We start from the raw sequence: 53,586 nt of genomic DNA, 5'->3' as shown, positions 1-53,586 counted from the left end.
CCAAGGCCCAGGACGCCTCGATCCGCGCCTTCCGTGACGACGCGGTCGCCGCGATCGGCACGAAGAACCTGGTCGACGTCCGCTCGCCCGACGAGTTCTCGGGCAAGCTGCTGGCGCCGGCGCACCTCCCGCAGGAGCAGTCGCAGCGTCCGGGTCACATCCCGAGCGCCCGCAACATCCCGTGGTCGAAGAACGCCAACGACGACGGCACCTTCAAGTCCGACGAGGAGCTCACCGCCCTCTACGCGGCCGAGCAGGTCGACCTGGCGAAGGACACCATCGCCTACTGCCGCATCGGTGAGCGCTCCGCGCTCACGTGGTTCGTGCTGCACGAGCTCCTGGGCCAGGAGAACGTCAAGAACTACGACGGTTCGTGGACCGAGTACGGCTCCCTGGTCGGCGTGCCGATCGAGCTCGGCGCCAACAAGTAATCCCGGGCACGCGACGCCCCGTAGCGATACCTCTCTAGGACAGGACAGAGAACATGTGTGGAGCACAGATCGGCGGGCCCGACCTCGCCACGCTCAAGCCCGGTGAGACCGCCATCCAGGGTCAGGTGACCAAGGACGGCGAGCCCATCAGCGGTTACGTCCGACTGCTGGACTCGACCGGCGAGTTCACCGCCGAGGTCCCGACCTCGGCGACCGGCCAGTTCCGCTTCTACGCGGCCGAGGGCTCCTGGACGCTGCGGGCGCTCGTGCCCGGCGCCCAGGCGGACCGTGCCGTGGTCGTCGCCGAGACCGGTGGCGTGACGGACGTGGCGATCGCGGTCTGAGCACCGCACTTGTGTGACCGTATTACCGGCCGAAGGGCCGCACCCCCGGGGGTTGGACGCCACTGGAATCGGGGTGCGGCCCTTCGCGCCGTTCCGGGGGCCCGCGCACGGGCCTGCGAAGGGCCCTGCGCGCGGCCCTTCGCAGGGCCCGCCTCCGGCTCTACTCTGAAGACATGTACGCCCGGCGCCGCCGCGCCTACTTCCTGCTCATGGGCGGATGCCTGTTCCTCTTCGTCTCCGCCTGGGCCTTCGTGCGCCTGTGGTCCGTCCCCGCCGCCGTGGCCATGTGCGTGGTCGCCATGGTCATCCCGCCGGTCGCCGCGATGGTCGCGAACCGGCGCGGCCCGGACGACCGCTGGTGGGACGACCCCTCGGGCGACCCGAAGTCCGACGAGTGGTGGGACGAACTGGACGGAAAGCGGCGTCACGAAGACTGAAACCGGTCGAGATAAAACTGTAATAAGAGTGAGTACAACATCTCCGCAGGGCAACGTGTCCTCTCTGTACGCGGTCAATCGAATCGCGACTCCAGTCCTGTGGGGGGACTTCTTTTGGAACACGAACAGACCCTTCCTGAGCAGCGGAAAGAGGAGGAGAACGCCCCGGAACAGGGCACTCCCGACGCTGTCCGGACCGGTCCCCGCCGCCGTCGCGGACGCCGCACGGTCCTCCTGATCGCGGGCGCGGTCGTCCTCGGCGTCCTCGCGGGCACGATCACCGGTTACGCGATCCAGTACGACCGCGAACCGACGCCGCTGGCTCCGCTGGCGCAGGCGGGACTGGTGTCGCCGAAGGCGCTCGCGCCCGACGACGCCACGACGAACAAGACGATCAACGCCAACCGCTGGCACAAGACGGACGACGACCTCACCAAGCTGCTGATCGAGGCGCCGGGCGGGGCGAAGAAGGAGGGGTCGGGATACAGCAGCCTCGACTTCCTCGCGCTGGGCTTCGAGTTCCCCGACCGAGCGCTGCGCGGCTTCGCCAGCGACGGGACCCGCCGGATCGCCTCGGTGACCTGGTCGGAGGACGACAGCAACTTCGTCGATGTCGACCTGCTGCAGTTCTCCGACCGTGACGGGGCGGACGAGTACGTGCGCGAGCAGTCCTCGTACATGCCCGACAAGAAGTACGCGGGCAACGACGGTGTGGACATTCCGGGCACCCCCTCGAAGCTGGGGCACGTCTGGGTGTACTCGGAGGCCGACGAGAAGCCGGGCTACCTCCCGATGCGCACCGCCCGGGCCATAGCCCGCCGCGGGGACATCGTGATCGAAATCCACTATGTGAACAACCGGGGCAAGATCGCCGAAGGCGATGTCGTGGACCTGGCCAAGCGACAGCTGGAGCGACTGTGACCGAGCCGCAGAACGACGTGACCCCGGTCCCCGCCGAGGTTCCGGCCGAGGTCCAGCCGGAACCCGAGGCGCCCGAGGCGCCCGAGGCCGCGGAGGCCGCCGAGGCCGCCGAGGCGACCTACCCGAACCCGTACCCCGTCGTGCCGGTGCAGCCCGTGCGCACGTTCAACCGCAAGGCGTTCGCCCTGGTCGTCGGTGTCGTGGCAGTGGCCGCCCTCGTGGGCGGCGGCGTCTGGGCTTCGTCCGCGATCGCGAATGCCGACCGGGACGCGCCCACCGCCTACTGGGTCCCGGTCGGCGATCGCGTGGACAAGCCCGCCGAGCCGGGTTCCGTGCCGCCGAACGCCCTGTCCGGCAAGCTGCTCCCGGTCCCGGCCGGCTTCAAGCCCGGACCGGACATGGGATCGGACGGCAACAACTTCTTCGTCTCCGGCGAGAAGGCGATCGAGGGCTTCAACGAGTCCCGCAGCGGCCTGTCCACCGCTCAGCGCAAGAAGCGCGAGGAGACGCTGGCCGAGCTGAAGCTCAAGGGCCTGGCCGGCCGTACCTATGTGAAGGGCGAGGGCGCCTGGGTCGCCGAGGTCCGCATCATGCAGGCCGACCCCAAGGCCGTGGGCAACCTCTCCGAGGTCACCAAGAAGCTCCTCGAGCTCGCCGGCGACAAGCGCGAGGCACCGAAGGTGGACGGGTTCCCGGACGCCAAGTGCGCGCTGCTGGCGATCGGCGAGGAGGACAAGGAAAAGATCGACTCGATCGACTGCACGGCCGTCGAGGGCGACGTGGCCGTCACCTTCCGCGCCTACGGTCCCAAGCCCTTCTCCACCTCCGACGCCGTCGCGTTCTTCAAGAACCAGATGAGCCACCTGAAGTCCCCCGGGGAGTCCGTGTGACCGAGCAGAACACCATCACCGGAGCCGTCCCGGCGGACGGAACGGCGCAGGCCGAGGCCTTCGCCGCCGACCCGCTCGCGGCCAACCCCTTCGCGGCCCCGGAGGTCCCGGCCGCCCCCAAGGACCGCCGCAAGCTGTTCGCCGCACTGCGCTGGACCGCCGCCGTCCTCGTCTTCGGCGCCGTCGGCACGGGTGTCGCGTACGGCGTCACCCAGCCCGAGCGCACCGACATCCCGGGCCTGTCCACCAAGGCCGACGGCCGCTGGGTCTACCCGGCGCTGACCAAGCCGACGCTGCCGCCCGGCGCGGCCCTGCCGTTCGCCAAGGACAACGAGGACGGCATCCACTACGCCGGTCTCACCCAGCTGCTCCTGCCGCCGCCCGCCGGCTCCACCCCCGACTCCACGCTGAAGCTGGAGAAGGACGAGGTGGTGACTGCGGACAACTTCCTGACGGAGTACGAGGACGCCGCGCGCGAGGGTCTGAAGACGGACTTCGCCGACGAGGGTCTGCGCCAGATCGTCGGCCGTGGCTGGACCACGCCGGACGGCACCCGCACCCGTGTCTACCTGCTGCGGTTCCACTCCTCCGGTTTCGCCGACACCTTCAAGGGCTGCAACCTGAACATGCAGCTGAAGGGCACCCGCACCATCGTGGACGTGGACTGGACCAAGGCCAAGAGCGGCCAGTCCACGCCGTCCCTCACCGGTGTCTCGCTCTACGCGGAGTCCAATCCGGTCGGCGACGAGCAGGCCAAGGTGGGCTGCATCCGCTCCGGTGACGTCGTGGCCGTCGTCCTCCAGACCCGCAAGGGCGAGGTGGCGACCGTGCCCTTCCACCAGACGGTGATCCTCCAGAACCAGCTGCTCGGCTAGTACCGGACCCCGTCGTACGGGCTACCTCACAGAGTGCACCGGTCCCCAGGCCAGTAGGCTTGGGGACCGGCCCCGTAACGCCACCCTTTAACACTCCGAGGAGCACCCCGTGCTTGAGGCAGTCTTCACCTCCCTGCTGGTCCTGGTCTGCGTCGGCGTTCTCGCCTTCTCCGGACTGGCCGTGAAGAAGCTGTACCAGGGCCAGCGCTGATCTCCAGCAGATCTGCCGCCGCCCGCCCCGGATACCGGAACCCCTCCCCACAGATCGCCTGAGCACCCATCCATGATCCAGATCCCGTCCGACCTGAACCCGGGCCTCGTTCCCCTCGCCTTCCTCCTCGGCAACTGGGAGGGCGCAGGCGTCTTCGACTTCCCCGGTGAGGAGAAGTGCAACTTCGGCCAGGAAGTCGTCTTCAGCCACGACGGCCGGGACTTCCTGGAGTACCATTCGCACAGCTGGGTCCTCGACGCCGAGGGCAACAAGGTGCGGGCGCTGGAGTCCGAGTCCGGCTACTGGCGCATCGACGACCAGCGCAAGGTCGAGATCGTCATGGTCCGCGACCAGGGCGTCGTGGAGATCTGGTACGGCGACCTCGCCGACCAGAAGCCGCAGATCGACCTGGTCACCGACGCCGTGGCGCGTACCGCCACCGCCCGTCCGCACAGCGGCGGAAAGCGGCTCTACGGCTACGTCAAGGGCGACCTGATGTGGGTCGGGGAGAAGACCACCCCCGACGTGGAGCTGCGCCCGTACATGTCGGCCCAGCTGAAGAAGGTCGTCACCCCCGAGGAAGTCGCCGAGATGGCGCGCAACCTCCCGGACATGCCGGACGACGGCATCGCCTTCTTCCGCTGATCCACCGCCGTACCCGTGCGGGAGCCCCCGGCAGCCATGGGCGCCGGGGGCTCCCGCACGCGCTGCGTCTCCCCGCTGCCCCCGCGCGGGCCCGAGGCCTACACTGGCCGGGTGGTGACCACCGACAGCACCGAAAGCATCGCCGCCGCCGACGGCGGCGACTGGAAGAGCGACCTGCGCCAGCGCGGATACCGCCTGACCCCGCAGCGCCAGCTGGTGCTGGAGGCGGTCGACGCCCTGGAACACGCGACCCCGGACGAGATCCTGGCCGAGGTGCGCAAGACGGCCTCCGGGGTCAACATCTCCACGGTCTACCGCACGCTGGAGCTCCTGGAGGAGCTCAAGCTGGTCTCGCACGCCCACCTCGGCCACGGGGCGCCCACCTACCACCTCGCCGACCGGCACCACCACATCCACCTGGTCTGCCGCGACTGCGGCGACGTCATCGAGGCGGACGTTGACGTGGCCGCCGAGTTCACGTCCAAGCTCCGCGCCGGCTTCGGCTTCGAGACCGACATGAAACACTTCGCGATCTTCGGCCGCTGCAAGAAGTGCGCCGCCAAGCGCCACGACGAGCCCGGCGGCCGACCCTAGGACTGCCACGGGCGGGGTCGTAGGCTGGTGCCATGACCAGCAGCCCCTTGCTCCATCTCCCCGGTGCCGTACAGGCCGAAGACCGCGACGAGGGCGTCGCCGCCCACTACGGAGAGCTGTACGGAGAACAGCGCGCCCTCGCGGACGGCCGCGGCTTCGTCGACCTCTCCCACCGCGGGATCGTCACCGTCACCGGCCCGGAACGGCTGAGCTGGCTGCACCTGCTGATTACTCAGCACGTCACGGAGCTCCCGGCCGGCGAGGCCACCGAGGCCCTGATCCTCTCCGCGAACGGCCACATCGAGCACGCGCTCTACCTCGTCGACGACGGGGAGACGACCTGGATGCACGTGGAGCCCGGCACCGAGGAGGCGCTGACCGCCTACCTGGAGTCGATGAAGTTCTTCTACCGCGTCGAAGTCGCCGACCGGACCGCCGAGTTCGCCGTCGTCCACCTGCCGGCCGGCTCCGTGGCCGAAGTCGCCAAGGAACACGCCGTACGGGAGACCTCGTACGGCCGCGACGTGTTCCTGCCCCGCGCCGAACTGGAAGCCTTCGCCGCCTCCCACGGCCCGGCCGCCGGCCTGCTCGCGTACGAGGCGCTGCGCGTCGAGGCGCACCGGCCGCGGCTCGGCCTGGAGACCGACCACCGCACCATCCCGCACGAACTGGGCTGGATCGGCACCGCCGTGCACCTGCAGAAGGGCTGCTACCGCGGCCAGGAGACGGTGGCCCGCGTCCACAACCTGGGGAAGCCGCCGCGCCGGCTGGTCTTCCTCCACCTGGACGGCTCCGACGTGCTGCTCCCGGCGCACGGAGCGCCCGTACGACTGGCCGCGGACGGGGAGGAGGGCCGCCAGCTGGGCTTCGTGACCACCTCGGTCCGCCACCACGAGCTCGGCCCGATCGCGCTCGCGCTGGTCAAGAGGAACGTTCCGGTGGACGCGCCGCTGCTGGTGGGCAGCACGGCCGCCGCGCAGGAGGTCGTGGTGGCGCCGTAGCGGCGCAGCAGCCGTTCCCTAAATGTCGATGACGACGGTGAACGGGCCGTGGTTGGTCAGCGAGACCCGCATGTCCGCGCCGAACCGGCCCGTCTCCACCGTCGCACCCAGCGCCCGCAGCTGCGCCACGACCTCGTCCACGAGCGGCTCGGCGACGGGGCCGGGCGCGGCCGCGTTCCACGTGGGACGGCGGCCCTTGCGGGCGTCTCCGTAGAGGGTGAACTGCGAGATCACCAGCAGCGGCGCGTTCACGTCGCTGCAGGACTTCTCGGCCTCCAGGATCCGCACCGACCAGAGCTTGCGCGCCAGCAGCTCCGCCTTCTCCGGGGTGTCGTCGTGGGTCACCCCCACCAGGACGCACAACCCCTCGCCGACGATCTCCCCGACGGTCTCGCCGGCCACCACGACGCTCGCGCCGTCCACCCTCTGCACCACTGCTCGCATACCACCTGTGTACCAGGCGTGCACCCGTCCGGGGCCGATCGGGTGGAGTGGGACTGCACCGGCACCACGGAGAGTGGCACGATGCACGCAGGCGGTGCCCCCAGCACCGGTCGAGGGGACGGACACGAACGCATGAACATCTCTGGTACCTCCGCACCTGCTTCTGCGCCCATTTCACCCATCGCACCCGTCGCACCCGGTCCGGCCGCCGCGGGCGTCGCATCCGCCGGGCCCGCGGCGGCCGGGGACGCGCCCGCGCCGCGTCCGCCCGCGCAGCGGACCGCCGCCGCGGACGTCCCGGCGACGGCGACCACCGCGCTCGGGCTGCCGGAGCTGCGCGCGCTGCGCCGCGACGCGCAGCGCGACGAGGCCGACCTGAGCTACGTACGCCGGCTGCTCCAGGGCCGCATCGACATCCTGCGCGCCGAGCTCGCCCGGCGTACGGACCCCGAGGCGCCGGTGGTGGACCGGCTCTCGGAGATCCTCGCGGACGCCCCGTCCAGCCGCAGCGCCTCCGCCCGGCACGTCACGCTCGGCACCCCGCACGGGGAGGAGTACCGGCTGCTGGCCGCCGAGATGCTCTCCGACGTGGAGCTCTCCGACCTGGGCGCGCGCACGGACGAGGAACTCCACGAGGGCCTGGGCCGGTTGGTGCGCTACGAGCAGCAGGTTTCGCGGCGCCGCCAGCAGCTCCAGCGCACGGCGGACGACTGCAGCACCGAGATCACCCGGCGCTACCGGGAGGGCGAGGCGCAGGTGGACGACCTGCTGGCCTGAGCGGGTGGCACCCGGGAGGGACGGGCGGCCGATCCGGCGGACACGGGGAAAATCGGGCGACGCGCCCCGGCCGGCCGATTAGCGTGGGCCGTTATGAGCGCTGACGTCAGACCGATCACCGCATCCGAACTCCCCGGCTGGCTGAACGCCCAGCACACCGGATACCTGCGCGCGCACGAGGCGACGGCCGCCGATGTCGAGCGGCTGGCCGAGTACGCCGATCTGACGCGCACGCAGGGCGGGTTCGACACCGGCACCGGCCGGTGCGTGGCGACCTTCCGTTCCTACCCGCAGGAACTGACCGTGCCGGGCGGGGCGTTCGTCCCGTCGAGCGCCATCTCGAACGTGACCGTGCTGCCCACGCACCGCAGGCAGGGCCTGCTGACCCGGATGATGACCGCCGAACTGGCCGCGGCCAAGGCGCGCGGCGACGTACTGTCCACGCTGATCGCCGCCGAGTACCCGATCTACGGGCGGTACGGATACGGGTCCGCGACCTCCGTCTCGGAGTGGGAGATCGACGTACCGCGCACCGGACTCGACGCGCGCCGGGCCGTGCCCGCGCCCGCGGACGGCGGGAGCGTGGAGCTGGTGGACGTGACCGAGGTGCGGAAGGGCGGACCGGAGCTGCACGACCGGCTGCGGGCGGCCACGCCGGGCGCGGTGAGCCGTGATGCCCGCTGGTGGCGGCTGACCACGGGGGCGGAGGAGATGTCGCACCACCCGTACGAGCCCGGCTTCCACGCCGTGTACCGCACGGCCCGGGGCGAGGTGACCGGCCTGGTCAGGTACGGCACGGACGACAACTGGACCGACGCGAAGGTGCCCCTCAACACCCTGCGGGTCAAGCAGCTCATCGCGGTCACCCCGGAGGCGGAGCGGGCGCTGTGGTACTTCCTGTGCTCCATCGACTGGGTGCTGAAGGTCCGCACCGGCCTGCGCGCCCCCGACGACCTGGTCACCGGGCTGATCCCCGACGCGCGCGCCGCCCGGGTGGTGACCTCGGCGGACTGGCTGTGGGTGCGGATCCTGGACGTCGTACGGGCCCTGCGCGCGCGGACGTACGCCGTGCCCGGGATCCTCGTGCTGGAGGTGACCGACCGGGCCGGACTGGCGGCCGGCCGCTACCGGCTGGACGCGGGCGCGGGGGAGTGCGTACGCACGGAGGAGCCGGCCGGTCTGCGGCTGGACGTGGCCGCGCTGGGGGCCCTGTACCTCGGCGACGGGTCGGCGGTGCGGCTGGGCGCGCTCGGCGAGATCACCGAGGAGCGTCCCGGGGCGCTCGCGCTCGCGGACGCGGTGTTCCGTACCGCCCGCCGGCCGTGGTGCCCGGACATCTTCTGAGACCGTGCGTCCGGCAGCGAAGACCGTGCGATCGTCGTGTGAAGTGGAAATCCGAGGACTGAGGCAGTTGGCGACACTGGTGGAAACCCTGCGTGCGGCGGGCTGCGTCTTCGCGGAGGAGGAGGCGGAGCTGTTGCGGGCCGCCGCCGGGGACGACCGGCCCCTGGACGGGCTGGTGGCCCGGCGGGTGGCGGGAGAGCCGCTGGAACACGTCGTCGGCTGGGCGGAGTTCTGCGGGCTGCGCATGGAGGTCGGCGAGGGGGCCTTCGTGCCGCGCCGCCGCAGCGAGTTCCTCGCGCAGGAGGCGGTGGCCCTGGCCCGGCCCGGCGCGGTGGTCGTGGACCTGTGCTGCGGGGTGGGCGCGCTGGGCGCGGCCGTGGCCGCGCAGGTGCCCGGCGCCGAACTGCACGCGGCGGACATCGACCCGGTCGCGCTCGGGTACGCCCGGCGCAACGTGGCACCGTACGGCGGGCAGGTGTGGGAGGGCGACCTCTACGCGCCGCTGCCCGCGGCGCTCCGCGGCCGGGTGGACCTCCTGGTGGTCAACGCCCCGTACGTGCCGACCTCGGAGATCGGCCTGCTGCCGGCGGAGGCCCGTGACCACGAGCCGTCCGTCTCCCTGGACGGCGGCGCGGACGGTCTCGACATCCACCGCCGGGTGGCGGCCGGGGCCCCGCCCTGGCTCGCGCCGGGCGGACGGCTCCTGATCGAGACGAGCGCCCGCCAGTCCCCGGTCACGGCGTCGGCGCTGACGGGGGCGGGGCTGTCGGTGCGCGCGGTGACCTCCGAGGAGTACTACGCGACGGTGGTCATCGCGACGTCGGCGCATCCTGCGGGGCGGTCGGTTCCAGGGTGATGTGCGGGGCCAGCGCCCTCAGGAAGTCGGGGGCGTCGAACATCTTTCCCGCGGAGGCGACGCCGACCGCACGGGTGCGTCCGGTGAGGACGCGTTCGAGGGCTTCGACGACGAGGGGTGCGGTGACGGCGTAGATGTCCTGGCCGCGGGCCACGGCGCGGCGTTCGACGCCGCCCGAGCGCACGACGGCGTCGATGAGGAAGGTCTGGTCGGACCGGCCGCTCCCGTCGGCCGCGGCCGGCGCGGGCGAATCGGGGGCCACGACCTCGCGGGCCGCGTCCACCGTCATGTACGTGGTCACGTCGGGAATGGCCAGGTGGCTGGGTACGGTCACGACGTCGGCCATCGTGAACTCCCCGACCACCGGACGCGGGCCCATCGGCTCGGGGAACGCCCACTCCAGGGTGGGTGCGGCGTCCGTGCGGTGCTCCCACTGGCCGCCGGTGTAGCGCAGCCGGTGGGCGCCGCGCCGCTCCCGGGAGACCGCGCCCGACAGGCGCGTGCCGGGGGTCGGGTGCCAGCTGCTCAGCGCGTACGCGATGTGCGCCTCGTCGGCCTCGGTCCAGTCGCCCATCGCCGCGGTGGCCAGCAGGTCCCCCAGGCCGCCGAAGAAGGCCATCGCCGGGACGATCACCGCCTTCGCCTCGCTGGCCCGGTCGGTGAAGTGCGCGAAGGTGTCGAGGTTGGCCTCGATCTCGGCGGCCACGTCCAGGTAGGGGATCCCGGCCCGCAGGGCCGCTTCGACCACGGGGGCGGTCGTCGAGGCGAACGGCCCGGCGGCGTTGATCACGGCCGCCGTGCCGGCCAGCGCGCGGTCGAGGGAGGCCGGGTCGTCGGCCGACGCCACCCGGGCGTCCAGGCCGGTCCCGTCCGCCAGCTCCTGCAGCTTGCCCGCGTCGCGGCCGGACGGCACGGGGGTGAACCCGCGCCCGGTCAGCTCCGCCACCACGAACCGCCCGGTGTGCCCGTACGCCCCGAACACCGCCACCGCCTGACCCGATCCCATGAGGTTGCTCCCTCGTACTCGGAGGACCGGCGGCTGATCCGCTGAGATCCGTTACGGACATCCTGTCGAGGACGGGCACACCGGACGAGTGTCTGGAACGACACGGCCCGTACAATTCCGGACATGCACTCTGTCGCGCTGGCCGTCACGGACGGCATGCTGCACTTCGAACTGTCCCTGGCGATCGAGGTCTTCGGCTCGGACCTGACCCACGTGGTGAATCCCTGGTACGAGTTCGCGCTGTGCGGACCGGGACCCGTCCAGGTGGACCGCTTCCACCTGCGGCCCGACCACGGACTCGACCACCTCCGCCGCGCCGACACCGTGATCGTCCCGGGCTGGGCCGATGTCGACCGGGAGCCGCCGGCCGAGCTCGTCGACGCGGTGCGCGCGGCCCACGGGGCGGGCGCGCGCGTGGTCTCCCTCTGTACGGGCGCCTTCGTGCTGGCGGCCGCCGGGCTGCTGGACGGCAAGCGCGCCACCACGCACTGGGCGCACGCCGGGGAACTGGCCCGGCGCCACCCGGGGATCACGGTGGACCCCGACGTCCTCTACGTGGACGACGGCGACGTGCTCACCTCCGCCGGCAAGGCGGCCGCCATGGACCTGTGCCTGCACCTGGTCCGCCTCGACCACGGCTCGTCGAACGCCAACAAGATCGCCCGGCGGCTGGTCGTGGCGCCGCACCGCGACGGCGGTCAGGCCCAGTTCATCGCCACCCCCGTGCCCACCCCGGGCAACCATCCGCTCACCGGGCTCTTCCCCTGGGCCCTCCAGCGGCTGGACGAACCGCTCACGGTGGAGGACCTGGCCCGCCAGGCCCGGATGAGCTCGCGCCACCTGGGCCGCCACTTCAAGTCGCTGACCGGCACCACTCCGTTGCAGTGGCTCCACGTCCAGCGCATCCGCCACGCCCAGGAACTCCTGGAGACCACCGACGACACGGTCGACACCATCGCCACGGCCACCGGAATGGGCACCGCCACGACCCTGCGCCGCCACTTCAACCGCAGCGTGGGCGTCCCCCCGGACGCCTACCGGCGCACCTTCCGCAGCGCTCACTGACCGGGGCGGGCCTTTCGGGGCGCCCGGTTGTTACGGCTCGGCGGGCTCGGCGGGCTCGGCGGGCTCGGCAGGCTCGGCGGGTTAGGTGGGCTCGGCCGGTTCTGCGGCGGGGTCGTGGGTGATCAGGTCTCCCGGCTGGCACCGGAGGACATCGCAGATCCTCGACAGGGTCGAGAAGCGGATGGCCTTGGCCCGCCCGTTCTTGAGCACGGACAGGTTGACGACGGTGATGCCCACCTGCGCCGACAGTTCGGTGAGCGTCATGCCGCGCTCGGCGAGCACCCGGTCGAGATGGATCCGGATCGAGTGGAGTTCCTCGTCGGGCATCAGATGGTCCCTTCGAGGTCCTCTCGCATGCGCACGCCCTCGCGCATGATCTTCCCCATGATGACCGCGGCGAGCCCGGCGAGGAGCAGCACCTGCGGCCCGGTGACCGTCGGCCCGGAACCCACCATCGGTGCCATGCTCCCGACGAGCCAGGACTGCGACCAGCCGACGACGAGGCCGGCCAGCGGCGTGCCCACGGCGACGAACCAGCCGAGGGCCGAGAGGCGCCGCGCCACCGCGTCGGTGAACGGCCCCTGCAGCAGGACGGCCCTGAGCAGCCGGGAGAAGAGCAGCAGCGAGACGGAGCCGAACAGCAGCCAGGGCAGTTCGCCCCCGAGGTCGGCGGCGCGCTGGCCCGCGGAAGGGCCGTCCTGGCAGAGGCGGGTGGCGCTGCTGGACGCCTTGACGCCCTCGCCGATCGGCAGCTCGTACCCCAGCGGGGTGCTGGCCCAGAAGCCGGTCTGCACGCAGACCGCCCCGTCGTCGCCCAGGTGCGTGATCCCCTTGCCGATGAAGGCGAGCCCGCTGAGGACCGCCAGCGCGAAGGTCAGCGCGGCCAGGGTCCTCGTGAGTCGTGTGTTCACTGCATCCCCTATCGATTCTCGATATGCCGCAGACTAGGGGACCATATCGATATTCGACAAGTGGGGGAGGGGGCGGAGCCCGCCGTCAGTGGCCCCAGGTGACATCGGTGGGGTCCTGCTGGCCCTGCGGGACGGCCGGGCCCAGCGGGATGGTCACCGACCCGTAGTCGAAGGCGGAGACGGAGGAGTGGCGCGAAGGCGACGGCTCCCCCGTGGTGAACGAATGCGCCACGCCCAGAGCGCCGACGGCGAAGACGGCCGCGGCCGCGGTCTTGACGATTCGAGTGGCGAGCGTGGACATCGGTTTCCCCCTGAGTGCGCAATCACTTCTGTTACGTCCCCGGGCACCTGTCCGGTTCCCGGTCCCGGCCGGTTCCCCCCGGCCGATGGCCCTACTCTGCTGGGCCCTCAGAACGGGTGGAAGAGGTTCGTGGTGGACGGATCCTGCATCTGCATATCCCGTCCATCGGATCGCAGGAGCGCGTTCCAGTGCTGCGGGACCAGGGCCGCGTCGAAGGAGCCCACGTTCACCTCGGCGAGCGAGGGGTGCGCGAGGAGCGCGCGGTGGCAGACGGCCGACGCGGCCCGTTCCGCGAGGGCGAGCGAGGGCGCGGTCAGGTAGAAGCCCACGACCGGCCCGCCCGCCGCATCGCCGTGCGCACTGACGTGTTCCAGGCCTTCCCCGTCGAGGGCGCACCCCAGGAACAGCTGTGCCGAGTCCGGGGGGAGGGAGATGTGATCCGGGGCTCGAAGCCGGACATGCACGAGATACATACGGCCATCCTGGGCAGCGCCCGCCCCCGCAGTACAGGCCGTCACGGGGGACTCTTTGTGCCAAAACAGGAACTGGCCAGGGGGCGCTTCGTGCCTTCGTATGGTTCCCTACAGGCGCACGTGTACTAATATCCGGGGGTATCGCCATGCTGGAACTGCTCGGGCTCGACGCCGAAGCCGAACGCGTCTACCGGGCACTGCTCGCCCACCCCGAGGACGGCGTGACCGCACTCGCCCGGCGGCTCGAGCTTCCCGAGAGCGACCTGCGCGCCTGCCTCGACCGGCTGAGCCGCCTCGCACTGGTCCAGCCCTCGGCCCGGGAGGGCATCGGGTTCCGTGCGCTGAACCCCGAAGACGCCATGGAACTGCTGCTGGCCCGCCAGCAGGCCGAACTGGCCGCCCACCAGCAGAAGGTGGAGGCTTCCCGGGCCGCCGCCGCGCAGCTCATCGCCGAATGCTCGGCGATGCGTCCGCGGGGCGCCACCGCCGGGGCCGAGAGCCTGCAGGGACCGGAGGAGATCCGCGACCGTCTGGCCCGGCTGGCCGCCAACACCCGCCACGAGATCATGACGTTCGCGCCCGGCGGGGCCCACAGCGCCACCGACCTCGAAGCCAGCCGCGGCCCCAACGCCGCGCTCCTGGACCGGGGCATCACCATGCGCACCGTCTACCTCGACAGCGTCCGCAACCACCAGCCCACCCTCGATCACGTGGACTGGCTGCACCGCCACGGCGGACAGGTCCGCACCGCTCCCACCCTGCCGGTGCGGATGATCATCTCGGACCGCCGGGAGGTCGTCCTCCCGCTCGACACCAACGACGCCCAGACCGGCGCGGTCGTCCTCACCTACGAGGGGACCATCGCCGCGCTGTGCGCCCTGTTCGAAAGCGTCTGGCAGAGCGCCAACCCGCTGGGCACCGCCGTGGAACGCAACATGGAAGGACTGACCCGCCAGCACCGGGAGTCCCTCCACATGCTCCTCCAGGGCCTCACCGACGAGGCCATCGCCAAACGCCTCGGCGTCTCCCCGCGTACCGCCCGCCGCATCGCCGCCGAACTCATGGAGGCGCTGGAGGCCCGCAGCCGCTTCCAGGCCGGCGCGCACGCCGTCCAGAACGGCTGGCTCCCCGCCACCCGCGTCTGAGCCGCGCGCCGGTCCGCCTCCCGGTCCGCCCTCCGGTCCGCCCTCCGGTCCGCCTCCCGGTCGGCCTCCCGGTCCGCCTCCCGAGCCCCGCTTCCCGGTCCCCGTACGAAAGCCGCGTCCCGTCCGGACGCGGCTTTTCGTCGTCCAGTGGCCCCTTTTTCCCGCGTTGTGGCAGGTGGAGGTGGACGGGATATGCCACTGCAGAATCCGTCCACCGGAAATCCCTTCCAGTGGTCCTTGGCAACCGGCACAGTAGAGACATCGGCAGGGGGAACCGGCCGACACCGGCGAAACCGGGGGCCGTAAAAGGAATCCCGGAAAGCTTTCGCTCGACTCATACGCCACATCCGGAAAAGGAGGTGAAAGAAATGATCGACATCCAGGACATCGAGGTCATGGCCGAGGCTCTGACCTGCGGCAGCTACAACAAGGGCTGACCCTGTGCAGGGTGAATCCTGCCCGGCGGACAGGTGGCCAGCGCATCGTATTCAGGTGAGGAGGTGAAGGAAATGATCGACATCCAGGACATCGAGGTCATGGCGGAGGCTCTGACCTGCGGCAGCTACAACAAGGGCTAAGTAATTGTGCGGGCGCGCTCCGGATTCGGAGCGCGCCCGCGCCGTACGGGGGAAAAGGGGGCAGGAGAAAAGAAATGCAAGCGACAGTTCAGCCGGTCCGCGATGACTTCCTGCGAGTGGGCGGGGCGTTCACTCCGGGGTTGATCGACCCCGACCCGGCCAGGAGGCTCGCCCTCGTCGGCGAAAACCCGTTCCTGGAGTTCGGGTTCAACGAGTGGCGGAAATGGGAGAGCCTCGACGGGGTGCCGGCGGTCCCGGAATTCTCCCTCCATCTGGGGCGTACGGCCATCTGCGAAGGCCCGCGCGAACAGGCCCGCTACATCGACTACGTGATGGACCAGTCGGCCACCCGCCGCAACAAGCCGACCTCCATCGGAGTGCACGTCACCGGCGACCGGGCCCTGGGCGGCGGTTCCTTCGGACTCCACTCGTACTTCACCGGCACCAAGGAGGAAGAGGAACGCGCCGTCCGCTTCCTCACCGACCTCCACCGGGCCTCGGGCCTGCCCGTCTGGGTGGAGAACGCCAACTGCTACTCCGCCTCCGCCCGGGGCATCCTGGACGCCTGGCAGGCGGTGACGCGCATCTGCGAGAACACCGGGTCCGGCCTCATCGTCGACCTGGCCCACCTCTACATCGACGCCGTCAACTGCGGTGTCCCCGTGGAAGTGCTGCTCGGCGCGGTCCCCTGGTCCCAGGTGGTCGAACTGCACCTGTCGGGCGTCCGCACGGGACGGGACGGAACCCTCCACGACGGCCACTCCGAGGCGGTCCACGAAGGCGTGTGGTCGCTGCTGGACACCGTGGTGAGCCAGCGGCTGATCACGGAGACCGAGCCCGTCACCGTGATCGTCGAACACGCGGACCTCACCTGGACGGACCGGCCGGACCAGTACTACGCCGACTTCGCCCGGGCGGCATCGTTCCTGGAACGGCACCGGCAGGCAGGCACACCGGGAGCCAAGGACGCGGAGCCGCACGACTACGGCGTCCCCTACTGCCGCGCCTACCTCCGCCAGCTGTGCAAGGGCTGGATCCCGGGCCTCGCCGAGGCCTCCGAACAACGCGGCCTGTCCTACGTCGAACTGTTCGACCAGTGGGTGGACGACGTCCGCGGCCGCGGCAAGCGCATCGTCCTCAACCTCGACGAAATACCCCCGGCAGAACGCCATGCGGCGGTCAGCGCCCCCCAGGACCTGCTGGCCTACGCCAAGGAGAAGCTGCGCTGATGCTGATCGGTGTCAATGTGACCTCGCCGGACACCCTCGAGATGGCCTGCCGGCTGCGCGACTCGGGACACATCGACTTCGTCGAGGTCCTGATCGACGGCTTCGCCCACCTCGACCCGAAGGAGTTCCGCCGCACGGTCGGTGACCTCCCGGTCGGCTGCCACATCATGCTCTCCCGGTTCCTGGACCCGGACCGGGCACGCCTCGAGCACTACCTGAACCTGGTGAACCAGTGGCAGGCGGACTGCGGCCTGCTCTACGTCAGCGACCACATCGCCCACTTCTCCCACAACGGCCAGCCGCTGCCCGTCGCCCTCGAAGTGGACTACGCCGCCTGGCAGCCGGTCATCGACTCCGTGCGCGCGTGGCAGGACCAGCTCGGCACCACCCTCGCCGTGGAGAACTTCCCCTCACAGTCGGCCGGCGACATCCCGCAGGCCCGCGCCTACGCCGAGCTCACCGCAGCGACCGGATGCGAAGTCCTCATGGACGTGTCCAACGCCATGGTCGCCCAGCTCAACACCGGGCAGCCCGCCGCCGCGTGGGCCGAGGTCCCGGGCGTGGGCCGCAGGTTCCACCTGGCCGGCTACAGCCCCTCCCCGGCGGCCCCCTCGCTCATCGTCGACAGCCACGACGTCCCCGTCAGCGACGACACCCTCGACCTCGTGACGTTGTTCGCCGGCCGCGCCGCACCGGACGCCACCCTCGTCGTCGAACGCGACGCCAACCACGACCTGGACGAATGGAGAACGGACCTTGACCGCACGCGCGCCGCAGCCGTCGCGGCTCAACGCCTGCATCAGCCCCACCGCACGTGACTCCCTCACCCCGGGATCCCGTGACCGGCTGATCGCCCAGGAAGCGCTCCGCATCCGCTGGCACCAGCTCTTCGACCGCATCCCGCAGCTGGCCGAACGCCTGCCGGACACCACCGACCTCTACGAGTCCTTCCTGGAGTGGGCCGTGGCCGCGGGCCGGCGCCTGGACTGGCGCATGCACCTGCACTTCCTCGAATTCCTGAACAGCGAGGGCATCGCCCTCGAGCCGCAGGACCACATCGAACTGCTCGCGGCCTCGGCCGCACGCTGGTTCGCCTCACCGGAGCACCGGCAACGGGGCCTGGCCCTCACCACCGGGACCACCGCCCCCAAAGTCGTCGTGGCACTGAAGGGGCACTCGCCCCTGGAACGCGGCCGCGTGAAACTCGCAGCGGTGCCGGGGCTGGAGCCGGTACCGGGCATCCGGTGGTCGCTCTCCCGTTCCGGCACTTTCGCCGCCCTGGCCTGGAGCCCGCTGTGACCGGCACGACCACCGCCACCGCCACCGCCACCACCGCCACCCGGTCCCTGGGCCGACGCGTCCTGGCCCTGATGGGCCCCATGGTGGTGGCGTCCGTCATGGGCCAGGCCATTGCCCAGACCGATCTGTGGGTGATCAGCACCCTGGGCGAGCAGGCCGTGGCCGCCGCGGCCGTACCGCAGCGCCTGCTGCTCCTCGACTCGATCACCGCCATGGCCATGGGTCCCGTCGTCGGACTGTCCGTGGCCGGGGCCGTATCCGCCCACGCCCGCCGGCGCGCGGTGCAGGGCGGGCTGGTCGGTGCGACGGCAGCCGGGCTGCTCATCGCGGTGGTCGGCCTGGCCGTGCTGCCGTACCTCGTGGACGCCCTGGTCGCCGCACCGGGCATCCGCGACAACACGCAGTCGGCCCTCCTGTGGCTGCTGGCCGCCACCCCGGTACGCCTCGCGCAGTTCGTCGGCGCCATGGCCCTCTTCGCGCTCCGGCGCTCCCGGCCCCTCCTCACCCTGTACGCCGTAGCCGTCGCCGCCAACGCCGCGCTCGACCTGTTCTTCGTACACGGAATCGGACTCGGCTTCGCTGGCGCATACGCCGCCACCTCCGTCATCGCCGCCCTCGAATGCGCCGTCACCGTATGGCTGCTGCGTGATCACCTCTCCGTCCCCCTCCGGCTCCGCGACAGCGCACGCTGGCTGCGCCAGGTGGCGCGCACCATGCTCACCGAGTGGGGTCACATGCTCTCGGTGATCGGCTTCGAACTGCTCCTGGTCCTCGCCCTGACCCTCGAGGCCTCGTGGGCGGACCGGCTCGCCGCGTTCTCCGCGGGTGCCGTGCTCACGGCGACGCTGCACATCCCGATCACGGCGCTGGTCAACGCGACCGGCATGGTCTGCAAGGGCGCGGCCCCATCCCCCCGGGAATGGCGGCACCTGCGCGGGTACGTCCTGGCCGCGTCCGCGGGCGTCTGCGCCCTCGTTGCGTGCACGGCCTGGACGGTGCTGCCCGGGCTCTACGGCCTGCACGGCGCGGCCGCGACCTGGTTCACCTGGCTGATGGTCGGACAGGCCGCCGCCTTCCCCTTCCGTCTCCTGGCCGCCACCGCCGAAGGCCGGCACAAGGCCGCCGACCGCTTCGGCGTGGTGCTGCGCCTGCGCCTGCTCCAGGAGTTCGGCATCGCCCTGCCCGTCTTCCTCGCGGGCCTGCTGACGGACAACGCAGCCCTCGCCTGGTCGGGCATCGCGCTGGGCTGCGCGGTCAACTACTGGCTCCTGCACACCGCCGTGACCGGCCGGAACCGCGTCACGCCTTGACGGCAACCATGACTCACCCGCGACCACGACCGCTCCGGATCCTCCGGCCGGCGCTGCCCTGCTCGGCAACGGCCTGCGCAGTGGTCTCGAGGTCGCCCGCGATCCGCCCGCGGAGGGTGTCCTGGTCGGCATGGAGGACGAAGTGCCGTACTGGAATGCCATGCCGGGCAAGGCCCGAGCTGATCTCGCGCCAGTACTGCTCGACCAGGACGGTCATGGGTGGCGCCAACCGCCAAGATCTTCTTGCCGCGACCTCCCCGCGCAGCGGATCAGGTGAGCCGGGCGGCCGGGCGAACCCGGAGGGTCAGCGGCGACGGCGCTTGACGATCACCGTGACGGCGAGGCCGAGGCCCACGACGAGGACGCCGCCGAGTGCCGGCCACTGCCAGGAGAGGCCGGGTTCCGCGTCCGCGGCTTGCGCCCGGGGTGGCACCGAGGCTGTCGAATCGGCGCCGGGGGCGGGGGTCTTCGCGACGGCCGGGGCGGCCAGGGGGTCGACGTCGGGCGCCCCCGGGTCTCCCGCGTGCTCGAGCAGCACCTTGCGGGGGCGGGCGACTCCGTAGCCGATCCAGTCGCTGCGCTTGGAGCCGTCGGTGGGGGCGCCGGCGGTCTGGATGAGGACGCGGGCCACCTGGTTCGCGGTCCACTCGGGGTGGGCCGACCACACGAGCGCGGCGGAGGCGGAGACCAGGCTGGTCGCGTACGAGGTGCCGCCGTTCCCCGTGCACCAGCCCTTGTTCTCGGCGCAGCGGATCTGGGCCTTGCTTCCCACGGAGACCAGGTCCGTGTCGGGGCCGTGGGAGCTGAACGGCATGGCCTTGCCGTCCTCGTCGACGGCTCCTACGCCGATGACTCCCGGCAGGCCGGCGATCGCGTTGGTCCAGTTCTTGCCCTCGCCCTCGTTGCCCATGGCGGCGAAGATGAGCGCGCCCTTGCTCTGGGCGTACTCGACAGCGGGCTTGAGCTTGTCCATCGGCCAGTCCGGAGTCACGCCTATGGAGAGGTTGATGACCTTGGCACCGTTGTCGGCCGCGTACCGGAGTCCCCTGGCGGCTTCGGACGCCACGGCGAAGGCCATGGGCGAACCGACACTGGTGCGGACGGGAAGCACCTTGGCGCCGGGAGCGAGGCCCTTGGGGCCGCCGGATGAGCCGTCGCCGACGATCGCTGCGGTCATGGTGGTCCCGTGCCCGACGAAATCGTCGTGCGGCGGGTAGGTGACGTCCGGGCGTTCGAAGGGTGGTTCGATATAGGACACGCCCGGGAGAACGGACTCGCTCTTCCAGCTCGAGACATCTTTTACGCCGCTGTCGATGACGGCCACCGTGATGCCGCTGCCGTCCGCGACCTTCCACATCTCCTGGGCCTTCATCTTCGTGAGGTAGCCCCGCGAGTCGGTATCGGCGGCCGCCGGCACCGCCGCGCCTGCGCTGACCGCCAACGCTGCGACGATGACGCCCGCCGCCCTCCGCCACAACTCATGTCGACGTATGGTGTCCTGCATTTCTTCGCGCCCCTCTGTGTCCATGCGCTGCACATCTCGCGCGGACCCACCCCATCACACCGTCCAACCAGGGCTGCACCTGACTTTCCGTAACTCCCGAGCCTGTGAAGAAGTGCACGAAGGCCGGAGAGGACTTCGACTGCTTCTCCGCGCCCGCCGACGCGGAGAGCTTCGAGCGGAGCCGCAAGGCCGCCATCGGGCCCCCTGGGCTCGCCGGGGCTGTGAACGAGGCCGGGCCACCTGGAGACGGGCGACCGGGTGGGAGTTATTGCAAGCAGGCGCTTGCAATAGTTAGCAAGGTGCGGCAGGATCGGGGCATGGCATCGCTCAACGTCGGGAACCTCGGCGAGTACCTGCGCGAGCAGCGGCGGCAGGCGCAGCTTTCGCTGCGGCAGCTGGCCGATGCGGCGGGGGTGTCGAATCCGTACCTCAGTCAGATCGAACGCGGGCTGCGCAAGCCGAGCGCGGACATCCTGCAGCAGCTCGCCAAGGCGCTGCGGATCTCCGCCGAGACGCTGTACGTGCAGGCCGGAATCCTGGACGAGCGGGACCGGGACGAGGTCGAGACGAGGGCCGTGATCCTCGCCGATCCGTCGATCAGTGAGCAGCAGAAGCAGGCGCTGCTCCAGATCTACGAGTCGTTCCGCAAGGAGAACGCCGCCGAGGCGGAAGCGGAGGCGGAGGCGGATGCGCGGGAGCGGTCCGCCGCCACCGACGGAGCCGATGCCGGTACCGATGCCGAGACGCACCACACGAACTGAGACTGTGATCCGGGAGGACCACCACATGGCCATCGCCGATGACCTGAAGAAGACCCTCACCGACCCGACCCCCCTCTACTTCGCCGCCGGCACCGCCGACCTCGCCGTACAGCAGGCCAGGAAGGTGCCCGGGCTCATCGAGCAGCTGCGCGCCGAGGCCCCCGCGCGCCTCGACGCCGTGCGCAACACCGACACCAAGATCGTCCAGGAGAAGGCCAGGGAGGCCCAGGAGGCGGTCAGCGCCAAGGTCGCCGAGGTGTTCGGGGCCATCGACCCGAAGAAGCTCGGGGAGACCGCCCAGGACCTGGCGCTGCGCGGGGTCGGCGTGGCCGCCGAGTACGCGGTCAAGGCCAAGGAGGCCTACGACAAGGTCGCCGAGCACGGCGAGCAGACCGTGCGGGCCTGGCGCGGCGAGGTCTCCGAGGAGATCGTCGACATCGCCGTCGTCGTGGAGCCCGAGCCGGAGACGGCAGCCGGGCCGGAGGCCGCCGAGGCCGGCGCCGCCGAGGCCTCCGCTTCGGAGGAGAAGCCCGCCGCGAAGAAGCCTGCCGCGCGCAAGGCCCCGGCCAAGAAGGCCGCCGCCGCGTCGGCCGACGAGAGCTGAGCAGCACACGACGGACCGGGCACCCGAGGGGCGTCCGGTCCGTTGGTGTTTGTGAAAGGGGCTCTGCCGGTAGCGTGGAGTCAGGCGGCATCCGGCGAGCGAGGCGTGAGAAGGCGGTCAGACGATGTTGATGGACGGGTTCGATACCGGAGTGCTTCCGTTGCTCGGGTTCGCCATGCTCGGGCTCGCCGTCGTGGCCTTCGTGATGGCGCTGATGGCCCGCGAGGACGCGTACCGCGCGGCGGACAAGCAGACCAAGACCTTCTGGCTGGTGATCCTCGGAGTCACCGTCCTGGTGGACTTCTTCCTCGGGATGCTCTTCCTGGAGATCGCCGGGCTCGTCGCCACCATCGTGTTCTTCGTGGACGTGCGGCCGGCCCTCAAGCAGGTCTCGGGCGGCGGTGGCCGGCGCAGCGGCGGCAGCAGCAGCGACGGGCCGTACGGGCCCTACAACGGCGGGCGCTGACCCGGCCGTCGGGCGCGCGGTCTCCCGGGGTTCCGGGATTGCGGGCCACCGGGCCCACGGGCTATCGGGGCTCCACGGGCTGCCGGGCCCGGGCTATCGGGGCCCACCGGCTATCGGCGCCCACGGGCTCTCCGGCCCCGTCAGCCCTCGGCGCGCGAGAGGAGGACGACGGCGGCGTCGTCCGTCAGCTCCCCGCCGTTGAGACGGCGGGCCTCGGTCACGGCGGCCTCCAGCAGGCCCTCGCCGCTCAGCCCGTCGTCCAGGTGGCGGTTGATCATCTCGATCATGCCGTCCTGCCCGAGCCGTTCCCGGCCGGGGCCGATGCGGCCCTCGATCAGGCCGTCGGTGTAGAGCATCAGGCTCCAGGTGCCGCCCAGCTCGACCTGGCGGCGCGGCCAGCGCGCCCGGGGCAGCAGACCGAGTGCCGGGCCGCTGTTCTCGTACGGGAGCAGCCGCGCGGGGCGGCCCGGCCTGGATACCAGCGGCGCCGGATGGCCCGCCAGGCACAGGCCCGCGCGGCGGCCGTCCGGGGCGATGTCCACCGTGCACAGCGTCGCGAAGATCTCCTCGCAGGGGCGCTCGACCTCCAGGACCTCCTGGAGGGTGGCCAGCAGGTCGTCCCCGCACAGACCGGCCAGGGTCAGCGCCCGCCAGGCGATGCGCAGCTCCACGCCCAGGGCGGCCTCGTCGGGCCCGTGGCCGCAGACGTCGCCGATCATGGCGTGGACGGTGCCGTCGGGGGTGCGGACGGTGTCGTAGAAGTCCCCGCCGAGGAGCGCGCGGCTGCGGCCGGGACGGTAGCGGGCGGCGAAGCGGAGGTCGGAGCCCTCCAGGAGCGGGTGCGGGAGCAGTCCGCGCTCCAGGCGGGCGTTCTCCTGGGCCCGCAGTTTCGATTCTGCAAGTTTGTACTGGGCGATGTCCGCCCGTTTTCTCTCCACCGCGTACCGGATGGCGCGGCTGAGCAGCCGCCCGTCGAGCTCGTCGCGGAACAGGAAGTCCTGGGCACCCACGCGGACGGCCTCGGCGGCGCGCTCCGCGTCCTCCTCACCGGTGAGGACCAGGACGGCGTGGCGCGGGGCGATTCGGAGCACCTGGCGCAGCGCGGCGAAGGGGTCGGCGGCGTCGCCGGGGCCGTGCGGGAGCGCGAGGTCGAGCAGGACGCAGTTCACGTCCGGGGTGAGCAGCCGGGCGGCTTCCGTGAGGTTGCGCGCGCTGCGCAGCCGGATGCGGTGGCCGTCGGCGTCGAGGATCTCGGGGACGGTGAGGCCGCCGGCGGGGTCGTCCTCGATCACCAGCAGGGTGAGCGACGACTGGCTGCCCGGGCCGCTCTCGGTGCCCGGGATCTCCCTCTGCCGCGGTACGGGTACGGGCATGGTCTCCGGTTCCTTCCCGCCCCCTCGGGGGTTCGCTCGTCCGGAGACCCTAGCGGCGGGACGGAGCAAGCGGAATGCCGGGTCCGGCCACAGGCTCCGGCATATGCCGTTATCGCGGGGGAAAGTCCGTGCCGCCGAATGACCAACGTCACGGAGCCCGGGCGTGGCGTCCCGCCCAGCGAGACGTTCCGACGCCGCCCGCGGGGCCGGGCCCCCGACGGCTCAGGGCCGGTCCCCCGACGGCTCCTAGCCGGACCCCGGACCGCTCGGGAGCCGCGCACCCCACGGCCCCGGGCCGCCCGCCCGGGCCCGCCCAAGCCCGACCGCCCGGGCCCGGCTCCGCGCCCGCCCGGCTCCGCGCCCGCCCGGCTACGCGTCCGGCCGGACCACGGCCTTGATCGGCATGGAGCCCGCGCCCGTCAGGGTGACGTTGCGGCCGGGGCGCGGGGCGTGGACGATCGCGCCGTCCCCGATGTACATCCCGACGTGGGTCGCGTCGTCGAAGTAGATGATCAGGTCGCCGGGCCGCATGTCCTTGATCGCGACCTTCGGCAGCCGCAGCTGCTCCTGCGAGGTGCGCGGGATCCGCTTGCCCGCCGCGAGCCAGGCCTGCGAGGTCAGCCCGGAGCAGTCGTACGAACCCGGTCCCTCCGCGCCCCACACGTACGGCTTGCCGATCTGGGCGGTCGCGAACTGCACGGCCCGCTTGCCCGCTTCGCTGGCCGCCGCGCCCGTGACGCCGTTCATCGCGCCCGAGGACAGCCATGCCGCCTGCGCCTTGTACTGCGCTTCCTGCTCCAGCTGGAGCAGCCGGGCCTTCTGCTCGGCCTCCAGCTTGCTCTCCAGCTCCTCCGCCGCCTTGATCTTCTCCTCGACCTGCTTCTTCGAGGCCTCCTGCTTGACCCGGTTGGCCTCCAGCTTCTCCCAGTGCGCGGTGGCGTCCATCGCGTACTGCTGCAAGTCGCTCTGGGTCCGGTTCAGTTCGGAGAGCAGGTCCGAGGTCGCCTTCTCGCCCTGGCGCAGCCGGTCGGAACCGTCCAGGAACTGCGTCGGGTTGTTGCTCAGGGCCAGCTGCGCGCCCGGCGGCAGTCCGCCCGAGCGGTACTGCGCGCGGGCGGCCGCGCCCGCGCGGCCCTTCAGGGAGGTGATCCGGTCCTGGCCGGCGACGACCAGGTTGGCGATCTCCACGATCTTGGCGGACTGCGTCCTGGTCTCGCTCTCCGCGAGGTTGAAGGCGTCCGTCGCGGTGCCGGCCTGGCGGTAGAGGTCCTCGATCTCCTCGCGGACCTGCTCCAGGGACTTGCCCTGCTGGGGCTCCGGTGCCGCGAACGCCGTCCCGGCGAGCAGACCGGGCGAGGCGAGCAGCGCCGTCGCGCAGAGCAGAGTGAGGGCGATCGAACCCCGTCGTCGTTTCCTCATGGTCCCCCCAGACACAGGATTGATTAATCGTCAGTAACTTGGCATTGCCTTCGGGATGGTGCCATGTGTCGGTGAAATCCAACACCCTTGTGGATATCCACCCGGTGAGCCCCGGTGGTCCCCACCGCCCCTTTCACTCCGAAGGCCTCAACGCTTCCCACCGCACCGTCAGTTCCCCCTGACGCCAGCGCACCGGGCCGTCCGCGAGCGGCCAGTCCCCGGCCAGCGCCCGCGCCGTCCGGATCCAGCGCTGCCGCGCCCCGTAAGAGGCGTACGGCGCCGCGGCCGCCCACGCCCGGTCGAAGTCGCGCAGGAACGCGTGCACCGGCTCGCCCGGCACGTTGCGGTGGATCAGCGCCTTGGGCAGCCGCTCCGCCAGGTCCGAGGGGCGCTCCAGGGAGCCCAGCCGGGTCGCGAAGGTCACCGTGCGCGCCCCCTCCGGCCCGAGCGCCACCCACACGTGCCGCCGCCCGATCTCGTCGCAGGTCCCCTCGACCAGCAGCCCGTCGGGGGCCAGCCGGGAGCACAGCCGCTCCCACACCGCCTCGACCTGCTCCTCGTCGTACTGGCGCAGCACGTTCGCCGCACGGATCAGGGCCGGCCTGACCCCGCCCTCCAGCGGCACCTCGAAGCCGCCGTGCCGAAAGCTCAGCCCCTCCCGCTCGTACGGCTTCGCGCCCGCCACCCGGGCCGGTTCGATCTCGATGCCGACCACCTGCACCCGCGGAGCCGCCGCCCGCAGCCGCGCCAGCAGTTCCACCGCGGTCCAGGGCGCGGCCCCGTAGCCCAGGTCCACCGCGACCGGGGCCTCGGCCCGCCGCAGCGCCGCCCCGTGCGTGGCCGCGATCCAGCGGTCCATGCGGCGCAGGCGGTTCGGGTTCGTCGTGCCGCGCGTGACCGTGCCGACGGGCCGGCGCGGGGGAGGGGTGGGACGGGAGGCCATGTGCAGAGAGTAAGCGGAGCGCTCCCGCCCGATAAAAATCCGGTACGGGCGCAGGAAAACCCCCGCTCCCGGAATGCGGGGCACGGCCATCCGGGTTGCACTCCTAGAAGAGCGCCGACAGCGCTCTCCGCGTCATGCCGTCCGAGCGAGAGGAACTGCTCCCTTGAGCCAGTACGTGTCCCGCATCGGCGGCAGCATCGGCGGACGCTTCGCCGCGGCCCGCTCGGGCACCCGCCACGAGCCGCCGCGCCTGCGGCTGCCCGCCGGTGTCGGCGGCCACCGCAGGCCGCGCCGCGTCGCGATGCTCAGCGTGCACACCTCACCGCTGCACCAGCCCGGCACCGGCGACGCCGGCGGCATGAACGTCTACATCGTCGAGCTCGCCAAGCGCCTGGCCGCGATCAACATCGAGGTCGAGATCTTCACCCGGGCCACCACCGGCGGCCTGCCGCCCGTGGTCGAGCTCGCGCCCGGAGTCCTCGTACGGCACGTGGACGCGGGCCCGTACGAGGGTCTCGCCAAGGAGGAGCTGCCGGCCCAGCTGTGCGCCTTCACCCACGGAGTCATGCAGGCCTGGGCCCGTCACCGCCCCGGTTACTACGACCTCGTCCACTCCCACTACTGGCTCTCCGGGCACGTCGGCTGGCTCGCCGCCGAACGCTGGGGCGTCCCGCTCGTGCACGCCATGCACACCATGGCCAAGGTCAAGAACGCGGCGCTCGCCGAGGGCGACACCCCCGAGCCCGCCGCCCGCGTCATCGGCGAGACGCAGATCGTCGCCGCGGCCGACCGGCTCATCGCGAACACCGCCGAGGAGGCCGACGAACTCGTCCGGCACTACGAGGCCGACCCCTCCAAGGTCGCCGTGGTCCACCCCGGCGTGAACCTCGACCGCTTCACCGTCGCCGACGGCCGCGCCGCCGCCCGCGCCCGCCTCGGGCTGCCGCAGGACGCCGTGATCCCGCTCTTCGCGGGCCGCATCCAGCCGCTCAAGGCCCCCGACATCCTGCTGCGGGCCGTCGCGGAGCTGGTGGACCGGGATCCGGCCCTGCGCGGCCGGCTCTTCGTACCCGTCGTCGGCGGGCCGAGCGGCAGCGGGCTGGCCAAGCCGGAGGGGCTGCAGAAGCTCGCCGCCCGGCTCGGCATCGCGGACCTCGTGCACTTCCACCCGCCGGTGGCGCAGGACGCGCTCGCCGACTGGTTCCGGGCGGCGTCCGTCCTGGTCATGCCCTCGTACAGCGAGTCCTTCGGGCTCGTCGCCATAGAGGCCCAGGCCACCGGGACCCCGGTGCTGGCCGCGGCCGTCGGGGGGCTGCCGGTGGCCGTCAACGACGGGGTGACGGGCATCCTCGTACCCGGCCACGACCCGGTGGACTACGCCAGCGAGCTACGGCGCTTCGTGGACGAGCCCGGGCTCGCGGACCGGATGGGCGCGGCGGCCGCGCGGCACGCGCAGTTCTTCGGCTGGGACACCGCCGCCAGCGGCACGGCGGACGTGTACCAGGGGGCGATGCACGATCATCGCCGTCACGTACGCTCCCACCATGGCTGACCCTGACACCGCCGATCCCGTCGACACCGCCGCGATCATCGAGGCGGTCCTGACCGGCGCGGAACTGAGCTGGGAGAGCCCCGCGCCGGGGTCCTACGTGGTCCAGCTCCCCGGCACCCGCAAGCTGAGCACCACCTGCTCGCTCAAGGCCGGCAAGCACTCCCTGTCGGTGAACGCCTTCGTGATCCGCCACCCCGACGAGAACGAGGCGGGCGTCCACCGCTGGCTGCTGGAGCGCAACCTCAGGCTCTACGGCATGGCCTACGCGGTCGACGCGCTCGGCGACGTCTACCTGACGGCCCGCCTCCCCCTGTCCGTGATCACCCCGGACGATCTGGACCGGCTGCTCGGCACCGTCCTGGAGGCGGCGGACGGGGCCTTCAACACGCTGCTGGAGCTGGGCTTCGCGAGCGCGATCCGGCGGGAGTACGAATGGCGGGTCGCGCGCGGCGAGTCCACGCGCAACCTGGACGCCTTCAAGAACCTGACGCGGCCTTCGGCCTGAGCTCCGCCGCGACGGCGGGTTCGGCGGGTTCGGCGGAGCCCTCCACCCCGCCCGGTCCTTCCGCGGGCAGACCCCGCATCAGCAGCCAGTAGCCCGCCGCCGCGAGGGTCCCCAGGAACGCCGTCGAGCCCCACAGCCACGCCGCGCCGAAGTGCTCGATCGCGAAGCCCGCCATCAACGGCGCGACCAGCGAGGCCACCGCCCACGACATCGTGTACATGCCCTGGTAGCGGCCGCGTCCGTGCAGCGGGGAGAGCCGCGCGACCAGGCCCATCTGGGTCGGCGAGTTGACGATCTCGGCCAGCGTCCACACGCAGACCGTCAGCGCCAGGCTCCACACCGAGCCGCCGAAGGCCGTCAGCCCGAACCCGTACCCGGCCAGCAGCGCCGAGATCACCAGCAGCCGCTGCGGATCGCGGTGCTCGATGAAGCGGGTCACCGGGATCTGCAGCAGCACGATCAGCAGCCCGTTGACGCCGATGACCAGGCCGTAGTCGGCCGTGGAGAAGCCGGCCGCGCCCATCGCCAGCGGCAGCCCGAACGAACCCTGCATGAAGATCAGCGAGATCAGGAAGGACAGCCCGACCACACCCATGAAGCGGCCGTCGCGCAGCACCGTCCCCAGACCGATCTCCGGCCCGGCGTCCGCCACCTCCGCCGCCGTCCGCTCGGGCCGCGACTCCGGCAGCTTGACGTACACGAGCACCGCGCAGACCAGCGTCAGGGCGGCCTCGCCGAGGAACCCGGCCAGGTAGCTGTACTCGGCGACGAAGCCCGCCACGGTCGCGCTGACGGCGAAGCCGAGGTTGATGGCCCAGTAGTTCAGCGCGAAGGCCCGTACCCGGTCCGCCGGCCGGACGATGTCGGCCATCATCGCCTGCACCGCCGGACGCGAGGCGTTCGAGGTCATGCCGACCAGCAGCGCCACCGCGGCGATCGCCGCCGGCTGCTCCATGAACCCGAGCAGCGCCACCGAGAACGCGGTCGACGCCTGCGCCGCCATCAGCGTGGGCCGCCGGCCCAGCCGGTCCGTCAGCACCCCCGCGACGAGGGAGGACACCACACCGCCGAGCCCGTGCAGAGCCACCACAAGTCCCACGAAGGAGGCCGAATAGCCCCGCTCCAGGGTCAGGTACAAGGTCATGAATGTGGCGACGAAGGCCCCGAGCCTGTTGACCAGCGTGCTCGTCCACAGCCACCAGAACTCCCGGGGCAGACCCGACACGCTCTCGCGAGCGGCCCGTCTCAAACCGGCAACGGACATACGGGTTCCCCCCGGAGATGTAAGCGTCCCTCTATCGATTCGCACCCTACGGACAGCGGCCCCGCGGAGCCACTGGATTGACGGCTGCCGTCAATCGGAGGCCGTCCACACGCCGTCCACACCGCGCGCGGGGGGCCGGGCGCGTCCATTAGGCTCGTACGCATGGCCGACGCACCGTACAAGCTGATCCTCCTCCGCCACGGCGAGAGCGAATGGAACGCGAAGAACCTGTTCACCGGCTGGGTGGACGTCAATCTCAACGAGAAGGGCGAGAAGGAGGCGGTCCGCGGCGGTGAGCTGCTCAAGGACGCCGGCCTGCTCCCCGACGTCGTGCACACCTCGCTCCAGAAGCGCGCGATCCGCACCGCGCAGATGGCGCTGGAGGCGGCCGACCGTCACTGGATCCCCGTGCACCGCTCCTGGCGCCTGAACGAGCGCCACTACGGCGCCCTGCAGGGCAAGGACAAGGCCCAGACCCTCGCCGAGTTCGGCGAGGAGCAGTTCATGCTGTGGCGCCGCTCGTACGACACCCCGCCGCCGGCCCTCGAGGACGGCACGGAGTTCTCGCAGTCCGAGGACCCGCGCTACGCCTCGATCCCGCCGGAGCTGCGCCCGCGCACCGAGTGCCTCAAGGACGTCGTCGTCCGCATGCTCCCGTACTGGTACGACTCGATCGTCCCGGACCTGCTCGACGGCCACACCGTCCTGGTCGCCGCGCACGGCAACTCCCTGCGCGCGCTGGTCAAGCACCTCGACGGGGTCTCCGACGCCGACATCGCGGGCCTGAACATCCCGACCGGCATCCCGCTCTCCTACGAGCTGGACGCCGACTTCAAGCCCCTCAACCCGGGCGGCACCTACCTCGACCCGGACGCCGCGGCGGCCGCCATCGAGGCCGTCAAGAACCAGGGCAAGAAGAAGTAGCCAAAGCGATCATGCCCCCGGCCTGCGCACACGGCGCGGATCGGGGGCATTCGTCCGTCCCGGGCCCACTGCGGCCCTCAGCGCCTCGTCTCGTACCTGGTCAGGATCACGCCGCCGGGAAGCGTCCGGGTCTCCACCAGGTTGAGGTTCACCCAGTTGTCCAGCGCGGTGAAGAACGGCGTGCCGCCGCCCGCCAGGACCGGCGCGGTGGCCAGCACGTACTCGTCGATCAGCCCGGCCCGCATGGCCGCCCCGGCGAGCGTCGCGCCGCCGATGTCCATCGAGCCGCCGTCCTCGGCCTTGAGCCGGGTGATCTCGGCGACCGCGTCGCCCGTGACCAGGCGGGTGTTCCAGTCGACCTCGTCGACCGTCGAGGAGAACACCACCTTCGACATGTCCCGCCAGCGGCGCGCGAACTCGATCTCCGCCGGGGTGGCGCCCGGCTGCCGGTCGCCGGTCGGCCAGTAGGAGCTCATCGTCTGCCACAGCCTGCGCCCGTACAGCGACAGGTCGGTCGCCTGCAACCGGTCGGACCAGAACTGGAACAGCTCGTCGCTCGGCACGCTCCAGCCGATGTCGTCGCCGGGCGCGGCGATGTAGCCGTCCAGGGTCAGGTTCATGCCGTAGATCAGTCTCCGCATGGCGCCAGCCTTCCGCACCCAGGGCCGGAAGTAACCTCCGCGCCCGAACGGCCCCCACACGCGGGTCCTCCGCCGGCGGGGGGCTGTTCGCGGTCTTGTGGCCGGGTGGGGGGCGTGGTCTGGTGGCGCCGTGGAAGCAATCATCGCCAGTGCGATAGCGGTTCTGGGGACACTGCTCGGGTCGGGGGTGACCTTCGCCTTCCAGCAGCGCGTGGCCGAGCGGGGGCACGAGTTCACCCGGTCGGAGAAGCTGCGCCAGGAACGGCTCGACGCCTACACCTCGTACGCGGGGGCGCTCGTGAACTTCCGGCGCACCCTCGTCCACCTGTGGTTCTGCACCTACGCGCAGCCCTACGGGCAGTACGAGGACCCGAGCGCGGTCAACGCCCGCTCCCACGAGCTGCGTTCCAGCTCCCAAGAGGCCCTCTTCCGGCTGCAGATGCTCACGGGCGACGAGGCGCTCAGCACGCGGGCGCAAGCACTCTTCGACGACATCGCGGTGCTGCACAAGACGGAGAGCCGGGAGGAGTTCGACATCCGGCGGGACCGGACCCGTGAGGGCATCGGCGGCCTGGTCGCCGCCGCCAAACGGCAGCTCTGAAACGAGCGGGGACGGCTGTTGACGGCCGGCGACGGCCGGTGGCGGCCCGGCGCCCGGCGATCCTGCGATCGCCCACGGGGCCATCTCCGCCGGGGGTGAACGATGCGAACGGCCCCGGCCCGACGGTATGGGTCGGCGGGGCCCCTCGCGTTCGGGAGACCAGGCGGACCGGCTCAGCCGCCGCACTGGCAAGGAGCGCCGGACTGGCAGCCGCAGCCGCAGCCCGAGCCGCAGCCGCAGGCCGCCAGCAGCGGCAGGCGCAGGGCCTCCGGGGGCCGTGCTTCCTGCTCCGGGGTGATGGGGACGGGGGAATCGGGCATGGATCCTCCTCGTAGGCGTTGTGCCTTCGCCCTCATTCATGCCCAGCCGAACCCGCGCGTCAACGGCGCATTGGGGGCTCGTTGGCCGGCCGGGCCCCACCGGGCCCGGCCGACGGCCTAGACGCCCTCGACCTGCGTCGGCGCCTGGAGCTCGTCCGCGTGCTCACCCGTCACCAGGTAGACGACGCGCTTGGCGACCGACACCGCGTGGTCCGCGAAGCGCTCGTAGTAGCGGCCCAGCAGCGTCACGTCGACCGCCGTCTCGATGCCGTGCTTCCAGCGGTCGTCCATCAGGTGCTGGAACAGCGTGCGGTGCAGCTGGTCCATCTCGTCGTCGTCCTGCTCCAGCTGGAGCGCCAGGTCGACGTCCTTCGTGATGATGACCTCGGCGGCCTTCGCCATCAGACGCTGCGCCAGCTGCCCCATCTCCAGGATGGTCGCGTGCAGGTCGCGCGGGACCGCCGTGTCCGGGAAGCGCAGCCGGGCCAGCTTGGCCACGTGCTGCGCCAGGTCGCCGGAGCGCTCCAGGTCCGCGCTCATGCGCAGCGAGGTGACGACGATGCGCAGGTCGGTGGCGACCGGCTGCTGGCGCGCGAGCAGCGCGATGGCACGGGCCTCCAGGTCGTGCTGGAGATCGTCCACCTTCTGATCGGCGGCGATGACGCTCTCGGCGAGCTTCAGGTCGGCGTCGAGCATGGAGGTCGTGGCCCGCCCGATGGCGGAGCCGACCAGCCGGGCCATCTCGACCAGGCCTTCACCGATCGAGTCCAGTTCCTCGTGATACGCGTCCCGCATGTCTCGTGTCCCTCTCTTGACCTACTGCACTACTGCCCGGGGGCCGGGCCGGGGCGGCCTCGTGCCCCACGGTGCCACGGTGACGCCCGAACGCGACCGACTCCGGCATCCCAAGTGAATCAACCCCGTCGTCAGGGTGAACTCTGGGCGACGACTGTTCGAGGTGCCACCCGAACGGCTGTGGAAGTGTCGTCGCACCTGCTTAACCTGGAGTCATGGACGTGAACGCGGCGGTCGCCGCAGCTGCAGCGATTGCCGGTCTTTGCACCGGTGTGATCGCGATGCTGGCGTTCCGCTGGAGCGAGCGCGACCAAGCCCGCCCCACCCGGAGCTCCATGCGCCCCGACATCAACGCGGTGCTCCCACCAGGTGTGGACACCGTCCTCTCCGTGCTGCGCTCCTCCGCGGTCGTGCTCGACGAGGGGGACGCGGTCGTCAAGGCCAGCTCGGCGGCATATGCCCTCGGCCTGGTCCGTGGCGGCAAGCTGGCCGTGGAACCCATGCTCCACATGGCCCGCGACACCCGCCGCGACGGAGAGATACGCCAGGTCGAGCTCGACCTGCCCCGGCGCGGCACCGGCCGCGGCGAGGCACTCGCCGTCTCGGCCCGCGTCGCCCCGCTCGGCTCCCGCCTGGTGCTCCTCCTGGTCGAGGACCTCACCGAGGCCCGCCGCATCGAAGCCGTACGCCGGGACTTCGTCGCGAACGTGTCGCACGAGCTCAAGACCCCGGTCGGGGCGATCTCCCTGCTCTCCGAGGCCGTCATGGACGCCTCGGACGACCCCGAAGCGGTCCACCGCTTCGCCGGCCGCATGCAGATCGAGGCAACCCGCCTGATCAACCTCGTACAGGAGCTCATCGACCTCTCCCGGGTGCAGAACGACGATCCGCTGGAGGACGCCGAGCCCGTACGAGTGGACACCCTCGTGGCCGAGGCCATCGACCGCTGCCGCCACACGGCGTCCGCCAAGCAGATCACCATGGCCGCCGGCGGCACCGCCGACCTGCGGGTATGGGGAAACCGGGGGCAGCTCGCGGCCGCCCTCGGAAACCTGGTCGAAAACGCCGTCAACTACAGCCCCGCCCGGACCCGCGTCGGCATCGCCGCGCGCCGGGTCACCGCGCCGGGTGGAGACTTGATCGAGATAGCCGTGACCGACCAGGGCATCGGCATCCCGGAAAAGGACCGCGAGCGCATCTTCGAACGCTTCTACCGCGTCGACCCGGCCCGCTCCCGCGCCACGGGAGGAACCGGCCTGGGCCTCGCGATCGTGAAGCACGTAGCGGCTTCGCACGGCGGGGAGGTGTCGGTATGGAGCTCGGAGGGCCAGGGTTCCACCTTCACCCTGCGACTCCCCGAAGCGGCCGCGCCGGCCCCGGCGACGGCCTCCGCACCCGCCAACACCCTGCTCGAACCTCAAACCGCACCAGCCATTCCTGCCCCGGAGGTCCTTCCGTGACCCGAGTGCTCGTCGTCGAGGATGAGGAATCCTTCAGCGACGCCCTGTCCTACATGCTCCGCAAGGAGGGCTTCGAGGTCGCGATCGCCGCGACCGGGCCCGACGGGCTCGACGAGTTCGAGCGCAACGGCGCCGACCTCGTCCTCCTCGACCTGATGCTCCCCGGCCTGCCGGGCACGGAGGTCTGCCGGCAGCTGCGCGGCCGCTCCAACGTTCCCGTGATCATGGTCACCGCCAAGGACAGCGAGATCGACAAGGTCGTCGGGCTGGAGATAGGAGCCGACGACTACGTCACGAAGCCCTTCTCCTCGCGGGAGCTGGTCGCCCGCATCCGCGCGGTCCTGCGCCGCCGCGGCGAGCCGGAAGAGGTCACCCCGGCCGCCCTGGAAGCGGGCCCCGTACGGATGGACGTCGACCGCCACGTGGTCACCGTCGCCGGAGCCAAGGTGGACCTCCCGCTGAAGGAGTTCGACCTCCTGGAGATGCTGCTGCGCAACGCGGGCCGCGTGCTGACCCGCATGCAGCTCATCGACCGGGTCTGGGGCGCCGACTACGTGGGCGACACCAAGACCCTCGACGTCCACGTCAAGCGCCTGCGGGCCAAGATCGAGCCGGACCCGGGCGCGCCTCGCTACCTGGTCACGGTCCGCGGCCTGGGCTACAAGTTCGAGCCGTAAACACGGGCCCGTACGGCAACGGCCCCCATCCGCGTCACGCGGATGGGGGCCGTTGCCTTTGCGTACGGTGCTTCGCGCCTCAGTGGCCGGCGCCGGAGGACGGGGACCCGGACGGGCTGCCCGCGGGGGAACCCGTGGGGGCACCGGCGGCCGGGGAACCCGTGGTGCTGCCCGAGGGCGAACCGGAAGGCACGCCCGTGGTGCTGCCCGTCGGGGTGGCGCCCGTGACCGGGCCGGCCGTCGGGCCGAAGCCCTCGTACATGCCGGTGGCCGGGACGACGAAGGCGTCCAGCGCCACGTCGCCGGTGGTGCTCAGCTGGAAGACGATGTTCTGGACGTTGCCGTCCGCGACGGCGTCCCCGCCCGCGATGACGGCGGAGGCGTTGCCCTTGCCGCCCAGGACGACGGAGCCGCCGGCCGGGACGACCACCTTGGACGCGCTGCCCGCGGGCTTGAGCGTCACGGTGGCCTTGCCGCCCTGAAGGGTGATGGCGTCGAGCGTCTGCTCCTTGGTACCGGCGTTGAACAGCGTCGCGGAGACGGCGGCCGGGCCCTTCTTGTCCTTCTCCTGGGTGATCACCAGAGCGTTCTGGACCTTGATGTCGCCCTTGGTGACGGCGGCGTTGTCCGGCCTGATCTGGAGCGTCTGCGCATCGTGACCCGCACCACAGGCGGCCAGCGAGACGATCGAGAACACGACGGCGGTGGCGGCGAGGGCGCCGCGTCGAAGGCTGCGGCTCACGGTGGAGGCAACTCCTTGGACGTACGGAACGGAAGGGTGGGCGGCTCGGAACGGCCGAAGTAAAGCCGCTCTAAGGGTGTGTCAGCGGGCTTAGGTTACCGAGCCGCCGCCCCGCCCCCGCACCCGACCCTCCGCAGCGCGGGGGCGGCCCTCTCCGGGCCCCGCACCGGCCACGACCCCGGCCCGTCCTGCTCACGCCCCACTCGCGCCCCGCGCACGCCCCGGCCCCGCCCCGGACGGGTGATCTTTCATTCGCAAAAGGCCCGCCCGCAAAGGCCCGCCCGCCACCCGGTGATCAATTTCCGGATTTCCTCCGAACGCCAACCGGTGATCAATTCCCGATTGGGCCGGAACGGGGCCCGTACGGGTGGTCGCCAGTCGAACGGAGTAGTTGGGTTTCCCGCGCCCGAACCCGCCAAAACGGGACGTACGCCACATCCGCAGGGCTCCGGACCAGGTGTAACGTAGCCGTTTCGTCCAGTCCGCACAGCGCCTCCGACCTGCGCATACCCCCTCGCGGAAGCCTCCCGCAGCACGTTCCTGTCGCTGTTGTCAAGCCCTGAGATGGGCCCTGACCTGCGAAAACGCCATTCATAACGGTCGATTCTCGTGTTACCCTGGATAGCCACGGAAGGGGTACCTGTCACATGACGTTCAAGGTTGGCGACACCGTGGTCTATCCCCATCACGGGGCCGCGCTGATCGAGGCTATCGAAACTCGCCAGATCAAAGGCGTGGACAAGACCTACTTGGTGCTCAAGGTCGCCCAGGGTGACCTGACGGTTCGCGTACCTGCGGACAATGCGGAGTTCGTCGGTGTTCGCGACGTAGTCGGCCAGGACGGGCTGGACCGGGTCTTCGAGGTGCTTCGTGCACCGTACGCAGAAGAGCCGACGAACTGGTCCCGGCGTTACAAGGCGAATCTGGAAAAGCTCGCTTCTGGCGATGTCATCAAGGTCGCCGAAGTTGTGCGTGACCTCTGGCGTCGTGAGCGTGAGCGCGGGCTTTCCGCGGGCGAGAAGCGCATGCTCGCGAAGGCGCGCCAGATCCTGGTGAGCGAGCTCGCGCTCGCCGAAAACACCAACGAGGACAAGGCCGAGGCCCTCCTCGACGAGGTGCTCGCGTCCTGACGCGATCATCCGTACACAGTTGTGCCGCGGTGCCCGATGACAAGGAAACTTGTTGCCGGGCGCTGCGGCATGTCTGTACCCAAGCCCCTTTTGCTGCCGTCGCTGCCGGTACCTGACAGCGACCACTCACAGCGGCGACCACTCAAAGCGGCGACAGCTGAAAGCATCGCCTCACTGGCGTGCCGGGTCCGGGCAGCCGACTCGACCGGTCGTCACGGAAGGGGCGAGGGGCGTCGCACCCGGCACCCTTCAGGCCATACCCATGTCGGCCGAAGTCACAAACCTGGCTCGGAGCTACTGATGTCTGACGAATCGCGCCCCCACCGCACCGCCGCGGTGATCCCGGCCGCCGGCCGCGGGGTCCGTCTCGGTCCCGGCGCCCCCAAGGCCCTGCGGACCCTGGGCGGGATCCCCATGCTCGTCCACGCCGTCCGTGCGATGGCGCGCTCCCGCGCGGTCGCCCTCGTCGTCGTCGTGGCCCCGCCCGCCGACACCGCGGAGGTACGCCGGCTCCTCGACGAGCACGCACTGCCCGAACGCACCGAGATCCTGGTCGTCCCCGGCGGCGAGACCCGGCAGGAATCCGTACGCGCAGGCCTGGACGCCCTCCCGGACGGCATCACGGACGTCCTCATCCACGACGCGGCCCGCCCGCTGGTCCCCGTGGACACCGTCGACTCCGTCGTAGAGGCGGTCCGCGGCGGCGCCCCCGCCGTCGTGCCCGCCCTGCCGCTGGCCGACACCGTCAAGGAGGTCGAGCCCGGTGCGCCCGGCGAGCCCGAGCCGGTCGTCGCCACCCCCGTGCGGTCCCGGCTGCGCGCCGTGCAGACCCCCCAGGGCTTCGACCTCGCCACGCTGCTGCGCGCGCACGAGAAGCTCGCAGCGGGCACGGCGGACGGCGAGGGCGCCACGGACGACGCCGGGATGGTGGAGCAGCTCGGCGTCACCGTCGTGGTGATCCCCGGCCACGAAGAGGCCTTCAAGGTCACCCGCCCGCTCGACCTGGTCCTCGCCGAGGCCGTACTCGCCCGCAGGAGGGCCACCGATGTCTACTGACCCCTCGTCCACCGGCCCCTCCGTCAGCCCCTCCGCCGCCCCCGCCGCCCCGCTGATCCCGCTCGTCGGCATCGGCACCGACGTCCACGCCTTCGAGACCGGCCGCGAACTGTGGTGCGCCGGTCTGCTCTGGGAAGGGGAGGACGGCCTCGCAGGGCACTCCGACGGCGACGTCGCCGCGCACGCCGCCTGCGACGCCCTCTTCTCCGCGGCCGGCGTCGGCGACCTCGGCGCGCACTTCGGCACCTCCCGCCCCGAATGGTCCGGCGCCGCCGGTGTCACCCTCCTGGCGGAGGCCGCCCGCATCGTCCGCGCCGAGGGCTTCGAGATCGGCAACATCGCCATCCAGGTGATCGGCGTACGCCCGAAGATCGGCAAGCGGCGCGAAGAGGCGCAGAAGGCGCTCGCCGCCGCGGCGGGCGCCCCCGTCTCCGTCTCGGGCACCACCACCGACGGACTGGGCCTCACCGGCCGTGCCGAGGGCCTCGCCGCGATCGCCACGGCCCTCGTGTACCGGACGAACCGGGCCTAGTACCCCGTACGGATACACCCCTCCCGCACTTCTCCGCCAACAAAGCGGGCCCCGCGTACCGAAAGGGTCGCGGGGCACTGCTACAGGCGCACTACCCTGGATGCCGTGACTATTCGCCTGTACGACACCAGCGCCCGGCAGATCCGTGACTTCACCCCGCTCGTTCCGGGCTGCGTCTCGATCTACCTCTGCGGCGCCACCGTGCAGGCGGCTCCGCACATCGGGCACGTCCGCTCGTACCTGAACTTCGACATCGCCCGCCGCTGGTTCACCTACCGCGGTCTCGACGTCACCTTCATCCGCAACGTCACCGACATCGACGACAAGATCATCGCGAAGGCGGAGGCCCAGGGCCGCCCCTGGTGGTCCATCGGGTACGAGAACGAGCGCGGCTTCAACGACGGCTACAGCGCGCTGGGCTGCCTCCCGCCCACCTACGAGCCGCGCGCCACCGGCCACGTGCCCGAGATGATCGAGATGATGCGCGGGCTCATCGAGCGCGGCCACGCCTACGAGGCCGACGGCAGCGTCTACTTCGACGTGCGCTCCTTCCCCGGCTACCTGGCGCTGTCGAACCAGAACATCGACGACCTGCGCCAGCCCGACGAGGGCGTCTCCGGCAAGCGCGACCCGCGCGACTTCGCCATGTGGAAGGCCTCCAAGCCCGGCGAGCCCGACTGGGAGACCCCGTGGGGCCGCGGCCGTCCCGGCTGGCACCTCGAGTGCTCCGCGATGGCCCACAAGTACCTCGGCAGCGCCTTCGACATCCACGGCGGCGGGCTCGACCTGATCTTCCCGCACCACGAGAACGAGATCGCCCAGGCCAAGGCCTTCGGCGACGAGTTCGCGAAGTACTGGATGCACAACGCCTGGGTCACCCTCTCCGGCGAGAAGATGTCCAAGTCGCTCGGCAACTCCGTCCTCGTCTCCGAGATGCTCAAGGTCTGGCGCCCGATCGTCCTGCGCTACTACCTCGGCACCCCCCACTACCGCTCGATGATCGAGTACAGCGTGGAGTCGCTGCGCGAGGCGGAATCCGGCTTCGCGCGCATCGAGGGCTTCATCCAGCGCGTGATCGAGAAGGCCGGCAAGCCCGTCGAGCCGGCCGCCGAGGTCCCGCCCGCCTTCGCCGAGGCCATGGACGACGACCTGGGCGTCCCGCAGGCGCTCGCGATCATCCACACCACCGTCCGCCAGGGCAACAGCGCGCTCGCCGCCGACGACAAGGACGCCGCCATCGCACGGCTGTCCGAGGTGCGTGCCATGCTGGGCGTGCTCGGCCTCGACCCCCTCGACCCCCACTGGGCCGGCGAAGCGGACCGCGGAGAGGACCTCCACGGCGCCGTGGACACCCTCGTACGCCTGGTCCTGGAGCAGCGCGAGTCCGCTCGCGCCCGCAAGGACTGGGCCACCGCCGACGCCATCCGCGACCAGCTGCAGCAGTCCGGCCTGGTCATCGAGGACAGCCCCACCGGACCCCGCTGGACGCTCGGCCCCCGCTGAGCCCGCCGGAGCAGTCCAGTTGTGCCGCTCGGCCTTCCGAGCCGCACACTCTTCATACGTACATATCGCAGCACCAACGAAACAGGTAGAGGTCATGGCCGGGAACAGCCAGCGCAGGAACCGCCGCACGTCCAACAAGAAGGGCGCGACGGTCGGCAGCGGTGGCCAGCGGCGCAAGGCCCTCGAAGGCAAGGGCCCCACGCCCAAGGCCGAGGACCGCAAGAAGCACAAAGCCAACCGCATCAGCAACGCCATGGCCCGCCAGGCAGCCAAGCGCCGCCCGGCCCCCCGCCGCGGCGGCCCCAAGGGCACCAGCGAGATGGTCGTCGGCCGCAACCCGGTCTTCGAGGCGCTGCGCGACGGCGTACCGGCCGTCACCCTCTACGTCCAGCAGTTCATCGACAACGACGAGCGCGTCCGCGAGGCCCTCCAGCTCGCGGCCCAGCGCGGCAACATCAACCTGATGGAAGCCCCGCGCCCCGAGCTCGACCGGCTGACCAACGGCCTCAACCACCAGGGCCTGGTCCTCCAGGTCCCGCCCTACGAGTACGCGCACCCGGAGGACCTCACCGCCGCCGCGTACGACAACGGCGAGGACCCCCTCATCGTCGCCCTCGACGGGGTCACCGACCCGCGCAACCTCGGCGCGATCGTCCGCTCCGTCTCCGCCTTCGGCGGCCACGGCGTGGTCATCCCCGAGCGCCGCGCCGCCGGCATGACCGCCGGTGCCTGGAAGTCCTCCGCGGGCACCGCGGCCCGCACCCCGGTCTCCCGGGTCACCAACCTGACCCGCGCCATCCAGGACTACAAGAAGGCCGGCATCACCGTCGTCGGCCTCGCCGCCGAGGGCACCCACGAGGTCCACGAGCTCGAAGCGCTCGCCGGCCCCGTCGTCATCGTCGTCGGCTCCGAGGGCAAGGGCCTCGGCCGCCTCGTCGGGGAGAACTGCGACTACCTCGTGCGCATCCCGATGCCGGGCGGCGCCGAGTCGCTCAACGCCGGTGTCGCCGCGGGCGTCGTCCTCTACGAGGCCGCCCGCCGCCGCGCCACCCGCGGCCGGGTCTGAGCCTTCGGGGTGCGGACCCCGCAGGTTTGAACACCACCGCTTGATCCAATTGGCTCACCGGGAGTGACCCGTGAGCGTGCCGCCCCGCCCCTTCCGGGCGGGGTGGCTTGATTTGACGGGTCTCGGACACATCCCTGCTGTCAAGGCAGTGTCCTAAACACTCATCACTCGGTTAGATGAGTGTGGACACCAGAACGCCAGGGTTCGACGACCAGCCCGCGCTGAGCATGGTCAAGGTGCCGTGCGACCCCGCACAGGTCATCGTCAACCACGCCAGCTTCCGCGTGCGGCTCGCACCGAGCCCCAGCGCGCGTCCCAGGCCCGCGGGCGCACCCGGGCTCGCCCCCGCGCTCGGCGGGGCCCTCGCGGCGGCCGGAGCGGGCGCCGCCCGCCGCCGCCCCGTCGTCTGGAGCGGCAGGTCCGCCCCCGGCGACGCCGCCGCCAGCGCCGCCATGGGCGGGCTGCTCCAGGCCGTACGCGAACACGGGCGCGGACACGACGAGTACGACGGCGGAGCCACCCAGGTCATCCCGCGCATCGACCTGGCCCATGACCTCGCGGACGACACCCTCGCCGTCCCGACCGTCATCGGCCAGCGCACGTACGGCGACCCCGACGAGACCCGCGCCCAGCCCGCCGTACGGGACTTCCCGAACGGGGCCTACGAAGCCCCCGACGGCCCCGGAACCGGCACCGACTCCCGCCGGGCACCCGGCGACACCCGCGGGCAGGCCTCGTACTACCCCGGCCGCCGGATGAACCTCGGCGTCGTGCTGCTCCCGCTGCGCGTCTTCCTCGGCTTCATCTCCATCTACGCCGGCATGGGCAAACTGTGCGACCCCGTCTACTTCGACGGCGGCGAGCGCGGCTCCATGGTCACCTGGCTGCAGACCCTGCACCCCTGGGCCCTCGCCGAACCCCTGCGCGACTTCGCACTCGCCCACCCGGTCGGAGCCGGCCTCAGCGTCGCCTTCCTCCAGGTCGTCGTCGGCGTACTGACCGTCTTCGGCCTGTGGCAGCGCTTCGCCGCCTGCTTCGGCGCCCTGCTCTCCGCCGCCCTGCTGATGACCGTCAGCTGGAAGACCGTCCCCGCCTACGACGCGCCCGACATCATCTACCTCGCCGCCTGGAGCCCGCTGATCATCGCCGGCGCCCCCGTCTACTCCCTCGACGGACGCCTCGCCAGCGAGGCCTGGCGCACCCTCGGCCCGCGCTCCGAGGTCTGGCGCCTGCGCCGCCGAGTCCTGCGCCGTGGTGCCGTCATGGCCACGGTCGTCTGCGGACTCACCCTGCTCATCGGCTCGCTCCTCGGCGGCGCCGTCCGCTCCACCACCGTCGTCACCGTCCCCGGACCGGGCCAGGCCCCCAGCAACTACCTGCCGGGACGCCCCCTGCCGCGCACCCCGCAGCAGCAGCCCGCGTTCCCGACGCCTTCGAAGCCGGCCGCCCAGCCCTCGGCCGCGGCCTCCTCGCCGGCCGCCAAGTCCGGTCGCGGCGCCACCGGTTCGGCTTCCCCGGGCGCCGGCTCCGGATCGCCCACCGCGACCCGGGGCGCCACCAGCGGCAGCCAGACCCCGCGCAGCACCCCCCGCCAGCCGACCCCGCAGAAGCCCCGGGCCAGCTCCTCCGGCACGGGCAACGGCGGCTCCTCCGGCGGATCGGACCCCACCCCGCCGAAGAAGCCCGACATCCTCGGCGGACTCCTCGGCTGACCGGACGGCCCCACGAGGGCCAGGGAAGGGGCCCGGCACGCGGAAGCGTGCCGGGCCCCTTTCGTGTTCACGTGGCGGCGGCCGTGGGCGGGGCTGCGGGCCCACGAGGGTCACGAAGGCCACGAGGGTCAACGAGTGCCCGCGAGGGCCCCACGAGTGCCCTGAGAGGCCCCAAGAGGGCCTACGGGGGCCTACGAGGGCCTACGAAGGGCCTTCGGGGGGCCTACGAGGCCTACGAGCCGTTCTGCGCGGCCAACTCCCGCGCCGCCTCGGTCAGGTCCTTCACCGTGTCGATCGCCCGCCAGTAGGCCCCCTGGGGCAGCGGGAAGCCGGCCAGGCGCCGCTCACGGGCCAGCCGCGGGAACGTCGTACGCTCGTGGTCGCCCAAGTCGGGCAGCAGCGCCGCGAATTCGGGCCCGAAGACGTACACGCCGGCATTGACCGGGTACGGGGACTGCGGGGCCTCGATGAAGTCCAGTACGTGCCCGTACTCGTTGATCTCCACCACCCCCCACGGAATGCGCGGCCGGGCCAGCGCCAGCGTGGCCGTGGCCCCCCGCTCGGCGTGGAAGGCCGCCATCTCGCGCAGCGGGAAACGCGTCCACACGTCCCCGTTGGTCGCGAACCAGGCCCGGTCGGGGTACGGAAGGTGCCGCGCGGCGAACTTCAGACCACCGCCCCGGCCCAGCGGCTCGCGCTCCACCACCGTGGTCACCCGCAGCGGCAACGAGGCCCCGGCCAGCCACTCCTGGAGCACCTCGGCGAGGTGACCGCACGAGACGACGGCGTCCGTCACCCCCTCGGCGGCGAGCCACGCCAGCTGGTGCCCGATGATCGGGATCCCCGTCCCGGGGATCTCCACCATCGGCTTCGGGCGGTCGTCCGTATAAGGCCGAAGCCGCGAACCCTGGCCCCCCGCCAGGACGACAGCCTGGACCGGGGAGGCCGGGAACGCGGCCACGTGGGATCGGTCGGGGAGCTCCGGGCTCCCGGCAACCTCGGAATCGGTCATGTCCGTAGGAGAACGGCTTGCGGCGGCGGCCGTCAGCCCATGGAGGCGACGCCGGACGCGTACGCGGTGTCGCACACCGGCCGCGCGAACGACTGGGCCTTCGTGGGCCCGTAGGCGTCCACCGCGGCCCGCCCCAGCGCGCGTGCGATCCCCGCGCAGTGCTCGGCCAGCGAAGGCCGCCGGTCAACCTCCTGCTGGAGGTGGGTGAGTACGTCACCAGGCTGCTCACCCTGCTGGATCTCGCTCAGCAGCTTTTCGCGCAGCACGTCCTGCGCGGCGCGCGGCTTCGCGGGGACGGAGACGTCCTCGGCGGACGCGGTCAGGATCTGGGAGGGGGTGTTGTCCGCCCAGGGGACCATGGTGACCGCGAGGGTCCCGGACAGGACCAGGACGACGGGCAGGACCAGGGCGAGGGATCGGCCGATACGGCGGGCAGTGTGGGTCACGAGGGCGAGAGTAGCGCTCGGTGAAGATTTGGCGACATTTAGTCACTCGGTCGGGGGATGGTTCGACGTGGCTTTTCGAATAAAGGGTTGACGCGGAGGGCCGAATGGCCCGATCTGCCGGAACTCACGCCGAAGGGGCGCCCCTTGACGGGACGCCCCTCAGGACCGGGAAACCCTCGGGTCAGTTGGAGAGACGGGCGCCGGAGGACGTCGAGAAGACGTGGATCTCGCCCGCGCGCGGCACGACGTGCAGCGTCGAGCCCTTCTCGGGAACGTTGCGGCCGCTCACGCGCACCACGATGTCCTGCGAGCCCTCGGAGTGCGAGGTCGAACCGTAGACGTACCCGTCGGCGCCCAGCTCCTCGACGACGTTCACGGTGATGGTCAGACCACCGGTGTCACCGATGTCGAAGTGCTCCGGGCGCACGCCGACCGTGACCGTGCGGTCGCCCGCGTCGGCGGCGGCGGACAGCGCTTCGCGCGACACCGGGACGACGCTCTCGCCGAACTTCACGCCGCCGTCGGCGATCGGGACCTCGACGAGGTTCATGGCCGGCGAGCCGATGAAGCCGGCGACGAAGAGGTTCGCCGGACGGTCGTACATGTTGCGCGGGGTGTCGACCTGCTGGAGCAGACCGTCCTTGAGGACCGCGACGCGGTCGCCCATCGTCATGGCCTCGACCTGGTCGTGGGTGACGTAGACGGTGGTGATGCCCAGATCCCGCTGGAGGGCCGCGATCTGCGTACGGGTGGACACGCGGAGCTTGGCGTCGAGGTTCGACAGCGGCTCGTCCATGAGGAACACCTGCGGCTTGCGCACGATCGCGCGGCCCATCGCGACGCGCTGGCGCTGACCGCCGGAGAGCGCCTTCGGCTTGCGGTCGAGGTACTGGGTCAGGTCCAGCATCTTCGCCGCGTCCTCCACCTTCCTGCGGATGGTGGCCTTGTCCTCGCCGGCGATCTTGAGCGCGAAGCCCATGTTGTCGGCGACGGACATGTGCGGGTACAGCGCGTAGTTCTGGAACACCATCGCGATGTCCCGGTCCTTGGGCGGCAGGTGCGTGACGTCGCGGTCACCGATGCGGATGGCGCCGCCGTTGACGTCCTCCAGGCCGGCGAGCATGCGCAGCGAGGTGGACTTGCCGCAGCCGGAGGGGCCGACGAGGACGAGGAACTCGCCGTCCGCGATCTCCAGCTCCAGCTGGTCCACGGCGGGCTTGTCGCCGCCGGGGTACAGACGGGTCGCCTTGTCGAAAGTGACAGAAGCCATGGTGATGAATCCCTTCTACCGGCAGGAACGTGCCGGACGATCCGAGTGGAAGGTCTAGTCCAGTCACTGGACTCGATCCCGACGCTACCCGCCCGAGCCGCGCTTGTCAGCACCCGGACCGGCGTGACTTAGCCGACTGCCGGGGCCGGCTGTCAGAGGCGGCTGCTTGGATCCCGACCATGACCATCTACGACCTGACCCGCGCCCTCCCCGACATCCCGGCCCTGCGCGACCGCTGCCGGGCGATGGCGGCCCTGGAGCTGGTGATCGGCGGCGACCCCGAGGGCGGCTTCTTCTCGTACGAGGCCTCCTGGGCCCCCGGCGAGGAGGCGGCGTTCATGGACAACGGCTCGGGGGACGAGTACGCGATCGTCTTCGCGGCGGCCGGGGCCTTCGGCTTCGGCTTCGACCACGAGTCGCCGATGAGTCCGTGGGGCGACGAGGACACGGCACTGTGGCCCGGACTGGTGGAGGGCGTGCCGGAGGCGTTCCGGCCGCTGGTCTCGGAGCGCTCCTTCTGCGTGCAGGAAGGGGTGCTCCAGGCGACCGCCGTCTTCTGGCGGGAGACCGGCGACAGCGCCTGGCGCGCCGGCGAGGTCGGGTTCCCGCAGGACGCCCCCGACCCGGACGGCACCGACCACCTCTTCGAGGTACTGGCGGCGGGCACCCCGGAGGCCTACCGGGACTTCGCCGAGGACCACTACGAGACCGAACTCCCCCTGGAGGCGATCCGGCACGTGTGGTCTCTGCTGCCGCTCACCCAGGCCGTCGTGGACGCCCTCAACCCGGGCCTCCCGCTGGAGGTGGTGGCCCCGCGCCTGGAGCGGGCGGGGTATCCGGGGGTGTGACGGGGCGGGAGCGGCTGGCCGGACCGGCAATTCGGTACGGGCAATTCGGTACGGGCGGCGAACTGGTGGGCGAGGTCCCGCAACGGCCGGAAAGTTCTTCGCGGTGGGGTATGGCGGCTGTGTAGAGTGAAGGCGATTCTGTGCGCTGCGCAGCGTCACACGTGCCTCCTTAGCTCAGCTGGCCAGAGCAACGCTCTTGTAAAGCGTAGGTCGTCGGTTCGAATCCGACAGGGGGCTCCGTCCCAGGTCGCAGTGGTTTCGGCCGAGCGGATTCGTACGGGAGCGAAAGGCCCCGGGTGATTGCCCGGGGCCTTTCGTGTGCCGTCAGCCGCGGCCCGAGATGCGGTCCGCCAGGCGGGCCAGGGGGGCCGTCGTCGGGGTGTGGGTGGTGGATTCGCGCCGGTCGGCCTCGCGGTAGGCGGCGTAGAGGGCCTGGACGCCGAGCCAGCGGAAGGGTTCCGGTTCCCAGCGGCGGACGCGGTGGTTGACCCAGGGGAGGGCGGTCAGGTCCGTCGTGTCGCCCAGGACCAGGTCGCGCAGGGTGCGGGCCGCGAGGTTCGACGTGGCCACGCCGGAGCCCACGTAGCCGCCGGCCCAGCCGAGGCCCGTCGTCGCGTCCAGGGTGACCGTGGCGCACCAGTCGCGGGGGACGCCCAGGACGCCCGACCAGGCGTGGGTGATCTCGACGCCCGTGAGGACCGGGAAGAAGGACTCCAGGAGGTGGGTGAGGGCGGCGATCGTCGAGGGCTGGGTGCGGCCGTCGTTGTCGGTGCGGGAGCCGTAGCGGTAGGGGACGCCGCGGCCGCCGATGGCGATGCGGTCGTCGGCCGTGCGCTGGGCGTACATGTAGGCGTGGGCCATGTCGCCCAGGGTGGCCGCGTCGGTCCAGCCGAGCTGGGACCAGACCTCCGGGGGGAGGGGGGCCGTGGCGATCATCGAGGAGTTCATGGGGAGCCAGGAACGCTTCTGGCCCTTGAGGGCGGCGGTGAAGCCCTCCGTGCAGCGCAGTACGTACGGTGCGCGGACCGTGCCGTACGGGGTGATGGCCCGGCGGGGGGCGATCTCGGTGACGGGTGTCGATTCGTGGATGGTGACGCCGAGGCGTTCGCAGGCGGCGGCCAGGCCCTTGACCAGCTTCAGGGGGTGGATGCGGGCTCCGTGCGGGGTCCAGGAGGAGCCCACCGCGTCGGCGACGTCGATGCGGGCGCGGGTGTCGGTGGCATCGTAGAGCTCGCGGTCGCTTTCGCCGAAGGCGAGTTCGGCGGCGTGGAAGGCCTTGAGGCGGCTCAGCTGGGCGGGGGTGCGGGCGACTTCGAGGACTCCGCCGCGGTGGATGTCGGCGTCGATGCCCTCCTTGGCGGCGGTGTCGATGACTTCGGTGACGGTGTCGTTCATGGCGTGCTGGAGGCGCTGGGCGGCGTCGTGGCCGTGGAGGGCGGCGTAACGGTCGCGGCCGGCGATGCCGTTGTAGAGCCAGCCGCCGTTGCGGCCGGAGGCCCCGTAGCCGCAGAACTTCTGCTCCAGCACGGTGACGCGCAGGTCGGGGGCCGCGGTCTTGAGGTAGTACGCGGTCCACAGGCCGGTGTAGCCGCCGCCGACGATGACCACGTCGGCGGTGGTGTCGCCGGTGAGGGGGGCGCGGGGTGGGCGGGAGGTGGCGGTCTCGTCCGTCGCGTACCAGAAGGAAATTCCGCCGTTGATCGTCATGGGGGAGTTGGTACACCTCGTTCCGGATGGGTGTCCAGGGACGTGACGTCGGGTTTCGGGGTGCGAGGGGTGGCCGAATGACTGATGTGGGCGGGCGGATTCCTCCCTAGGGTGGGGCGGGGATTTTGTCATGTTTTTGGGTGAGAGGTTCGGTTCGTATGGCACGGGTTGCAGGAGCAGGACGTCTCGTCGCGGCGGTCGCGTCCGCCGCGCTGCTGGCCGGGGCGGTCGTCGGTTGCGGCTCCGGTTCCGGCTTCGGTTCCGGCTTCGGCTCCGGTTCCGGTTCCGGTGAGGGGAAGCCCTCGGCCACCTCTCAGGTCGTGGTGCGGACCAGCCCGATCGCCGACCAGCTCGCGAAGCTGCCGACCGAGGTGGACGGGCCGAGGATCGTCGTGGGGAAGCCGGACGCGCCGCGGACCGCGCAGGTGCTGGTGGACCCCAAGTGCGGTTACTGCGCGCGGTTCGAGGAGGCCGGCGGCGAGTCGCTGCTGAAGCTCGCGGTGGCCGGTCAGGTGAAGATCGAGTACCTGCTGGCGTCGTTCCTGGACCAGGGCGGGGTGAGCGGTTCGGCCAAGGCGGTCAACGCGCTGCGCGCGTCGGCCGACGCGGGGAAGTTCGCGGAGTACCACGCGGCGGTCTTCGCGAGTCAGCCGAAGGGGAAGTTCACCGAGGAGCTGCTGCTGAAGATCGCGGACCGGGTGCCGGGGCTGCGCGGGGCGGAGTTCGACGGGGCCGTGAAGGAGCAGAAGTATGAGGGGTGGGTCGGCGAGGCCGAGAAGGGCTTCGAGGCGACGGGTGCGCGGGCGACGCCGATGGTCCTGCTGGAGGGGAAGCCGGTCGGGTCGAAGGACGGGTCGCTCTTCGACGCGCAGGCGTTCACGCGGACGCTGAAGGACGCGGGCGTCGGAGCGTAGCCAGTGCTGTGACCGGCGAGGTCCACCGGGTCGCGGCGCCCGGCGCGGCACCTCTCGGCGTTGCCGGAACGCTGAGGTGCGTCCCGTACGAGCCGCGGCCCTCCGCCTTGCGGTGCACCGCACCGGACGCCGGCCTAGCTCGTCGGGCCCTCAGGGTTCCAGGACGACCTTGCCGGTGGTGGCGCGGTTCTCCAGGTCGCGGTGGGCCGTGGCGGCTTCGCCGAGGGGGTAGCGCTGGAGGGCCGGGCGCAGGCGGCCGGCCGCGGCTTCGGCGAGGGCGCGGGTTTCGAGGAGGCGCAGCGGGTCGTTGCCGCCGGCGCGCCGGAGCATGGCGGGGCCGAGGACGTTGAGGGTGGTGACGGAGCGGGCCTGGAGCGCGGTGCGGTCGGCTTCGGTGAGGGGGATCGGGCCGGCGGACCAGCCGAAGACGAGGTGGAGGGCGCCGTCGGCGAGGAGGTCGAGGGCGGTGCGGGCGGTGGCGCCGCCGACGGAGTCGAAGAGGACGGTGGCACCGTCGGGGTGGTGCGCGCGTACGGTGTCGGCCCAGTCGGGGCGGGTGTAGTCGAGGGCGAGGTCGGCGCCGTTGGCGGTGGCCCGGGCGGTCTTCGCGGGGCCGCCGGCGAGGGCGATGACGGTGGCTCCGGTGTGTTTGGCGTACTGGACGAGCAGGGTGCCGATACCGCCCGCGGCGGCGGGGACCAGGGCGACGGAGCCGGGGCCGAGGTCGGCGAACTGGAGGATGCCGAGCGTGGTGCGGCCGGTGCCGATCATGGCGACGGCGGTGGCCGGGTCGAGTCCGGTCGGCACGGGGTGCAGGCGGTCGGCGTCGGCCACGGCGTATTCGGCGTAGCCGCCGGGGGCGAATCCGAGGTGGACCACGACGGTCCGGCCGAGCCAGGCGGGATCGGTCCCGGGGCCGAGGGCGTCGACGGTGCCGGCGACCTCGCGGCCGGGGACCGTGGGGAGCGCGGGGAGCGGTGCGGGCGGGCCCTGCACTCCGCGGCGCAGGGAGGTGTCGAGGAGGTGGACGCCGGCGGCGGCGACGGCGATGCGGACCTGGCCGGGGGCCGGGGTGGGGCGGGGGACGGATTCGTAGGTGAGGTTTTCGGCGGGGCCGAAGGTGTGGAGGCGGACGGCGTGCATGTCGGCGGGGGCGGGGGCGGGGGCGGGCGCGGCCGCGGGCGTGTCGGTGGGCGTGTGGGCGGGCGTGTGGGCGGGGGTGGTGGTCATGGGGAAAGGGTCTGACCTCAAGTGGGGTTGAGGTCAAGGAGTGGTGTTGTCAGTGGGGTGGGCCAGGATGGGGACATGGCGCGCAACGGGCAGAAGCAGACGGTGAAGGCGGCGAAGCGGCCGGAGGTGCGGCTGCCGGAGCTGATGGCGTGGGAGGGCGGCGGGCTGGAGCCGGACGGGGACTACGACGGGCTGGAGCTCGTGGACGAGGACTTCGCGGGCCAGGACGGGCGGGGGGCCCGGTTCATGGACTGCGCGCTACGGCGCTGCGTGCTGGACGAGGCCGATCTGGCGAAGGCACGGATCCTGGACTCGGTACTGGACGGTGTCCGCGGCGTCGGAACCGACCTGTCGGGGGCTTCGCTGCGGGACGTGGAACTGCTCGACGCCCGGCTGGGCGGGGTGCAGTTGCACGGGGCGGTGCTGGAGCGGGTGCTGGTGCGCGGGGGCAAGATCGACTACCTGAACCTGCGTACGGCGCGGCTGAAGGACGTGGTCTTCGAGGGGTGCGTGCTGGTGGAGCCGGACTTCGGGGGTGCGGTGCTGGAGCGGGTGGAGTTCCGGGACTGCGTGGTGCGGGGGGCGGAGTTCACGGGGGCGCGGATGGCGGAGGTGGACCTCCGGGGGGCGGAGCTGGGTATTGCGCGGGGGGTGGAGGCGTTGGCGGGGGCGGTGATCAGTCCGGCGCAGCTGTTCGAGCTGGCGCCTGCGATGGCCGCGCAGCTGGGCCTACGGGTCCTGGCGTAGCCCCCGACCGGCCCCGGCGTAGCCGCCGACCGCCCCGGGCGCAGCTGCCTGATCTGCCCTTGGGGCGGTCCCGCGTGCGGCCGCTCCGCCGGGCTCGGGCGGGCCCGCGGCGGCTCACCCGGACCGCGTATGGCCGCCCGCCCGCGGTTGGCGGCCCGGCGGATCCGCCCTGCCCTGCCCGGTCGGCCTGGCGTGGCCTTGTCCGGGTCGCCCGGCGCGGGCGGTGTCGCTGCGCGGTGGATGTCCCCTACCCGCCCTTCCACCGTTCCCTGGGCTCCGCCCAGACCCGGTCCTCAAACGCCGGACGGGCTGGATTTTGGCTGGGGTCGGGCTGTGCGTGAACGCCGGGCGGGGTGGATTTTCGCTGGGGTCGGGCTGTGCGTGAACGTCGGGCGGGGTGGGGAAGCCAGCCTCGCCGGCGTTTGAGGCGGTCTTTCAGCACCGCCGGCCCCCCGGGAGGGGTTAGGCCGGGAGGCGGGGGAAGCGGGACTGGAGGGTCCAGATGACGGGGTTGTCGGCCAGGCCGTCGTGCATGTCGACGAGGTCCGCGATCACGTCGTGGAGGAAGTCCCGCGCCTCGCGCCGCAGCAGCCGGTGGCTGAAGGTGAGGGGGGCTTCCTCCGGCGGCATCCAGTCGGCCTCGATGTCCACCCAGCCGAAGCGGCGCTCGAAGAGCATGCGGTCGGAGGACTCGGTGAAGTCGAGTTCGGCGTACTGCCGGTTCGCGGCGCGGCTGCCGCGCGGGTCCTGGTCGAGCTGCTCGACGATGTCGCACAGCGCCCAGGCGAAGTCCAGTACGGGCACCCATCCCCAGGCTGTGGACACTTCCCGGTCCGCGTTGGTGTCCGCGAGGTAGACGTCCCCGCAGAACAGGTCGTGGCGCAGCGAGTGGACGTCCGCCGAGCGGTAGTCGGTCTGCGGGGGGTCGGGGAAGCGCCGGGAGAGGGAGTAGCCGATGTCGAGCACGTAGTCGATGGTGTCACGGCCGGCTGGGGACGGCGGCCCCGCCTGCGGGCGGGCACGGCCGCCGTGGCCTCCCGGCCCCCGGGGCGGGGTGAATCAGAGTTCCTGATCCTTCCCCGGGGCGTCGGTCCCTTCGGTTTAAGCTCGGCCCGTCCGGGGGGTCGTCGGGGCGAGGGGACGGGGACGGTCGTGGCTGGAGCGCGGGGACAGGGCGAGACGGTGGCGGCCGGGGTGCTCCGGGAGCGCAACCGGCTCGCCGCCGAGCTGCACGACACCGTGGCGCAGGGCCTGACCAGCATGCACCTGCTGCTCGATGCCGCCGACCGGGAATGGACGCGGGAGCCCGGGCAGGCCCGGCAGCTGGTCCGGCAGGCCGCGGCGGCCGCGCGCGAGAACCTCGCCGAGGCCCGGCGGCTGATCCACGATCTGGCTCCGGCCGAGCTGGACGGCGGGTCGTTGCCCGAGGTCCTGCGCGGTTTGTGCGCGGGGTTGGAGGGGGCCCGGTTCCGGTTGGAGGGGGAGCCCCGCCGGCTGGAGTGGAGGGTGGAGGGCGCGGTGTTACGGGCGGCGCAGGGAGCGCTGGCCAACGTACGCCGTCACGCGCGGGCCTCGGCGGCCGTGGTGACCCTGACCTACCAGCCGTACGCGGTCGCCCTGGACGTGTGGGACGACGGCGTCGGGTTCGATCCGTCGGGGTCGGGTGGCGGGGACGGGCTGCGGCTGCTGCGGCGCCGGGTCGGGTACCTGGGGGGTACGGCCGCGGTGGAGAGCACTCCGGGCGGGGGCACCGTGGTATCGGTCTGCCTGCCGGCTCCGGCTCCGGCTCCGGCTCCGGCTCCGGCTCCGGCTCCGGCTCCGGCTCCGGCTCCGGCTCCGGCCCCGGCCCCGGCCCCGGCCCCGGATCGGGCATGACGGGCGTGGCGGGCACGGCCGGGGCGGTCGACACGGCCGGGGCGGCCGGGGTCGTCCGGGCGGTGCGGATTCTGCTGGTGGACGATCATCCCGTGGTCAGGGCCGGGCTGCGGGCGCTGCTGTCCGGGTGCCCCGAGTTCGAGGTGTGCGGGGAGGCGCCGGACGGGGCCGCGGCGCTGCGGCTGGTGCGTGAACTGGCTCCGGACCTGGTGCTGATGGACATCCGGATGGGTCCCGGGATGTGCGGGGTGGAGACGACGCGGCGGATCGCCCGCCTGCCCGCGCCGCCCCGGGTGGTCGTACTGACCAGCTACGAGTCCGACGCGTACATCGTGCGGGCGGTGGAGGCGGGCGTGGCGGGGTACCTGCTGAAGGGGTCCCCGCCCGACCTGCTGTTCCAGTCGCTGCGGACGGTCGCGGCGGGCGATTCGGCGTTGTCGCCCTCGGTGGTCTCGCGGCTGATGAACGCCTACCGGGCGCCGCGGGCGGCGCTGACGGCACGGGAGACCGAGATCCTGGAGCTGATCGCGACGGGCCGTTCCAACCGGGAGATCGGTTCGGCCCTGTTCATCAGCGGGACGACGGTCAAGACCCACCTGGTGCACGTCTACGAGAAGCTCGGGGTGGAGAACCGTACGGCGGCCGTACGGGCGGCCGTCGACCGCGGCCTCATCGGGTTGGGGTAGCCCCCGCCGGGCCGGGCCGGGCGGTCGGACTAGTTCGGGTACGCGATCGGGACCGCGGTGCCGTTGTACTGCCACAGCGGGGAGAAGACGCGCTTGCGGATCTTCCAGACGCCGAGGGACTTCACGTACTCGTCGCGGTAGCGGATGCCGCGCACGACGACGGTCTCCGGGGCGGTCGCGGTGGCCGGGTACACGAGCTGGGCGGTGGCGTGGC

At 71.8% G+C, this 53,586-nt stretch carries 60 protein-coding genes, 1 tRNA gene and 1 pseudogene (2 of these 62 running past the window's edge); 39 read left to right on the top strand and 23 right to left on the bottom strand.

The window, feature by feature from the left end:
- From OG904_RS13165 to OG904_RS13125, 9 genes are all read left to right on the top strand, one after another.
- Positions 1–431: the 3' portion of a sulfurtransferase gene (locus OG904_RS13165; protein ID WP_405490528.1), read on the top strand. It extends 415 nt beyond the left edge of the window; 431 of the gene's 846 nt are visible here — the last part of the coding sequence; the start codon falls outside the window, past its left edge; its stop codon occupies positions 429–431.
- Positions 432–484: 53 nt separating this feature from the next.
- Positions 485–775 carry a DUF1416 domain-containing protein gene (locus tag OG904_RS13160; RefSeq protein WP_405490526.1) on the top strand — a complete coding sequence of 97 codons (291 nt, stop codon included), beginning with the start codon at positions 485–487 and terminating at the stop codon, positions 773–775.
- 173 nt (positions 776–948) lie between these two features.
- Positions 949–1,212, top strand: coding sequence for a DUF3099 domain-containing protein (locus OG904_RS13155; protein ID WP_405490524.1), 264 nt, complete (start codon positions 949–951; stop codon positions 1,210–1,212).
- Positions 1,213–1,326: 114 nt separating this feature from the next.
- Positions 1,327–2,133, top strand: coding sequence for a hypothetical protein (locus tag OG904_RS13150; protein WP_405490522.1), 807 nt, complete (start codon positions 1,327–1,329; stop codon positions 2,131–2,133).
- Entirely contained in the window at positions 2,130–3,023 is an 894-nt protein-coding gene (locus OG904_RS13145; RefSeq protein ID WP_405490520.1) for a hypothetical protein, read from the top strand. Before OG904_RS13150 ends, OG904_RS13145 begins: the two co-directional genes overlap by 4 nt.
- Complete coding sequence (locus OG904_RS13140) at positions 3,020–3,898, top strand: hypothetical protein (RefSeq protein WP_405490518.1); 879 nt, start codon at positions 3,020–3,022, stop codon at positions 3,896–3,898. Before OG904_RS13145 ends, OG904_RS13140 begins: the two co-directional genes overlap by 4 nt.
- Before the next feature lie 283 nt (positions 3,899–4,181).
- On the top strand, positions 4,182–4,754 hold the full coding sequence (locus tag OG904_RS13135) for an FABP family protein (protein WP_405490516.1): 573 nt from the start codon (positions 4,182–4,184) through the stop codon (positions 4,752–4,754).
- A 36-nt stretch (positions 4,755–4,790) separates the two neighbouring features.
- Entirely contained in the window at positions 4,791–5,348 is a 558-nt protein-coding gene (locus tag OG904_RS13130; RefSeq protein ID WP_405497979.1) for a Fur family transcriptional regulator, read from the top strand.
- A gap of 32 nt (positions 5,349–5,380) precedes the next feature.
- Positions 5,381–6,349 carry a YgfZ/GcvT domain-containing protein gene (locus tag OG904_RS13125; protein WP_405490514.1) on the top strand — a complete coding sequence of 323 codons (969 nt, stop codon included), beginning with the start codon at positions 5,381–5,383 and terminating at the stop codon, positions 6,347–6,349.
- 18 nt (positions 6,350–6,367) lie between these two features.
- On the opposite strand, the gene dtd is transcribed toward OG904_RS13125, so the two are convergent.
- Complete coding sequence (gene dtd / locus OG904_RS13120; protein ID WP_405490512.1) at positions 6,368–6,793, bottom strand: D-aminoacyl-tRNA deacylase; 426 nt, start codon at positions 6,791–6,793, stop codon at positions 6,368–6,370.
- Between the two features lie 132 nt (positions 6,794–6,925).
- Between dtd and OG904_RS13115 the strand changes: the two genes are divergently transcribed.
- The 3 genes from OG904_RS13115 (at position 6,926) to OG904_RS13105 (ending at position 9,770) form a co-directional block, all read left to right on the top strand.
- Positions 6,926–7,570, top strand: coding sequence for an AmfC protein (locus tag OG904_RS13115; RefSeq protein ID WP_405490510.1), 645 nt, complete (start codon positions 6,926–6,928; stop codon positions 7,568–7,570).
- A 93-nt stretch (positions 7,571–7,663) separates the two neighbouring features.
- A complete protein-coding gene (locus tag OG904_RS13110; protein ID WP_405490508.1) occupies positions 7,664–8,914 on the top strand; it encodes a GNAT family N-acetyltransferase in 1,251 nt (416 codons plus the stop codon).
- Positions 8,915–8,981: 67 nt separating this feature from the next.
- A complete protein-coding gene (locus OG904_RS13105; protein ID WP_405490506.1) occupies positions 8,982–9,770 on the top strand; it encodes a putative protein N(5)-glutamine methyltransferase in 789 nt (262 codons plus the stop codon).
- Here OG904_RS13105 and OG904_RS13100 read toward each other — a convergent pair.
- Complete coding sequence (locus OG904_RS13100) at positions 9,724–10,776, bottom strand: saccharopine dehydrogenase family protein (RefSeq protein WP_405490504.1); 1,053 nt, start codon at positions 10,774–10,776, stop codon at positions 9,724–9,726. The genes OG904_RS13105 and OG904_RS13100 overlap by 47 nt on opposite strands.
- A 123-nt stretch (positions 10,777–10,899) precedes the next feature.
- Here OG904_RS13100 and OG904_RS13095 point away from each other — a divergent pair, with 123 nt between their 5' ends.
- Complete coding sequence (locus OG904_RS13095; protein WP_405490502.1) at positions 10,900–11,841, top strand: helix-turn-helix domain-containing protein; 942 nt, start codon at positions 10,900–10,902, stop codon at positions 11,839–11,841.
- A gap of 81 nt (positions 11,842–11,922) precedes the next feature.
- On the opposite strand, the gene OG904_RS13090 is transcribed toward OG904_RS13095, so the two are convergent.
- The 4 genes from OG904_RS13090 to OG904_RS13075 all read right to left on the bottom strand — a co-directional run bounded on the left by OG904_RS13090 (position 11,923) and on the right by OG904_RS13075 (position 13,526).
- Positions 11,923–12,168 (bottom strand): helix-turn-helix domain-containing protein, encoded by a 246-nt coding sequence (locus tag OG904_RS13090; RefSeq protein ID WP_405490500.1) that lies wholly within the window; start codon positions 12,166–12,168, stop codon positions 11,923–11,925.
- Positions 12,168–12,752, bottom strand: coding sequence for a DUF2975 domain-containing protein (locus OG904_RS13085; protein WP_405490498.1), 585 nt, complete (start codon positions 12,750–12,752; stop codon positions 12,168–12,170). Before OG904_RS13085 ends, OG904_RS13090 begins: the two co-directional genes overlap by 1 nt.
- An 85-nt stretch (positions 12,753–12,837) precedes the next feature.
- Entirely contained in the window at positions 12,838–13,053 is a 216-nt protein-coding gene (locus tag OG904_RS13080; RefSeq protein WP_405490496.1) for a hypothetical protein, read from the bottom strand.
- 107 nt (positions 13,054–13,160) lie between these two features.
- Positions 13,161–13,526: a hypothetical protein gene (locus tag OG904_RS13075; RefSeq protein ID WP_405490494.1), complete on the bottom strand. Its 366-nt coding sequence runs from the start codon at positions 13,524–13,526 to the stop codon at positions 13,161–13,163.
- A 146-nt stretch (positions 13,527–13,672) separates the two neighbouring features.
- Here OG904_RS13075 and OG904_RS13070 point away from each other — a divergent pair, with 146 nt between their 5' ends.
- The 5 genes from OG904_RS13070 (at position 13,673) to OG904_RS13050 (ending at position 19,087) form a co-directional block, all read left to right on the top strand.
- Positions 13,673–14,671 carry a LuxR C-terminal-related transcriptional regulator gene (locus OG904_RS13070; protein WP_405490492.1) on the top strand — a complete coding sequence of 333 codons (999 nt, stop codon included), beginning with the start codon at positions 13,673–13,675 and terminating at the stop codon, positions 14,669–14,671.
- A 652-nt stretch (positions 14,672–15,323) separates the two neighbouring features.
- Entirely contained in the window at positions 15,324–16,478 is a 1,155-nt protein-coding gene (locus OG904_RS13065; RefSeq protein ID WP_405490490.1) for a DUF692 family multinuclear iron-containing protein, read from the top strand.
- On the top strand, positions 16,478–17,296 hold the full coding sequence (locus OG904_RS13060; RefSeq protein WP_405490488.1) for a DUF692 family multinuclear iron-containing protein: 819 nt from the start codon (positions 16,478–16,480) through the stop codon (positions 17,294–17,296). Before OG904_RS13065 ends, OG904_RS13060 begins: the two co-directional genes overlap by 1 nt.
- Positions 17,235–17,777 carry a hypothetical protein gene (locus tag OG904_RS13055; RefSeq protein WP_405490486.1) on the top strand — a complete coding sequence of 181 codons (543 nt, stop codon included), beginning with the start codon at positions 17,235–17,237 and terminating at the stop codon, positions 17,775–17,777. Before OG904_RS13060 ends, OG904_RS13055 begins: the two co-directional genes overlap by 62 nt.
- A complete protein-coding gene (locus OG904_RS13050; RefSeq protein WP_405490484.1) occupies positions 17,774–19,087 on the top strand; it encodes a hypothetical protein in 1,314 nt (437 codons plus the stop codon). The genes OG904_RS13055 and OG904_RS13050 overlap by 4 nt, the downstream gene beginning before the upstream one ends.
- A 91-nt stretch (positions 19,088–19,178) precedes the next feature.
- On the opposite strand, the pseudogene OG904_RS13045 reads toward OG904_RS13050, so the two are convergent.
- Together OG904_RS13045 and OG904_RS13040 are read right to left on the bottom strand one after the other, a co-directional pair.
- A pseudogene (locus OG904_RS13045) lies at positions 19,179–19,316 on the bottom strand (ATP-binding protein); the annotation flags it as partial.
- 75 nt (positions 19,317–19,391) lie between these two features.
- The gene (locus OG904_RS13040; protein WP_405490482.1) at positions 19,392–20,528 is read right to left on the bottom strand and encodes a S8 family serine peptidase; all 1,137 of its coding nucleotides are present in this window, start codon (positions 20,526–20,528) and stop codon (positions 19,392–19,394) included.
- 380 nt (positions 20,529–20,908) lie between these two features.
- On the opposite strand from OG904_RS13040, the gene OG904_RS13035 reads away from it, so the two are divergent.
- The 3 genes from OG904_RS13035 to OG904_RS13025 all read left to right on the top strand — a co-directional run bounded on the left by OG904_RS13035 (position 20,909) and on the right by OG904_RS13025 (position 22,422).
- The gene (locus OG904_RS13035) at positions 20,909–21,352 is read left to right on the top strand and encodes a helix-turn-helix domain-containing protein (protein WP_405490480.1); all 444 of its coding nucleotides are present in this window, start codon (positions 20,909–20,911) and stop codon (positions 21,350–21,352) included.
- A 25-nt stretch (positions 21,353–21,377) separates the two neighbouring features.
- Complete coding sequence (locus OG904_RS13030) at positions 21,378–21,956, top strand: hypothetical protein (RefSeq protein ID WP_405490478.1); 579 nt, start codon at positions 21,378–21,380, stop codon at positions 21,954–21,956.
- A 124-nt stretch (positions 21,957–22,080) separates the two neighbouring features.
- Positions 22,081–22,422, top strand: a complete 342-nt coding sequence (locus OG904_RS13025) for a DUF2516 family protein (RefSeq protein WP_405490476.1) — start codon at positions 22,081–22,083, stop codon at positions 22,420–22,422.
- 140 nt (positions 22,423–22,562) lie between these two features.
- Here the strand turns inward: OG904_RS13025 and OG904_RS13020 are convergent, their stop codons facing one another.
- The 3 genes from OG904_RS13020 to OG904_RS13010 all read right to left on the bottom strand — a co-directional run bounded on the left by OG904_RS13020 (position 22,563) and on the right by OG904_RS13010 (position 26,157).
- The gene (locus tag OG904_RS13020; protein ID WP_405490474.1) at positions 22,563–23,795 is read right to left on the bottom strand and encodes a PP2C family protein-serine/threonine phosphatase; all 1,233 of its coding nucleotides are present in this window, start codon (positions 23,793–23,795) and stop codon (positions 22,563–22,565) included.
- A gap of 369 nt (positions 23,796–24,164) precedes the next feature.
- On the bottom strand, positions 24,165–25,214 hold the full coding sequence (locus tag OG904_RS13015; RefSeq protein WP_405490472.1) for an NlpC/P60 family protein: 1,050 nt from the start codon (positions 25,212–25,214) through the stop codon (positions 24,165–24,167).
- A gap of 133 nt (positions 25,215–25,347) precedes the next feature.
- Entirely contained in the window at positions 25,348–26,157 is an 810-nt protein-coding gene (locus OG904_RS13010) for a class I SAM-dependent methyltransferase (RefSeq protein WP_405490470.1), read from the bottom strand.
- 163 nt (positions 26,158–26,320) lie between these two features.
- Between OG904_RS13010 and mshA the strand changes: the two genes are divergently transcribed.
- Positions 26,321–27,709 (top strand): D-inositol-3-phosphate glycosyltransferase, encoded by a 1,389-nt coding sequence (mshA, locus tag OG904_RS13005; protein ID WP_405490468.1) that lies wholly within the window; start codon positions 26,321–26,323, stop codon positions 27,707–27,709.
- The gene (locus OG904_RS13000; protein WP_405490466.1) at positions 27,702–28,214 is read left to right on the top strand and encodes a YbjN domain-containing protein; all 513 of its coding nucleotides are present in this window, start codon (positions 27,702–27,704) and stop codon (positions 28,212–28,214) included. The genes mshA and OG904_RS13000 overlap by 8 nt, the downstream gene beginning before the upstream one ends.
- Here the strand turns inward: OG904_RS13000 and OG904_RS12995 are convergent.
- On the bottom strand, positions 28,186–29,478 hold the full coding sequence (locus OG904_RS12995; RefSeq protein WP_405490464.1) for an MDR family MFS transporter: 1,293 nt from the start codon (positions 29,476–29,478) through the stop codon (positions 28,186–28,188). The two genes, OG904_RS13000 and OG904_RS12995, sit on opposite strands and share 29 nt — an antisense overlap.
- A gap of 162 nt (positions 29,479–29,640) precedes the next feature.
- On the opposite strand from OG904_RS12995, the gene OG904_RS12990 reads away from it, so the two are divergent.
- Positions 29,641–30,402 carry a phosphoglyceromutase gene (locus OG904_RS12990; RefSeq protein ID WP_330331735.1) on the top strand — a complete coding sequence of 254 codons (762 nt, stop codon included), beginning with the start codon at positions 29,641–29,643 and terminating at the stop codon, positions 30,400–30,402.
- A 77-nt stretch (positions 30,403–30,479) separates the two neighbouring features.
- Here the strand turns inward: OG904_RS12990 and OG904_RS12985 are convergent, their stop codons facing one another.
- Complete coding sequence (locus OG904_RS12985; protein ID WP_405490462.1) at positions 30,480–31,043, bottom strand: dihydrofolate reductase family protein; 564 nt, start codon at positions 31,041–31,043, stop codon at positions 30,480–30,482.
- A gap of 130 nt (positions 31,044–31,173) precedes the next feature.
- Here OG904_RS12985 and OG904_RS12980 point away from each other — a divergent pair, with 130 nt between their 5' ends.
- Complete coding sequence (locus OG904_RS12980; RefSeq protein WP_405490460.1) at positions 31,174–31,644, top strand: hypothetical protein; 471 nt, start codon at positions 31,174–31,176, stop codon at positions 31,642–31,644.
- Between the two features lie 173 nt (positions 31,645–31,817).
- On the opposite strand, the gene OG904_RS12975 is transcribed toward OG904_RS12980, so the two are convergent.
- Both OG904_RS12975 and phoU read right to left on the bottom strand, forming a co-directional pair.
- Positions 31,818–31,964: a hypothetical protein gene (locus tag OG904_RS12975; protein WP_405490458.1), complete on the bottom strand. Its 147-nt coding sequence runs from the start codon at positions 31,962–31,964 to the stop codon at positions 31,818–31,820.
- Positions 31,965–32,081: 117 nt separating this feature from the next.
- Positions 32,082–32,759 (bottom strand): phosphate signaling complex protein PhoU, encoded by a 678-nt coding sequence (gene phoU / locus OG904_RS12970; RefSeq protein WP_030858619.1) that lies wholly within the window; start codon positions 32,757–32,759, stop codon positions 32,082–32,084.
- Positions 32,760–32,974: 215 nt separating this feature from the next.
- Between phoU and OG904_RS12965 the strand changes: the two genes are divergently transcribed.
- Both OG904_RS12965 and OG904_RS12960 read left to right on the top strand, forming a co-directional pair.
- Complete coding sequence (locus OG904_RS12965; RefSeq protein WP_405490456.1) at positions 32,975–34,219, top strand: sensor histidine kinase; 1,245 nt, start codon at positions 32,975–32,977, stop codon at positions 34,217–34,219.
- A complete protein-coding gene (locus OG904_RS12960) occupies positions 34,216–34,896 on the top strand; it encodes a response regulator transcription factor (RefSeq protein WP_007265514.1) in 681 nt (226 codons plus the stop codon). Before OG904_RS12965 ends, OG904_RS12960 begins: the two co-directional genes overlap by 4 nt.
- Before the next feature lie 79 nt (positions 34,897–34,975).
- Here the strand turns inward: OG904_RS12960 and OG904_RS12955 are convergent, their stop codons facing one another.
- Positions 34,976–35,638 carry a DUF461 domain-containing protein gene (locus tag OG904_RS12955; protein ID WP_405490453.1) on the bottom strand — a complete coding sequence of 221 codons (663 nt, stop codon included), beginning with the start codon at positions 35,636–35,638 and terminating at the stop codon, positions 34,976–34,978.
- 647 nt (positions 35,639–36,285) lie between these two features.
- Between OG904_RS12955 and OG904_RS12950 the strand changes: the two genes are divergently transcribed.
- The 6 genes from OG904_RS12950 (at position 36,286) to OG904_RS12925 (ending at position 42,637) form a co-directional block, all read left to right on the top strand.
- Positions 36,286–36,768, top strand: a complete 483-nt coding sequence (locus OG904_RS12950; protein WP_003953493.1) for a CarD family transcriptional regulator — start codon at positions 36,286–36,288, stop codon at positions 36,766–36,768.
- Positions 36,769–37,068: 300 nt separating this feature from the next.
- Entirely contained in the window at positions 37,069–37,824 is a 756-nt protein-coding gene (gene ispD / locus OG904_RS12945) for a 2-C-methyl-D-erythritol 4-phosphate cytidylyltransferase (RefSeq protein WP_405490451.1), read from the top strand.
- Entirely contained in the window at positions 37,814–38,356 is a 543-nt protein-coding gene (ispF, locus tag OG904_RS12940) for a 2-C-methyl-D-erythritol 2,4-cyclodiphosphate synthase (RefSeq protein ID WP_405490449.1), read from the top strand. Before ispD ends, ispF begins: the two co-directional genes overlap by 11 nt.
- 105 nt (positions 38,357–38,461) lie before the next feature.
- A complete protein-coding gene (gene cysS, locus OG904_RS12935; RefSeq protein ID WP_405490447.1) occupies positions 38,462–39,859 on the top strand; it encodes a cysteine--tRNA ligase in 1,398 nt (465 codons plus the stop codon).
- 94 nt (positions 39,860–39,953) lie between these two features.
- On the top strand, positions 39,954–40,925 hold the full coding sequence (rlmB, locus tag OG904_RS12930) for a 23S rRNA (guanosine(2251)-2'-O)-methyltransferase RlmB (RefSeq protein ID WP_405490445.1): 972 nt from the start codon (positions 39,954–39,956) through the stop codon (positions 40,923–40,925).
- A 176-nt stretch (positions 40,926–41,101) separates the two neighbouring features.
- Positions 41,102–42,637: a DoxX family protein gene (locus tag OG904_RS12925; RefSeq protein ID WP_405490443.1), complete on the top strand. Its 1,536-nt coding sequence runs from the start codon at positions 41,102–41,104 to the stop codon at positions 42,635–42,637.
- A 232-nt stretch (positions 42,638–42,869) separates the two neighbouring features.
- On the opposite strand, the gene OG904_RS12920 is transcribed toward OG904_RS12925, so the two are convergent.
- The 3 genes from OG904_RS12920 to OG904_RS12910 form a co-directional block, all read right to left on the bottom strand.
- Positions 42,870–43,649 (bottom strand): NDP-sugar synthase, encoded by a 780-nt coding sequence (locus OG904_RS12920; protein WP_405490441.1) that lies wholly within the window; start codon positions 43,647–43,649, stop codon positions 42,870–42,872.
- A gap of 32 nt (positions 43,650–43,681) precedes the next feature.
- Positions 43,682–44,095 carry a hypothetical protein gene (locus OG904_RS12915; protein WP_328299508.1) on the bottom strand — a complete coding sequence of 138 codons (414 nt, stop codon included), beginning with the start codon at positions 44,093–44,095 and terminating at the stop codon, positions 43,682–43,684.
- Positions 44,096–44,276: 181 nt separating this feature from the next.
- Positions 44,277–45,365, bottom strand: a complete 1,089-nt coding sequence (locus tag OG904_RS12910) for an ABC transporter ATP-binding protein (RefSeq protein WP_405490438.1) — start codon at positions 45,363–45,365, stop codon at positions 44,277–44,279.
- 179 nt (positions 45,366–45,544) lie between these two features.
- Between OG904_RS12910 and OG904_RS12905 the strand changes: the two genes are divergently transcribed.
- Together OG904_RS12905 and OG904_RS12900 are read left to right on the top strand one after the other, a co-directional pair.
- Positions 45,545–46,213, top strand: a complete 669-nt coding sequence (locus tag OG904_RS12905) for a hypothetical protein (protein ID WP_405490436.1) — start codon at positions 45,545–45,547, stop codon at positions 46,211–46,213.
- 163 nt (positions 46,214–46,376) lie between these two features.
- A tRNA-Thr gene (locus OG904_RS12900) sits at positions 46,377–46,450 on the top strand.
- An 87-nt stretch (positions 46,451–46,537) separates the two neighbouring features.
- On the opposite strand, the gene OG904_RS12895 is transcribed toward OG904_RS12900, so the two are convergent.
- Positions 46,538–47,920: an NAD(P)/FAD-dependent oxidoreductase gene (locus tag OG904_RS12895; RefSeq protein WP_405490434.1), complete on the bottom strand. Its 1,383-nt coding sequence runs from the start codon at positions 47,918–47,920 to the stop codon at positions 46,538–46,540.
- A 158-nt stretch (positions 47,921–48,078) separates the two neighbouring features.
- Here OG904_RS12895 and OG904_RS12890 point away from each other — a divergent pair, with 158 nt between their 5' ends.
- The gene (locus OG904_RS12890) at positions 48,079–48,834 is read left to right on the top strand and encodes a DsbA family protein (protein WP_405490432.1); all 756 of its coding nucleotides are present in this window, start codon (positions 48,079–48,081) and stop codon (positions 48,832–48,834) included.
- 150 nt (positions 48,835–48,984) lie between these two features.
- Here the strand turns inward: OG904_RS12890 and OG904_RS12885 are convergent, their stop codons facing one another.
- Positions 48,985–49,977, bottom strand: a complete 993-nt coding sequence (locus tag OG904_RS12885; RefSeq protein ID WP_405497977.1) for a zinc-binding dehydrogenase — start codon at positions 49,975–49,977, stop codon at positions 48,985–48,987.
- 162 nt (positions 49,978–50,139) lie between these two features.
- On the opposite strand from OG904_RS12885, the gene OG904_RS12880 reads away from it, so the two are divergent.
- On the top strand, positions 50,140–50,811 hold the full coding sequence (locus OG904_RS12880) for a pentapeptide repeat-containing protein (protein ID WP_405490430.1): 672 nt from the start codon (positions 50,140–50,142) through the stop codon (positions 50,809–50,811).
- 462 nt (positions 50,812–51,273) lie between these two features.
- Here OG904_RS12880 and OG904_RS12875 read toward each other — a convergent pair whose 3' ends face one another.
- Entirely contained in the window at positions 51,274–51,777 is a 504-nt protein-coding gene (locus OG904_RS12875) for a hypothetical protein (RefSeq protein WP_405490428.1), read from the bottom strand.
- Between the two features lie 186 nt (positions 51,778–51,963).
- Here OG904_RS12875 and OG904_RS12870 point away from each other — a divergent pair, with 186 nt between their 5' ends.
- Together OG904_RS12870 and OG904_RS12865 are read left to right on the top strand one after the other, a co-directional pair.
- Positions 51,964–52,686: a sensor histidine kinase gene (locus tag OG904_RS12870; RefSeq protein WP_405490426.1), complete on the top strand. Its 723-nt coding sequence runs from the start codon at positions 51,964–51,966 to the stop codon at positions 52,684–52,686.
- The gene (locus tag OG904_RS12865; RefSeq protein WP_405490424.1) at positions 52,683–53,372 is read left to right on the top strand and encodes a response regulator; all 690 of its coding nucleotides are present in this window, start codon (positions 52,683–52,685) and stop codon (positions 53,370–53,372) included. Before OG904_RS12870 ends, OG904_RS12865 begins: the two co-directional genes overlap by 4 nt.
- Before the next feature lie 29 nt (positions 53,373–53,401).
- Here OG904_RS12865 and OG904_RS12860 read toward each other — a convergent pair whose 3' ends face one another.
- On the bottom strand, positions 53,402–53,586 hold the final stretch of the coding sequence (locus OG904_RS12860; protein ID WP_405490422.1) for a nuclear transport factor 2 family protein. The gene runs 427 nt beyond the window's last position; the window shows 185 of its 612 coding nt (coding positions 428–612); its start codon lies off the right edge, out of view — the gene reads right to left on this strand; its stop codon occupies positions 53,402–53,404.

This window comes from Streptomyces sp. NBC_00096 (genome assembly GCF_045041305.1).
GTDB lineage: Bacteria > Actinomycetota > Actinomycetes > Streptomycetales > Streptomycetaceae > Streptomyces.
The sequence above is the reverse complement of the archived record's forward strand: the minus strand, read 5'-3'. Positions and strand labels throughout refer to the sequence as shown.

What these genes read in the sequence shown, in the direction of transcription:
- OG904_RS13160 (WP_405490526.1), top strand. Translation starts at nt 485, where the DNA reads ATGTGTGGAGCACAGATCGGCGGGCCCGACCTCGCCACGCTCAAGCCC.
- OG904_RS13155 (WP_405490524.1), top strand. Translation starts at nt 949, where the DNA reads ATGTACGCCCGGCGCCGCCGCGCCTACTTCCTGCTCATGGGCGGATGC.
- OG904_RS13135 (WP_405490516.1), top strand. Translation starts at nt 4,182, where the DNA reads ATGATCCAGATCCCGTCCGACCTGAACCCGGGCCTCGTTCCCCTCGCC.
- OG904_RS13130 (WP_405497979.1), top strand. Translation starts at nt 4,791, where the DNA reads ATGGGCGCCGGGGGCTCCCGCACGCGCTGCGTCTCCCCGCTGCCCCCG.
- OG904_RS13125 (WP_405490514.1), top strand. Translation starts at nt 5,381, where the DNA reads ATGACCAGCAGCCCCTTGCTCCATCTCCCCGGTGCCGTACAGGCCGAA.
- dtd (WP_405490512.1), bottom strand. Translation starts at nt 6,793, where the DNA reads ATGCGAGCAGTGGTGCAGAGGGTGGACGGCGCGAGCGTCGTGGTGGCC.
- OG904_RS13115 (WP_405490510.1), top strand. Translation starts at nt 6,926, where the DNA reads ATGAACATCTCTGGTACCTCCGCACCTGCTTCTGCGCCCATTTCACCC.
- OG904_RS13110 (WP_405490508.1), top strand. Translation starts at nt 7,664, where the DNA reads ATGAGCGCTGACGTCAGACCGATCACCGCATCCGAACTCCCCGGCTGG.
- OG904_RS13100 (WP_405490504.1), bottom strand. Translation starts at nt 10,776, where the DNA reads ATGGGATCGGGTCAGGCGGTGGCGGTGTTCGGGGCGTACGGGCACACC.
- OG904_RS13095 (WP_405490502.1), top strand. Translation starts at nt 10,900, where the DNA reads ATGCACTCTGTCGCGCTGGCCGTCACGGACGGCATGCTGCACTTCGAA.
- OG904_RS13090 (WP_405490500.1), bottom strand. Translation starts at nt 12,168, where the DNA reads ATGCCCGACGAGGAACTCCACTCGATCCGGATCCATCTCGACCGGGTG.
- OG904_RS13080 (WP_405490496.1), bottom strand. Translation starts at nt 13,053, where the DNA reads ATGTCCACGCTCGCCACTCGAATCGTCAAGACCGCGGCCGCGGCCGTC.
- OG904_RS13075 (WP_405490494.1), bottom strand. Translation starts at nt 13,526, where the DNA reads ATGTATCTCGTGCATGTCCGGCTTCGAGCCCCGGATCACATCTCCCTC.
- OG904_RS13070 (WP_405490492.1), top strand. Translation starts at nt 13,673, where the DNA reads ATGCTGGAACTGCTCGGGCTCGACGCCGAAGCCGAACGCGTCTACCGG.
- OG904_RS13065 (WP_405490490.1), top strand. Translation starts at nt 15,324, where the DNA reads ATGCAAGCGACAGTTCAGCCGGTCCGCGATGACTTCCTGCGAGTGGGC.
- OG904_RS13060 (WP_405490488.1), top strand. Translation starts at nt 16,478, where the DNA reads ATGCTGATCGGTGTCAATGTGACCTCGCCGGACACCCTCGAGATGGCC.
- OG904_RS13035 (WP_405490480.1), top strand. Translation starts at nt 20,909, where the DNA reads ATGGCATCGCTCAACGTCGGGAACCTCGGCGAGTACCTGCGCGAGCAG.
- OG904_RS13030 (WP_405490478.1), top strand. Translation starts at nt 21,378, where the DNA reads ATGGCCATCGCCGATGACCTGAAGAAGACCCTCACCGACCCGACCCCC.
- OG904_RS13025 (WP_405490476.1), top strand. Translation starts at nt 22,081, where the DNA reads ATGTTGATGGACGGGTTCGATACCGGAGTGCTTCCGTTGCTCGGGTTC.
- OG904_RS13020 (WP_405490474.1), bottom strand. Translation starts at nt 23,795, where the DNA reads ATGCCCGTACCCGTACCGCGGCAGAGGGAGATCCCGGGCACCGAGAGC.
- OG904_RS13015 (WP_405490472.1), bottom strand. Translation starts at nt 25,214, where the DNA reads ATGAGGAAACGACGACGGGGTTCGATCGCCCTCACTCTGCTCTGCGCG.
- OG904_RS13010 (WP_405490470.1), bottom strand. Translation starts at nt 26,157, where the DNA reads ATGGCCTCCCGTCCCACCCCTCCCCCGCGCCGGCCCGTCGGCACGGTC.
- OG904_RS13000 (WP_405490466.1), top strand. Translation starts at nt 27,702, where the DNA reads ATGGCTGACCCTGACACCGCCGATCCCGTCGACACCGCCGCGATCATC.
- OG904_RS12995 (WP_405490464.1), bottom strand. Translation starts at nt 29,478, where the DNA reads ATGTCCGTTGCCGGTTTGAGACGGGCCGCTCGCGAGAGCGTGTCGGGT.
- OG904_RS12990 (WP_330331735.1), top strand. Translation starts at nt 29,641, where the DNA reads ATGGCCGACGCACCGTACAAGCTGATCCTCCTCCGCCACGGCGAGAGC.
- OG904_RS12985 (WP_405490462.1), bottom strand. Translation starts at nt 31,043, where the DNA reads ATGCGGAGACTGATCTACGGCATGAACCTGACCCTGGACGGCTACATC.
- OG904_RS12975 (WP_405490458.1), bottom strand. Translation starts at nt 31,964, where the DNA reads ATGCCCGATTCCCCCGTCCCCATCACCCCGGAGCAGGAAGCACGGCCC.
- phoU (WP_030858619.1), bottom strand. Translation starts at nt 32,759, where the DNA reads ATGCGGGACGCGTATCACGAGGAACTGGACTCGATCGGTGAAGGCCTG.
- OG904_RS12965 (WP_405490456.1), top strand. Translation starts at nt 32,975, where the DNA reads ATGGACGTGAACGCGGCGGTCGCCGCAGCTGCAGCGATTGCCGGTCTT.
- OG904_RS12950 (WP_003953493.1), top strand. Translation starts at nt 36,286, where the DNA reads ATGACGTTCAAGGTTGGCGACACCGTGGTCTATCCCCATCACGGGGCC.
- ispD (WP_405490451.1), top strand. Translation starts at nt 37,069, where the DNA reads ATGTCTGACGAATCGCGCCCCCACCGCACCGCCGCGGTGATCCCGGCC.
- ispF (WP_405490449.1), top strand. Translation starts at nt 37,814, where the DNA reads ATGTCTACTGACCCCTCGTCCACCGGCCCCTCCGTCAGCCCCTCCGCC.
- rlmB (WP_405490445.1), top strand. Translation starts at nt 39,954, where the DNA reads ATGGCCGGGAACAGCCAGCGCAGGAACCGCCGCACGTCCAACAAGAAG.
- OG904_RS12925 (WP_405490443.1), top strand. Translation starts at nt 41,102, where the DNA reads ATGAGTGTGGACACCAGAACGCCAGGGTTCGACGACCAGCCCGCGCTG.
- OG904_RS12920 (WP_405490441.1), bottom strand. Translation starts at nt 43,649, where the DNA reads ATGACCGATTCCGAGGTTGCCGGGAGCCCGGAGCTCCCCGACCGATCC.
- OG904_RS12910 (WP_405490438.1), bottom strand. Translation starts at nt 45,365, where the DNA reads ATGGCTTCTGTCACTTTCGACAAGGCGACCCGTCTGTACCCCGGCGGC.
- OG904_RS12905 (WP_405490436.1), top strand. Translation starts at nt 45,545, where the DNA reads ATGACCATCTACGACCTGACCCGCGCCCTCCCCGACATCCCGGCCCTG.
- OG904_RS12895 (WP_405490434.1), bottom strand. Translation starts at nt 47,920, where the DNA reads ATGACGATCAACGGCGGAATTTCCTTCTGGTACGCGACGGACGAGACC.
- OG904_RS12890 (WP_405490432.1), top strand. Translation starts at nt 48,079, where the DNA reads ATGGCACGGGTTGCAGGAGCAGGACGTCTCGTCGCGGCGGTCGCGTCC.
- OG904_RS12885 (WP_405497977.1), bottom strand. Translation starts at nt 49,977, where the DNA reads ATGCACGCCGTCCGCCTCCACACCTTCGGCCCCGCCGAAAACCTCACC.
- OG904_RS12880 (WP_405490430.1), top strand. Translation starts at nt 50,140, where the DNA reads ATGGCGCGCAACGGGCAGAAGCAGACGGTGAAGGCGGCGAAGCGGCCG.
- OG904_RS12865 (WP_405490424.1), top strand. Translation starts at nt 52,683, where the DNA reads ATGACGGGCGTGGCGGGCACGGCCGGGGCGGTCGACACGGCCGGGGCG.